Below are 57,671 nucleotides of genomic sequence, written 5' to 3'. Positions count from 1 at the left end.
GCGTTAATTCAGCATAACGATGTCTATGTTCAATTTTGTAAACAATGCCACCAGTATCATTAGTGCCATGGCCTATAAGATCCCAACGACCATAAAGTCTGGCAATACCACTTGCAGTATGGTTGTTGTTGCCCAAACTTTCCGTAGCTCCCATATAAAGCGAGTTATAATCGAATCCAATTTTAAAACCTGTTTTTTTATAAAAGGCTTCTTTAGCTTCAACCGCTTTATCAATAAAATCCTTTTTAATGGTAGGATTCTTATCTTCAGCATCTGCTTTAAGCTGATTGTTAGCATCCGAAGGGCTCAACAATGATGGTCTTTGGGTTTTCGTGGTATCTTGCTGCGTTTCATTTTCTTGTTGTGCATGCAATGTAACAGTGCTCAGAGATAATAAGGTGAGCATTGAAAACGCTAGAAGTGAAAACGCATACGATTTAGGCTTTAATGTGTTCAAAATATTAGAAAAAAGTTGAAACTTTAGCATAACATTTTAGGTTTAAAAAACAATAAAAACAGATTACATGTGTAGTGTCACTGTAACCTGTTTTATTGTTTAAAATTAGATTAATTCAAAGTGTTTTTATACACTTTTCCATCTTTCATAATAAGTTTGATGTTCTTGTCAGGCTCTACCAATAGTGTAAGATCTTTTAATGGGTTTCCATCAACAACCACGATATCCGCATAAGCACCTTCTTTAACCACACCTAAAGATCCTTCTTGGTATGGGTGACGCTTGCCACTGCGCTCTAAAAGTTCAGCATTTAAGGAGGTGGCTTGTACTAAAATTTCGTAAGGTGTGTAGTATTTTAAACGTGCTACAAATTCCTGTGGTTGATAGGTATTCATATCTAACCCTCCAACTAAATCGGTACCAAATGCCATTTTTACACCCACTTTTTTAGATAATCTATAGCCATTATCAGCACCTTCTTTAGCTAATAAATATTTTGGTGCCGCGACTTCGTTCATACCTGCTTCTTCTGGTGTTGAGCTAAATGCCATAAACTGCGTAGAAAAGAATACATCTTTTTCTTTCATTAATTTGAATGCTTCTTCTGAAGCAAACAACCCATGCTCAATACTTTGAACGCCAGCATTGATAGCATTCATAACAGACTCTGATGTATAAGCGTGAATACCACAATATGTTCCCCATTTATCAGCTTCCTTAACGATGGCTTTTAACTCTTCAATAGTGTATTCTGTAACGTCTAAAGGATCATGTGCTCCTAAAATACTGCCACTTCCCATAATTTTAATTTGTGATGCACCAGAGCGAAGGGTTTCTCTTGTGGCTTTTTGTACTTCAGCAATACCATCGGCAATGGTGGTCCAGCCTCTAATATATGCAGGATCGATTTGACCAGCAAAATACTGCGACCAGTTAATTTGACGTGCATTAAAATCACCATGACCAGCAGATTGAGAAATCATTTTACCAGCAGGAAGAATACGAGGACCAATAACAGCGCCTTCATCAATGGCCATTTTTAAACCAATGGTTGGACCACCAATATCACGAACCGTTGTAAATCCACGCATTAACATTTGCGTGGCGTTGGTTGCTGCTTTTGCGCCCATATAACCTTCTGGTGCACTGTAAATAAGGTAATCTACCTCACTGTGTAGTGCTAAGTGTGTATGCGCATCTATAAAGCCTGGAAGTAATGTTTTTCCGGTGACATCAATAACTTCTGCACCTTTTGGTGCTTTAAGATTTTTACCGATGTCTTTAATCAAATTGTTTTCAATTAAAATGTCGGTATCTTCCATTAATTTCTCGTTAACACCATCAAAAACTGTGGCATTAGTGATGAGTACGTAGGACGTTTTTTCTTTGTCTTGCCCAAAACTATTGAAACTTACAGCTAAAAGAAGTAATCCTAAAATAGCATGCTTCATTGCGTTTTTCATAATAAAATTTTTAAGGTGAATTAATTATTGATTTAAAGTGTTTTTATAAATTTTACCATCTTTCATGATGATTTTGAGGTTTTCAACAGGATTGCTTAACAGCTTAATATCCTCTAAAGGGTTACCATCTACCACAACGATATCTGCATAAGCACCTTCTTTTATAACACCTAATGCACCTTGTTGATAAGGATGACGTTTGCCGCTACGTTCAAAAAGTTCGGCATTGTTTGAAGTGGCTTGCTTTAATATTTCATAGCCTGTAAAGTATTCTGCACGTGCCAAAAACTCTAAATTTTGTGCTTTAGCAATTTCCAATCCACCTAAAAGATCGGTACCGAACGACATTTTAACGCCTACTTTCTTAGCATTTTTATAACCGTTAGTTGCACCAGCCTTTGCCTCATTGTACTTAGCGATAGATTCACCTGTCATGCCAGCTTCCTCTGGTGTTGCGCTATACGATAAAAACTGGGTTGAAAAGAAAATATCTTTCTCTTTCATTAATCGCATGGCTTCCTCTGAGGCGAATAATCCGTGTTCAATAGCTTTTACGCCAGCTTCAATAGCATTCATAACAGATTCTGAACTGTAAGCGTGAATGGTTGCGTAGGTGCCCCATTTTTCGGCTTCCTTTACAATGGCTTTTAACTCTTCTAAAGTATATTCAGTAACGTCTAGCGGATCGTGTGCGCCTGTGATACTACCGCTTCCCATAATCTTTAATTGGGTGGCACCAGCTCTTAGAATTTCGCGCGAAGCTTTGATAACTTCAGATTTACCATCTGCAACAATGGTCCAACCACGTGTGTAGGCCAAATCAGTCTGACCTGTAAAGTGATTAGATTGGTATTTCATACGTGTATCAAAATCGCCATGGCCAGCCGTTTGTGAGATAAAAGAACCACTTGGAAGAATACGCGGTCCTGGGATGGCACCATCATCAATCGCCTTTTTTAACCCAAATGCTGGTCCGCCAAGATCTCTAACCGTTGTAAAACCACGCATTAGCATGTTTTCGGCATTTTTTGCAGCCATAGCGCCCAGGTAACCGTCTTGAGAGCTGTAAATGAGGTATTCAATATTGTCATTCCACATAATATGTACATGGCAATCCGTTAAGCCAGGAATTAAGGTTTTTCCTGCAATATCAATAACTTCTGCGTTTTTAGGTGCTTTGATGTTTTTACCGATTTGTTTGATAAGATTATCTTCGACTAAAACATCGGTGTCGGTCATTAGTTTTTCGTTTACACCATCAAAAACTGTAGCATTGGTAAACAATACAAGTGTTTTTTCTTTGTCTTGCGCATAGCTGTTTAGGCTACAAAATATTATCAAGATAGTACAGCAAGCGAGTTTAAATAATTTGTTCATTTTTTTAGTTTTACTTAATTGAATATTAATTTTCTTATTATTTCTTTAAGGATCTGTCAAAAACAACATTTCCTTCTTTTATTGTTTTTAATACTTCAATGTCTTTTATAGCTTCTGTTTCAACTTTTAGCGGATTATTGGAAAGTATCACTAAATCTGCTAGTTTGCCTTCTGTTAAAGTTCCTTTTTTGTCATCTTCAAAATGCTGATATGCAGACCATTCGGTTAAACATTTCATAGCTTCGTAAGCGGTTAGTCTTTCATTTTGGCCTATAATTTTGCCACTTCGAGAGGTACGGCTAACAGCGGTCCAAACCATACGCATTAAGTTAGGTAAGGCAACAGGAGCATCGGTATGTATGGTGAGTTTTACGCCTTTATTAAGGGCAGTTCGCGTTGGACTAATTTTTTGTCCCAATTCTTCACCAATAAGTTGTTCGTGCCAATCGCCCCAATAAAAGGTGTGTAGCGGGAACAAAGAGGCAATTACGTTAAGTTGTTTTAAACTATCTAACTGATCTTCGCGAACATATTGACCATGAATCATAACATTGCGGCGGTCCTTGATTCCATATTCATTTGAAGCGATACGCATTGCCTCAATCATTTGGTCAACTGCGGCATCACCATTGGCATGACTTAATATTTGCCAGTTATTTTTAAACGCCATACGGTACACATTGGCAACATCTTCAATATTCGGTATTGCAGGATAGCCTTTGTAGTCTTTAGGGGCGCCATCTGGCGGAATAAGATAGGGCTGTGTGCGCCATGCTGTTCTACCTTGTGGTGAACCATCCAGAGTGATTTTTAAACCTCCTATTCTATAATTATTGGTATATGTTTTTGAATACCATTTTGTTTTTAAATAATCGGATTTTGTATGGTCAACATAAGAAACGATGTCAATGTCAAACAGCCCTTTTTCGGCAAAAGCAGCTAAAAGTTCATGTTGTTCCATCGCTTTACCTTCTTGGGCTGTGGTGTATCCGTAACTTTTGGCCATTTCTAGTCCTGCTATGGCTTGTTTAGCCAGATTTTCAGGTGTTTTTGGTGTAATTGCTTTTGCGATGTACGGTATTGCAGCCATTTCTTCTAATACCCCATTGGGTTCTTTACCATTCGGCATTCTTCTAATGATACCACCTTCAGGATTAGGTGTGTCTTTTGTAATACCAACTAACTCTAAAGCTTTACTGTTCATGACACAGAAATGTGCTGAAATGTGTAAAATTAAAATAGGATGTTCAGCTGAAACCTTATCTAAATCCGCCTTTGTAGGAAATCGTTTTTCGGCTAATTGAGAATCATCAAAGCCCAAACCGTAAATCCATCCGGTTAGTTGAATGTTTTCAGGAGTAGCCCAAGAGCTTAATTCGCTTATGAGATCATCAATACTTTGAATGCCACCATCTGGCGGAGGTAGTAAATTTGCCCCTGAAGCTTGTGGACCAAACCCAAAGAAATGTGCATGAGCGTCAATAAATCCAGGAAACATGGTTTTGCCTTCAAGGTCTATTAATGTGGTAGCATCGCCTTTAAATGTCATGACCTCATTTTCTGTGCCCACTTTTGATATTACACCATCTTTAATAGCTATGGCCTCAACATAGTTGGCAGTATCACCTTCCATAGTAACAATATCACCATTGTAGAATATGGTAGTGGCCACATTTTTTGAGTCTGTTTTTTTAGCTTCATGTTTACAGTTTACAACAAGCGTAAATGCAAATACAAGCGGTAGATATTTCAATAATTTTACGGTCATGATTGTTTTCTTTTGAGAACAGTTCATACGTTTAATTTTTATTAAAAATGGCTAACATAGCTGTAATGGCTACTTTAGATCCGTATGGTATAGCACTTAGGTCTATTTCAAAATTCCCGTTATGGTTTGCAAATGGGAGCTGGCCTTTCTTCATGGCCTCTGCAAATCGTTGAGGTTCTGCAACACCAACGTTTATAAAAACACAGTCTTTTTTATCGTTCTCAATGACCAAATGATGAAGGTCTTCTGAACCCATTACCGAGGGCAAGACGCTTTCGTCTAAAACCATTTTTTTATTTTCTACCAAGGGATACAAAGCTTCCCGCACTACTGCTGTAATTTCAGGTTCGTTCTCAAGCGGGTAGGACCAGCCCTTAAACGTCATCGTTGGCATTTTATCTTCGGGTAAGCCATAGGCATTGGCAATACTTTCATTAATCCTTTTAATGCCTTCTATCATTAGGTTTCTATCTTTTTCGTTAAACCATCTTAAATTTATTTTTAATAATGCTTTTTCCGGAATAACGTTATTGTCTTTTCCAGCTTCAATGGCGCCAACCGTTAATACGGCAGAGTTTTTGGGGTCTATTGCTCTACTCACGATGGCTTGGTATTGCATAATGGCAGAAGCCGCCATGAGAATCGGGTCTTTTGTTAACTGAGGATTAGATCCGTGTCCTCCGACGCCATAAAAAGTAACATCTAACTGGTCTGTGCCAGCCATACGTACGCCAGAAGCTGCTGCAAGCACACCCACAGGAAACGGTAATGCATGAATGCCAAATAAATAATCTGGTTTAGGAATGCCGTATTTGGTATAGAGTCCATCTTTTACCATGGCTTGTGCACCAAGAATAAGTTCTTCCGCAGGTTGGGCGATAAAAACGACCGTGCCTTTCCAGGAGTCTTTATGCTCTGCTAAGAACTTAGCGGTTGATAATAACCATGTAGTGTGAGAATCATGACCACAAGCGTGCGCCACTGGTGTTTCGCTACCGTCATCTAGTTTTGCTATTGTGGTGCTCTTGTATGGTAAATCTGTGAGTTCCTCAACCGCATTGGCGTCCATATCTGCCCTATACATTACTATGGGGCCTTTTCCGTTTTCTAAAATGCCTGCAACGCCCGTTTTAGCAATTCCTTCAGTTACTTTATAGCCATAAGATTTGAGTTCTTTTGCTACAATGCCAGCTGTTCTAGTTTCATTAAAACCTAATTCGGGATTTTGATGTAAGTCTTTAAATATTGCAACAAATTTGTCTTTGTCTTTTTCTACTGCACTGTTAATTATACTACTGCTATTTTGTGCATATATTGAAGCTACTGAAAGAAAGAAAATAAAAAATTTCATGTGTTAAAATTTACAAGTGAATGTCATTTATTTTATGTTTTACTATAGAAAGAAGGTAACACCCATTCTCACCGTGTGTATTTCGGTTGTAAGGTTTGGATAGTAACCAATATTTGCTTTTAGTTTGTTTGGAATAATCATGTGGTTAAGGTTGAATTCTCCTGTCCATTGCTCGTTCCAATCGCCATCAGTATTCAACATAGTTAGTATTGGGTTTACAAAAAGAAACCATCGGTCATTAAAACGAATACTCATATTGGCTTGCGCACCAAAACCTGTACTTGAAGCTTTAAGCTCGTCTGGAATAAGGTCTGTACCTGGTTTTGTAACATGTACTGCGCTTAAACCCGGAAACATTAATACTTTTTTTGAAATAGCAAAACCATAAATAGCACCAACGGAAGCTACAAGACTACTTGTGCCTAAGCCATTTTCAAAGGAACCTGTTGGCAGCGTTACATCTACAAAAGGGGCAATAACTGAAAATTTTTCTTTAGTCATTACACGCTTCACCACTGTAAAATAGCGTAAACGAATATCACTAAGTCCAAATTTATTAGTAGCATCGTTGTATAAAATTGGAACTTCTGCCAATACTAAATTATCTGGATTAAAGGTATAGATTACATTACCTCTAAATCCGTAGAGATTGGTACCATCTGCTCTTGTTGTATATTCAAACAGCGTATTAACCTGTGTGTAAAAATTTGTTGGGTTAGATGCATCTACTTGTTGTTTTGACTCATTGTTTTGAGCTTTTACTGTTACTATACTTAGTAAAATAAATAGTATGCTTAATTTATATAGCTTCATGGTTAATGTTTATAATTCTTTTTCAATTAGGTGAACAATATCTTTTGGTGTGTGTACAGATGCGTTAATTTTTTCCATGATGGAAACTTTGGTCTTAAATTTAGAATTTATGAGCTGTTCCAAATACACCAAAAAGCTTAAGGTTTTAAAATCAGCATCAAGTTGATCTAAGGGTAAATGCCAATTAAACTGTGATTCTTTAATGCTGAAATGATTTATAAATATTTGTTTTACTGGCACATGTATACCCATTCGTGACGACAACTTTACAGACTACATAATTGTTTATACAAAGTTGTGGCTACATGCTAGAAAGCAGTTGCACGCATGTTACAATTATATGACGTGGTGTTACATTTGGGAAGGTGATTTTCCGTACTTTTCCTTAAAGGAACGCGAAAAGTGGCTAGGAGAAGTAAAACCAATCTCGTAAGCTATTTCAGAAATATTTAGTTGTTTTTTGGACAATAACATAAGTCCTTTTTCTAATCTAATGTCTTTTACAAATTCTGAAATAGAGACGTTGGTTAAAGCTTTTAGTTTTCGGTATAAGTGAATACGACTTAAGCCAAAATGCTTACCAATAACATCTCCGTTTAAATCGGTTTCATTTATATGATTTAGAATAAACGCTTTAAGTTGAGATATAAAAATATCTTCTTTTTCAAATTTACTATCTTCAGTCTGTATTCCATTTTTGGTATATCGTTTTTGAAGATTTTGTCTTATTTGAATTAAGTTTTTAACACGTATGTTTAATTCTCTTGGGTTGAAAGGCTTAGTTAAGTAATCATCTGCACCACGATTTAAACCTTTAAGTTTACTGTCTATTTCAGATTTAGCCGTTAGGAGAATTATAGGAATATGAGAAGTGCTTGTATGTTTTCTAACATCTTCAACCAAATCAAAGCCATTTTTTTTTGGCATCATAACATCAGAAATAATAATATCTGGAATGAGCGACATGGCTTTCTCTAAGCCTTCTTCTCCATTTTTTGCTACAGTGATATTATAATGTTGCTGCCCCAAGCATTGCAAAATGTAGTCTCGAATATCTTCGTTATCTTCAACAACTAAAACATCTAGTTTTTCAACTTGTTCTATTTGAGTAGTAGCGGTGTCTTCATTGTTTTTTTCAGGGGGAATTAAGAATGTGTTTTGATGATTTGGCACGTAAGGCTTAATTAGTGTATCAGGAAGAACAGGTAAAACGATTTTAAAGGTAGATCCCTTACCTATTGCGCTAGTTATGGAAATATTTCCATTTTGTAAATCTACAAGTTCTTTTACCAAAGCCAGACCTACTCCAGTGCCATCGTTAGCTCGTGTTGATGATAGATCTACTTGGTAAAACCTATCAAAAACAGTAGCCAGATTTTTTTCTTCTATGCCAATTCCAGAGTCTGTTACCAATAATTCTATGGCGTCCTCTTTATTAACAACACATTGGTTTAATACTACATGTATATTTCCGTTTTTTGGCGTAAATTTTAGTGCGTTTGAAATTAAATTATACACAATTTTATCCCATTTGTCTCTATCAAAATTCGTAGGCCATTTTATGTGGTTACTTTCAAAAGATAACACTTTATGTTGTTGGGTTGCTAAAGCTTGAAACCTATCAACTAGTTCTTTGGTGTAAGCTACAATATCGGCATTTACAAGTTCAATGGGCATTTGTTTATTTTCTAATTTAGAGAGGTCTAATAATTGATTTATAAGTCCTAAAATATGCTTGGTGTTGTTTAAAATGCCATTAGCACGACGCTTTAATATAGCAGCAGGTGGTGGGTTGTCTATAATTTGTTCTAAAGGTCCAATAATTAAGGTTAAAGGTGTACGCAGCTCATGGGTAAGGTTTGCGAAAAAACGGCCTTTAGCTTTATCTAAGGTTTTAAGCTCTTCGGCTTGTAGCTCTATAATGCGTTTATCGTTCTCAATTTGTTTTGTTCTGCTTTTAACTTGTGCCTCTAGTTTTAATTTCGCCTTATTAAGCTTTCTTAAACGCCATTTAAAATAATAGTAGAAAAGCATTATTGCCATTATAAATGACAATAAAATAAACTCCCATTTTAAGTAAAAGGGTTTGTTTATAAACAAAGGAATAGCTAGTTCATTAGAAGACCACATGTCTGAGTCTGCTTTTGCTTTTATGCGAATGGTTTGTTTACCATAAGGAAAATTAAAAATAGAAATGGTGTTATCTCTAGTATAAATCCATTGGTTATGGTAACCTTCTATTTTATAAGCGTATTGGTGTTTGTTAACAGATTCAAAATCTAGCAGACTAAATTTTAATTGAAGAATCTGATCGTTATAGTTTACGGCAATTGGTTTATTGGCGGTAGAATTAATGGGGAGATCCTCAAATTCATCTGTATTTTTTTTTAGTAGTTTTAAACCTGTTAGATAGATAGGATGCTCTGTATTGGTATTGAAAATAAAATCCTTTGGATTAAAAAATGTTATACCATTAATTCCGCCAAAATATAAAGTGCCGTCTTTAGCTTTAAAGTGTGCAAATGTATTAAACTCATTATCGGCGATACCATCATTTTTAGTAAATGTTTGAATATCATAAGTGCTTTTATTAAAACGCATTAGGCCATAGTTGCTTGGGAGCCATAAATAGTTGTAATCATCTTCATAAACTGCATAAATTGTATTGTTGGATAAACCATCTTGAGTAGAAAATGTTTTGACTGTGTTATCTTTAATACTCCATTTTATGAGTCCTTTAGCTTTTGTTGCTAACCAAAAAACGCCATCGGAATCTTTATATATATGATTTATGTTATTAGTTGGTAAACCAGTGGCTTTAGAATAGTGTTTGGTAATAATTTCAGATTTGGCATCCATTAAAAAAAGGCCTTTGTGGGTTACAATCCATAGCCCTTCTGAAGTGTTTAAAAACTGTCTAATGTGCGCATCTTCTATGTCTGTATATTTGTTATATGTCTTAACGGTGTTAGATTTATCCAAATAGAGTAGTCCGCTATCAGTACCAATCCAAAATGTATTTGTTATTGGGTTTATATGTGGTACTTGTAATTCTTTAAACGGATTTACCTTATATACACTTAAAACACTGTCTTTGTTTTTTAATCTGTAAAGAATATTATCTGTGGAACCAACCCACAGGTTGCTATTCTTGTCCTCAATAAAGCGGGTAGCAGTAACAATAGGTAGTTTAGAATAATGATTGTTTTCTGTATTTAAATCTTTTACAACAGATGCTTTATAGCCGCCAACCCATAGTTTGTTGTCTTTTATAAAGATACCGCGTATACTATTGTTAGCCTGTAAAACAGTAAAAGGATTTGTTTTGGCATTTATTTTATAAAGTCCATTAGTAGATGTTATCCAAATAATACCTTGTTTGTCCTTGTAATAAGCATTGTGTTTCAAATTTGGAATGTACGCAATTGGAGTTTTATGTTTTAATTGAATAAGCGGCTTGGTTGTGCTTTTATAAATAGTATCGTTCTCATAAAAAAGTATTTCAGAATCACTTAAGTGCAGTAGTTGAAAATTATTACCTTGATTAAGCACTAAAGGTTTTATATTGTTATTTTTAATTAGCCAGTAGTTCCGTATTAATTCAGAGTTGTAGCTTTCAAAAACAAAGTAAGGGGTTGTAGCTAAAATTGCATTAACATAAAAATTATTTCTATTGACATTGAAGGTTAGTAAAACATTACCAAAACTATCAACATTAGTAATTTTGTTATTCTCGTAAGTAATCCAATATGTGTTGTTCTCACCAATTTCACATCTTACGCGACGATACCTAAAATCGGGAATCCTAAATATTTCTTTAAACTGTCCGTCATATTTATAAACAATACCTGTATTAGTGGTAACAAAAATTGTAGTGTTTGTTTTTTTTGATGGATTTAAGCAATATACTTCGTTAGACTTAAAAAGTCCGTTTGTTAGGGTTTCAAAATCATAAATAGAATCTGTACGCGTATCTAAAACTCCGCTTTTTAATTGGGTAGCATAAGACTTGTCTTCGCAAAACCAAATGCGGTTTTGTTTATCTAAAGCTAATAATAGTGTGGAATTTTCATTAATATTAAAAAATGAGGCGTCATAGTTTTTAAAATCATAACCATCGTAGCGAAGTAAGTTTCCAATTGTGCTAATCCACATAAAATTATCATTACCCTGAAGTATGTCGTATGTGTTACTGTTTACAAGACCATCTTTTACACCAATAAGTTGGGTTTCATAGATATTTTTTTGTGCAAAAACCGCAATAACGCTAAAAAAAACAATGCTCTTAATTATTATTTTAAAGTACTTAATCATGTAAACACTGCTGTTTTAACTTGCTAATTTGGTAGCACAAATTATATTGTTGCTAAATTACTACAATATTCTTTTAACAAAAATAGAATACATGTTTTTAATAACAGTGATAATTATTCCACATAATTACTTTTTTTTGTGTGAGTTCATATTAATAACAAAGCAAAAATTAATTCTTCTGATTTAGCTCCTTACCCTATAAATTATCAATTGCAATTATCAAAAAAATTATTTTGAATTAGTTGCGTTATGAACGTATGTTCATTACTTTTGTTCGGGTTTTTAGAGCTATAAAAGTTTACAGCTTTAAAAGTTTATTCTAATTTGTTGTTTTGGCAATTAGAAAAAAGTAAATCGATATTTTTTTACATGCTTTAGAATCTCAAAACAACCTAAAATTTAATCTATGCCTCGTCCTAAAAAGAAGCGAAAAGTTAACAATCCTCCTAAAATGCATGGTTTTAAACCATTTGGAATAGCGTTTTGTGATGCAGAGCATATTCTTATGCAATATGAAGAGTATGAAGCTGTAAAATTGGTGGTATACGATAATCTCCCTCAAGATGAAGCCGCAAACAACATGGCGGTTTCTAGGCCTACACTTACAAGAATTTACAATAGTGCTCTTCAAAAAATTGCGCAGGCCTTTGTAGAAGGAAGGCCAATACTAATTAAGGGTGGGCATTTTGAGTTTGATAACGATTGGTATAAATGTAAAAGGTGTTTTAAGCTGATTTCTGGAGCTAAAAATCACTTAAAATGTGACGGTTGTCCTGCGTATGAAATGGACGAGTTAATGAATTTAAATGAATGATATATGCCAAATTTAAATCATAAGGGGCCTGAGAATTTAGGCCCAAAAACGGGGAATAAGCTTGGGAAATGCAGAAAAACAAAATTAGACGATATTAATTCGCTAAAAACTTGGCCTCTTTGCAAAAGGAGACTAAAAAATGCTACAATAAATAAAATAGGAAGTAGTGATGGACCAAAAGACCACAACCAGTAATTTCATAACCTATGATAACCGATGTGTTTAAATTAAGGCCTCGTTATGGAGAGGTAGACCAAATGGGCTATGTGTATCATGCCAATTATGTATCGTATTGCCACCAAGCTCGTAACGAACTGCTGCGTAAACTAGGGTTAGATGAGATAACGCTAGATGATAACAACGTAATATTACCCGTTATTTCTTTCGATATTATTTATAAAAAGCCAGCACATTACGATGAGCTAATCACCATAAAAACAACAATTAAAGAATTGCCAAAAGTGCGTTTTAATTTTGAATTTGAGATAAAAAATGAACAAAACACGCTTTTAAGTAAGGCTAAATCTACTGTTGTTTTTGCAAATAGTAAGTCGCGTTTGCCAGTGAGTACGCCTAGTTTTGTTGCGCATATACTTATACGGGAGTTCGAAAATATAACCGCATAAATCATTGTTCTTTTAGTCACTATATGCCCTATCTAAGTAAAAAAAAGAAATAAATAGAATGTACGCTCTCTAGACTATAATAAATAAAAATTAACCAACGCTTTTATAATTAGAAAAGTAAAATACCTGTTAAAAATTTTGTTCTTTTGAACATTGAAAACCAAATACCCATGACAAACAATATAATTATTGAAGATCAATATAATAGAACAAGTTTATTCGAAAAGGAAAATGTAAACTATCTGGTTAGGGTTTTAAAGCGATTTAATACCGTTCCTAAAATAAACAACATTAATATTATAGCATCTAATAATGAGCCAAACTTATTTAAAATTATACCTAACAAATCCATTAAAATTGGGTCGTCTTTTCTAGACAAACCTGTACTAGCTTTAATTTATTTAAGGTATGGCATAGAATGGCAACTTTGGTATAAGGCTTTAGGTAGAGAAAAGCAAGATGCTGCTTTGTGCGATTTGGCTGCATTAAAAGTAACTCAGGTATTTTATAAATTACTACCAAAAGAAGATAAGGAAAAATTAAACAACCTTAATTTTTCTTTGCTAGACATTATAAAAAAGGGCGAAGATTTACCAACAGAATATGCTGCTGAATATGCTATGTTGCAGAATTTTCATGGTTTGCGTAATCTAGACCAAATAATTAAGCCTCAGTGGAAACCAATTTTGGAAAATCTTGCTAAACCAACGGAGTATTTATTAATGTCTGGAGGCGATTTAAGATTAAATATAGACGAATTTCAGTTATTGAATAAATATGGTTGTCGCCCGTTTCCAAGGCCAGAAGCCTTTACATTTGCATCATCTACAGCAACAAGTGTCTCTAATTTTGCTTTTGATAAAACTGATAAGGCAAGAACCATATTAATTCAAAATAGCTTAAAAAAAGGCTTAAAAGATGCCACAATAGAATTTTCAGAATCCCTAAAAAATAGTCTTAGAAAAGCACTTAAGATTAATGATGAGTGCCAAATAATTTTCTCCCCTTCAGGTACGGATTCTGCGCTTCAAATTGCAGCTATTACCCAAATTGTTTCCAATAAGGAAATTACCCATGTTTTGGTGGCATCAGATGAAACAGGAAGTGGTGTGCCCGCAGCTTTAATGGGCTGCCATTTCGAGAATACTAGCGCTTTAAATTACCCTGTAAAAAAAGGAGATAAAATTAAAGGGTTTAGAGATGTTGATTTAATAAAAATTCCATTAAGAGACGAAAAAGGAGAGCTAAAATCATCAAAGCAATTAGATGAAGAGGTGTTTAACGCCGTTTCACAAACTAACGCATTAGGCAGGCATGTTGTATTACACGCTATGGATCAGTCTAAACTAGGATATCAATCACCTAGTGCGAGCACATTGCAAAATTTAAAAACACTCAACAATTTGTCTATGCAAATTATTGTAGATGGTTCACAACTTAGGTTAGACCCTAAAGACATTCAAAACTACTTAAATAAAGGATACATTATTACCATAACCGGAAGTAAATATTTTACAGGACCTCCATATTCTGGTGCGTTAATTGTTCCAAAAAATGTTAGTAAATCTATTAACGCTGTAAAAAACACATTGCCAGAAGGTTTAACTAATTATTACAACCATTCCGATTGGCCAAAGGCTTGGTACTGTTCAAAAAAATTATCTGAAGGATTTAATTACGGGTCTTATATGCGCTGGAACGCAGCTATTGTTGAAATGGATAGGTACTATAAAACCCCTATTCTTTACAGAAATCTTGGAATAGAGATGTTCTGTAATTTTGTAGAAGACTCTATTAAGGATGCCACTTTTTTAAAGCCGCTTTTTGAAGATGAAACAAAAATTAACACTTACAATAGTGAGGCTTTTGGGTTGAGAAATATCCGCACAATTTTTCCTTTCTTCATTCTAAAAAATGGTACCGTTTTAAATGTAGATGAAGTGAAAAAACTATACACCTTATTGAATTCTGATATATCCCATCATTTTGATGGTTCAGCCTTGGAAATAGTTCGTCTTGCTGCTCAAAAATGTCATATTGGTCAGGCGGTTAACGTAAAATACGGAACCGATTTTCAAAGTGCTGTATTGCGTATAAGTCTAGGGGCTAGGGTTATTTCAGAAAGCTGGGTGAATAGGGATATAAGTTTATATTTTAGGAATATAGAGTCTCAAATGAACGAGATTACCGTTATTATAAAAAAGATAGAATTAATACTTAGCAAGCCAGAAATGTTAAAGTAAACGCACATGTAGAACGTATTAAGCCCTTCAAAACAAAACCACTTGGGTGTATGGTTTTATAAAAACTACAACTTCCTTTTAAATAGCTTTTGTGTTTGTTATCGATAGTTTTTGTTTTCAGGATAATCTAAAACGGGTTTTATGGAATTTGACCTGTAGCCACAAAAAGCAACTATCAATTATAATACTTAAATTTGGTAATCACTCATCGGTCTTTAAACTGCATTAGCCATGTCAATAAATTTTAAAAACATACTCTTTGTTGTTTGTTTCTGTATTTATAGTGCTATTGTAAATGCGCAGTACACCCCTTTTTTTGAAAATTTTGCGTTAACAGAATTTGGTGCGGGCAATACAAATTGGGGCATTTCTCTAGCCGAGAACGGTAAGCTTTACGTAGCAAACGATAAAGGGTTAGTAGAATACGATGGCCTAAAGTGGGATTTCTACCAGTTGCCTAATAAAACTATTATACGTTCAGTTTTGGCGTATAACGGTGTGATTTACACAGGTTCCTACGAAGAATTTGGGTATTGGAAAAAAAATTCAAAAGGAAAATTAGTCTATACAACTTTAAGCGGTTTTGAAGAGCGTCAGGAGTCTTTAGCAGAAGAATTTTGGCAGATTTTTCACTATAATGGCGCTATTTTTTTTAGATCCTTCTCCAGTATATACAGTTATAGGGATGGTGTTGTTAAAAGAATAGAGCCTCAGTCTACTATTTTATCCTGTAGCATTGTTGATGATATAGTTTACGTTGCCACGGTAAGACATGGTGTTTTTGTTTTGAACAATGAAAACTTAGAGCCTGTTATTTATCATCCATTATTATACAACGCTAAAGTTGTTTCTATTGATAAATATGAAGATAAATTAATTATTGCTACTGCTTTAAGGGGCTGTTTTCTGTACAATAATGTCACTAAACAGTTAATGCCTTGGGGGTCTGAAATTAACCCCATAATTAAAGAGCAACAGCTTAATAGTTTCAAGATATTTGATGATACCGATATGTTTTTTGGCACCATTAAAAATGGAGTTTATATTACAAGTAAAGAGGGTAAATTAAAATATCATATTAACAAGGAAAACGGATTATTAAACAATACAGTATTAAGCCACGAATTAGGAAAACATAATGAGTTATGGATAGGTTTAGATAACGGTATAGCAAAGTTGGATTTAGATTATAATCGTGTATTATATAACGATAATACAGGAAGGCTTGGAGCCGTTTACGATGTTATAAATTACAAAAACAGACTATATCTGGGTAGTAATACAGGTTTGTTTTATTTGAATAAAAACGAAGCTGCTTTAACGTTTGTAGAAGGCTCTCAAGGACAAGTGTGGGATTTAAAAATAGTTAATAAACAATTAATATGTGGGCATAATAACGGCACGTTTCTGGTAGATGACAATCAATTTATAAAAATCTCAGATTTTACAGGCGGATGGGTGCTTCAAAAGATTCCTGAACAACAAAATGCTTTTATCCAAGGAACTTATGGTGGTTTGGTAAAATTCAATTTAAGTAATAATAGCTGGGATGCACAACATCTTGGTGTAAAAACAATCCCTACAAGATACGTAGTATTCGAAAATCCTACTGTAGCCTGGGTAGCCCATGCGTACAAAGGTCTTTTTAGAGTTGCATTTAATGAGGCTTGTGATAGTATAAAAAGTTTTAAAAATTACAAAGACAAGGGGTTGTGGTCCGATTTTAATGTTAAAGTTCATAAAATTAAAAATGATATTTGTTTTAAAACAAACGAAGGTTGGCAAAAATACGAGGCAATTATTGATAGTATAGTGCCACACGATATATTAAATACTACTTTTGGAGTAGATACCGATATTATATCTGAACCTGATACAGATATATTGGTAACCAAAGACGAGAAAGATAAAATAAGCTTCTTGTCTTTGGCGCAGGAAAACATATATCTTAATATACCTAAAGGATTACTTCAAAAAAGATTGGTGGTAGATGCCGAAAGTGTTTCAAAATTAAACGACTCTATTTATACTTTTAATTTATATGATGGGTTTATGTTAATTAACAAAACCATTGAGAGCGCCAAAGATACGCTTCATAAGCCTGTTATTGAGCAAATGGAGATAGATAAGGAATTGGTTAATATAAATGAAGACAACACGTACGAGTTTCCCTTTAACAAAAATATAAGCATTTCTGTATCATCTCCATTATCTAAAGATCATTATTTTGAATATGCCATAGCTACTTCTAATGCGTTAAATTGGTATAGAATGGAAAGAGAAAAACTAGAACTTTCTGGACTTAGCAATGGCGATTATAATGTGTATTTTAGAACAGCAAATTTTTCAGGAGATGTGTCGGAACCAAGTATATTTAGAATAAAAATATTGCCGCCTTGGTATAAAAATATTTTCTTCTATTTGTTAATTCTATTATTGTTATCTGGTTTGTTTTATGGGTTGCACAAAAGAAAAATTAATAAAGAACAAAAATTACTACACGATAAACTTGTAAAGGAGCAAGAGGTTTTACTTAAAGAAAAAGCCATTGAAAACGATAAAAAAATAGTGCAATTAAGAAATCAATCGTTAAAAAGTGAAGTGAAACTTAAGAGTAAACAACTGGCTAATACTGCAATGGCATTAGTTAAGAAAAACGAATCTATGCTCGAAATTAAAAACGAATTAGAGAAAAATAAATCGGGCTTTACAAATGCGTTGGCTTATAAACGACTTTTAAGAAAAATTGATAATTCTATTGGGCATGAGGACGAATGGGAGTTATTCGAATATAATTTTAATCAAGTACATGAGGAATTTTTCAACCAATTAAAGTCTAAACACCCTAAGCTTACCCATAAAGATTTAAAAGTTTGTGCATACATCAAAATGAATTTATTAACAAAAGAGATTGCGCCATTAATGAATGTGTCAATAAGAGGGCTTGAAACACATAGATATCGACTAAAACGCAAGCTAAATTTAGAAAATGATAAATCTTTGACCGATTATTTGCAAGATTTTAAATAATAAGCCTATAAAATGCACTTTTAGAAACACATTATATACGTCATTAGTACGTCATTTCCCTTTTTAAATGTTTATTTTACTAAGTCATACCATAAAACATGGTACGTCAACTAGTTGTTTTCAGGCTTTTTGGGTAATGACGTAATTTATGTGTATTCAATTTTTTGACATGCACTTATATAGTCTTTAATTTAGTAGAAACTAACATTCTAAAATAAGACTATATGAAAACAAGATTTACTTTTTTGTTAATTCTGCTGTTAACAATGCATGTTTTCGCTCAGGAAAAATCCGTAAGCGGTACAGTAACGAGTGCCGAGGATAATATGCCCATTCCTGGGGTTAACGTTATTGTACAGGGAACAACTAGAGGAGTGAGTACAGATTTTGATGGTAACTACACCATCAACGTAAGTTCTGGGGAAACCTTAGAATTTAGCTCCCTTGGCTTTAAAACCACAACAGTACTCATTCAAAATCAAACACAAATTAATGTAACATTAGAATCTGATATTGCAGCGCTAGATGAGGTGGTGGTAGTAGGCTATGGTACGCAAAGAAGGGTAGATTTAACTTCTGCCATAACTACAATTAAATCTGAAGAAATTGCAGCTGTACCAACGGGCTCTGTAATGCAGTCGCTTCAAGGTAAGGTTGCTGGTATGCAAGTAGTGAGTAATGGTTCTCCAGGGCAAGGACCAACTATTAGGGTACGTGGCATTGGTTCCTATGATACGGGAGCTTCAGGTCCGCTTTATGTGGTAGATGGCATGTTCTTCGATAACATAGATTTTTTAAATACAGCCGATGTAGTTTCAATTTCGGTATTAAAAGATGCTTCTGCAGCTGCTATTTATGGTGTTCGTGCTGCTAATGGTGTAGTGTTAATAGAAACCAAATCTGGTGCTTACAACAAAAAAACCGAGATTACTTATGATGGGTTTTCTGGATTTCAAGTGGCGCAAAATGTGTTGAAACTTGCTAATGCTGAACAGTTTTCAACCTTAGCTCGAGAATCTGGTTCTGCACCAGATGCTCAATTTATACTAAATGCTATGCAGCGTTATGGTCGTAGCCGTGTAAACCCTAACATACCAGATGTTAACACAGATTGGTACGATGAGATTTTAAGACCGGGCTTAATGCAAAATCACAGTTTAGGTGTTACAGGTGGTGCAGAAAATGTAAGTTACTCTGTAGGGGCTAACTACTTTTCGCAAGAGGGTATTATGGACATGAAAAACGAATACGAACGTTTTAACTTAAGATCTAAAATAGAATTTAAAGCAAATAATTGGCTAAAAGTTGGTGCCAATACAGTAATAAGTAACGCTACCAGATTCGATCCTGAAAATTCAGCTTGGAGATTAGCCTATTATGCAGTACCAATTATGCCTGTTCTGGATCCTAATTTGGCAGACGACCCCAATGTGTTTCCTACTAACTATGCCAATGCACAAGATTTAGGGTATAGAGGCGGTCAAAACCCTTTTCCTACAATGGATTTAGCAGAAAACAGATTAAAAATAAGAAATGTTTTAGCAAATTTTTTCGCTGAACTTACTTTAATCCCAGAAAAATTAAAGTTTAAAACAGCTTATAATCATAATTTTCAAACTATTGAGGAGAGAAATATAAGATTACCCTACTTTATAGGGAATCAATTTCAAAGAGAAGATGCGTCGTTAACCAAAAGAAGCGCTACAATTTCAAATCAAATTTGGGATAATACCCTAACCTATACAAATAGCATAGATAAGCATAACTTTACTGTATTGTTGGGTACATCTTTTAGAGACGAATCGTTTCAGGAATTAGAAGCTAGAGGGTTAAATTTTCCACTTTCTGGTGAAGAGGCATATTATCTAGACCAAGCCCAAACTATTGTACAAGATGATGTAGGAGATGGAGGGGCAAGAGAATATGGTTTATCATATTTTACTAGAATTACATATAATTACGATGATCGTTATTTATTATATGGAACATTTAGAGCAGATGGTACCAATAAGTATCAAGAAAAATGGGGGTATTTTCCCGTTATAGGTGCTGGCTGGGTAGTTTCTGAGGAAGCTTTCATGAAAGATAATGGTATCTTCGATTTCTTGAAGTTACGTGGTAGCTGGGGGTTGTTAGGAAACGATAAAGTGCCAGCAAGTAATGGCTCAATTACTTCAACAGTTGTAGAGACAGCCCTAGGAGATACAAGATTTAGTGGTTTAAATACAGGAAGCGATTTTACCGCTTTAAAATGGGAAGTTACAGAAGAGACTAACATTGGCTTTACTGCTCGTTTATTAAACAACGACTTAAGTATAGAAGCAGACTATTATGTGAGAGATACCGAAGACGCTGTTATTCCTGTAGAAAGACCTTTGATACCTGGAGCAACAAGGGATAATGTTGGGGAAATAAGAAACTCTGGTTTTGAGGTTGCTGTGGGGTATTCTAAACAGCTAAATGAAAACTTTAGTTTTAACGTAGGTGCAAACTTTGCCACATTAAATAATGAGGTTTTGAATTTAAGTGGACAACCATTTTTAGATGCAGGTAGTGCGGAATTTAGACAACGCTCTATTGTTGGGGAATCTTTATTCGCATTTTACGGCAGAGAAGTAGAAGGGATATACCAAAACCAAGCTGAAATTGATGCAGATCCTGTTGCTGTAGCAAATGGTTTGGTTCCAGGAGATTTTAAATACAAAGAAAATGGAGGAGATCCTAACACAATTGACGACGACGACAGAGTAGTTTTAGGATCGTTTTTACCAAGCTATACTTTTGGTTTTAACCTAGGGTTCAACTATAAAAATTGGGATTTTAACCTCGTAGGAACAGGCCAAGGCGGAAATAAAATACTTAACCGCAAGCGTATGGAGGTTATCTTTACAAGTGATACCAACTGGGATAGAGATTTTGCCGTAAATAGATGGCATGGAGAAGGAACAACTAATTCGTATCCATCGTCGGCAGCAGTTAGAAAGGGGTGGAACCAACGTCTTAACGATTATTATGTAGAAGATGGCGATTACTTTAGAATTCAAAACATAACATTGGGTTATACCATCAACAGAGACGGTAGTAATACATCTATTCCAAAAGTTAGAATTTACATGACTGCCGAAAGACCTATAACACTGTTTAACTATAACGGTTTTAACCCTGAAGTTCCAAATGGTGTAGATAATCAAACATATCCAATTCCTGCAGTATATACTGTTGGCGTTAACGTAAAACTTTAAAAGCTATGAAAAAATTATTTAAAAACATTTACGCGCCTTTAACTATAATAGCCTTTTTGGCATTTGCCTTAGTAGGTTGTGCAGACAAGTTAGATGAGCCACAAGAGAACAACAATTTTGCCGGAGGAACAGACTTTACCAAAACAGAAGACATGATTTTGTCTATTGTTGGTGTGTACGAGGCTTTCCAGTCCAGAGGTTGGGAACAACCACTTTTAATTTCGGTTAGAGGAGATGATGTAAATTCTGGTGGTTTGGGAGACCAGCAAGATTTTACAGAAACAGATCTGTTCAACTACAATAAAGATTACTGGATGTACAATTCCCTGTGGGAAAATGTGTATGTAGATGTTATTTCTGCACATACAGGTATGGAGCAGATTGCCAGATATCAAGAATTTGCAGATGCAGAAGGTGTAGCAGAAGGCGATCAGTATATTGCAGAAGCTAAAGTATTAAGAGCTATAATGCTTTTTGATATTTCTAGAGTTTGGGGAGATGTGTTTATTCCAACATCATCTAATACTTCTGAGTTGTTAGATGTTACCTCTGTACCAACCAAACAAGAAGTAATGCAGCATATAGTAGATCAAATGGACGAAGCAATGCCATTTCTTCCAGATATGCGACCTAACGAACGTACAGATTTACCTGGAGGCGTTACACGTTACACGGCGTTAGCAATAAAAGCATTGGCAAGTCAGGAATTAAAAGATTACCAGGCTGTTGCAGATGCAACGGGACAAATTATTAGTTCAGGTAAATTTAGTCTATTCCCAGATTTTTATGAGTTGTTCAAAACTCCTGGGAAGCTTAGTAACGAGAGTATATTAGATTTGCAATATTCTGATTTTGGGCAAGGCGAAGGCGATCGTGAAGGGCATTTATTCGCGCCTTACGGTCCTCAAGGATGGACGCCAGCTGTTCTAGGTGCTTCAGGAGGCTGGGGATTTTATGAGCCTAGTTTAAAGTTCATTAAATTTATGTTAGATAGAGGTGAAGAAGTACGTTTAGAAACTAGTGTGCTATTTACAGATAGAGGTATAGCAGAAATACAAACAGATCCTGCCTACGCCACACTTCCTAGCTGGATATCAAATACCACAAGAGATGGTGATAGAATTAACGATTATGCTAGGGCATTATTTGCTAGTGGTAAGCATTATTTACCATCTAACCAATTAATACCAGGAAGAACTGCTTACGGGAGTAATAAAAATTACATGGTTATTCGTTACGCCGAAATACTTTTAATGTATGCCGAAGCACTAACCCAAGGAGCATCAGGAGGTACTTTAACAGCTACTCAAGCAGTAAATTTAGTAAGAGAAAGATCTGGAATGGATCCCCTACAATCAGTTACATTAGACGATGTTATTGATGAGAAATTTGCAGAACTAGGAATGGAATGGGGTAAACGCTACTACGATTTAATACGATTAGAGCGCTACAGTGAATTAAACTACGATGGTAGAACATTCTCACCAGAAAAGGCATTTTTGCCTTATCCGCAACCTCAGGTAGACCAATTTCCAATTTTAGAAGGAGCAGTTAACTAATAAAAAAATTAAAGAAAATGAAAACATTAAAACATACATTTTTTGGATTTCTAGCATTATTACTTGTATTCGCATGTAACGATGGTATAGATCCTATTACAGAGGTAGATCCAGGACCAGATTCTGGTGCGCCTCAAGTAACCTTAAAGTACCCAACTGATGGTACAAAAATTAAGGTGAACGATCCTGTTGTAGCCATAAATATAGAATTTGAAGTTACTGATGATATTGAGGTTGAAACTATTTCAGTATTAATAAATAACAACGAAATCACGTCGATGAGTGGTAACTTTAAAGATTATAGACGTGTGTTGGCTGAAGTACCTTTTGATAATGTAACTACAGGTCAACATGAACTTAAGGTAGTAGCCACAGACATTAGTGGAAAATCAACCACAGTTACAGCAAATTTTGAAAAAGAACCACCATATATACCCATTTTTGCAAACGAAATCTTATACATGGATTTTGAAACCGATTACACAGAATTTATTACTGTTACCAGAGCTACTCAAGTAGGAACTCCAGGGTTCGCAGGCGAAGGTTTAGCTAGTAATAATGCCTATGCAGGTGCGGAAGATTCGTATTTAACATTACCAACTGCCCCAATGCAGCTAGGTAACGAACTTTCTGCAATATTTTGGTATAAAGTTAATGCTACACCAGACAGAGCAGGTATTTTGGTTGTAGGTCCAGAAGATGTTGATAATGCAAATTACCCAGACAGCCAAAATAAAAGAAGTAACGGTTTTAGGCTGTTTAGAGAAAATGCAGGAGGAAACCAACGTATTAAGCTAAATGTTGGAACTGGCAATGGAGATACTTGGGTAGATGGCGGTGCTGCTGCAGATATAGATCCAGATAAAAATGAATGGGTAAGTATTGCATTTACTATTTCTGCTACTGAAGCTCGAGTTTATTTAAATGGAGTTATGGTAAGAGAAAGTCCCTTGTCAAGCCCAATAGATTGGACAGGTACCGATATTTTATCAATTATGTCTGGTGCACCTCGTTTTACAGGATGGAATCACAGATCAGATCATAGTTATATGGATGAATTACGTTTCTTTAACGTAGCCTTATCTCAAGGAGAGATTCAAAATATACTTGGAGTTACAAACCCTTACACACCGGCAGATGGTGAAACTATGTATATGGCTTTTGATGGTACTTACAAAAACTGGGTAACTGGTGCATCAGCTACAACGGTTGGTTCTCCAAGTTTTGCAGGAGAAAGTAAACTAGGGGCCGATGCTTATGCAGGCGCTGCAGATTCTTATTTAACATTCCCAACTACAGATTTGTTAGGCGCTGAATTTAGTGCTACCATGTGGCATAAATTAAATGCAACCCCAGATAGGGCTGGTATTTTGGTTGTAGGGCCAGAGGACACTGAAAATGCTGGATATCCAGAGACGCAAAATAATAGAGCTTATGGGTTTAGGTTTTTTAGAGAAAATGCAGGTGGTAACCAACGTTTTAAATTAAATGTTGGAACTGGTGCTGGCGATAGTTGGTTTGATGGAGGAGCTGCAGCCGATGTTGATCCTGCAGTAAATGATTGGGTACATTTGGCTTTCACAATTTCTGGAACCGAATGTGTAGTTTACATTAATGGTCAAGTAGTTAGTCAAGGACCATTTACTGGTGTAGATTGGACAGGTTGTGACGTGTTATCAATTATGTCAGGAGCGCCACGGTTCACAGGATGGAACCATAGATCAGATTCTAGTTTCTTAGACGAATTACACCTTTTTGATAAAGCACTTACCCAATCAGAAATTCAAGAGATTATGGGTAACTAACAAAATTGTTTAGTTTAATTACAGAGTTTAGTTTATTTAGTTAAAATTTTAGCCACGCTTCCCAGAGATTTCAATTGAAATCACCATTCTCGCAGAGGTGGTAATCACAGCGTGGCTAAAATTAATTTAAGCATTTGCACCTATTTTCATGAAGATAAAACTACATTTCATAGCAATTCTATGCCTTATTTTTTTCAATTGTAAAAATAATAAGCAAAACGATAATTCACTTGAGGGTACAACGCAAGTAGCCCTAAGCGACGATACGTTATTGGATAAAATACAAAAACAAACCTTCAATTATTTTTGGGATGGCGCCGAACCTAATTCTGGTTTAGCACCAGAACGTATTCATTTAGATAATATCTACCCCACATCTCCTAAACATACTGTAACCACAGGTGGAACTGGTTTTGGAATGATGGCTATTTTAGTAGGTGTAAAACGAGGTTTTATAACCAGAGAGCAAGCGTTTAACCGATTTGTTAAAATGATAGACTTCCTTGAAAAAGCCGATAGATTTCATGGCGCATGGCCACATTGGTTAGATGGACAAACGGGTAAAGTAACACCATTTAGTAAAAAAGATAACGGCGGTGATCTAGTTGAAACAGCTTTTCTTGTTCAAGGAATGTTAACTGTAGCTGAATACTTTAAGAATGGTAACGAAGAGGAACAAAAATTAGTAGAAAAAATTGATAAGCTTTGGCGCGAAGTAGAGTGGAATTGGTACACCAAAGGTGAAGACGTGTTATATTGGCATTGGTCGCCCGAGTATAAATGGGAGATGAACTTTCCTGTTGGCGGCTACAACGAGTGCTTAATTATGTATATACTGGCAGCGGCATCACCAACACATCCTATACAAGCAGATGTATATCATAAAGGTTGGGCAAAAAACGGTAAAATTGTTTCAAACGAAACATATTACGGCGAAAATTTAGTTCTTAACTATTACGAACATAACAATTCTCCTGTAGGACCAATGTTTTGGGCGCATTACTCCTATACTGGTTTAAATCCTAAAGGCTTAACCGATACATATGCCAATTATTGGAAACTGGTTAAAAATCAAGCTAAAATTCACCATAAACATGCTGTAGCAAATCCTCATAATTATAAAGGGTATGGCGATAGTATTTGGGGTTTAACGTCTAGTTATTCTGTTAAAGGGTATAAAGGCCATAGGCCAGATAACGATTTAGGCGTTATTGCACCAACAGCTGCATTATCTTCTTTTCCTTACACACCTAAAGCGAGCATGAAAATGCTTAGAAAATTATATAAAGACCATGATACTCTTATTGGTAAATATGGGCCATATGATGCATTTAGCTTTGAGCATAACTGGTATACGCCTAGGTATCTAGCGATAGATCAAGGGCCTATTCCTGTAATGATTGAAAATTACCGTTCTGGTATGCTGTGGGATTTGTTTATGGCAAATAAAGATGTACAAAACGGATTAGATAAATTAGGATTCACCTACACAAAAAGCGAATATTAAGATGAAAAAATTTATAATAATAATTTTATGTGGATTGATGTTTTCTTGCGGAGACGATAATGGTCCAGGGTATCAAGAGCCATACGATCCAAACCAAAATGATCCAGTTATTGATCCTTTATCCGATGAGGAAATTATGGATTTAACCCAAAGAGAAACTTTTAAATATTTTTGGGATTTTGCAAATTCAGATTCAGGAGCAGCAAAAGAAAGATACCACCCAAGTGACCCAAGTCTTGGCCAAAATGTGGTAACTTCTGGTGGTACGGGGTTTGGCTTGATGGCCATATTGGTTGGTATAGAAAGAGGTTATGTTACAAAAGCTGAAGGTATAGCTAGATTGAATAAAATTTTAGATTTTTTAGGAAGAGCCAATCGTTTTCATGGTGCGTGGTCACATTGGATAGATGGAAGTTCTGCAAATGTGATTCCATTTAGTCCCACAGATAATGGTGGTGATTTGGTAGAAACTGCTTTTTTAGTTCAAGGTTTAATTTGTGTTAAAGAGTATTTCAAAAATGGATCAGCTGAAGAAAAAACATTATCGAATTTAGCGGATACTCTTTGGAAAGGAGTAGAATGGGATTGGTATACGCAAGGGCAAGATGCATTATATTGGCATTGGAGCCCAAATTTCGGTTTTGAGATTAACCTAATGTTAAGGGGCTATAATGAGGCCATGATAGCTTACATTTTAGCAGCAGCCTCACCAAATCACTCAATTTCAAAAGCGGTATATGATAAAGGTTGGGCAAATGATGGAGCAATTAAATCTGCCAGTACGCAATACGGATTTCCTTTAATTTTAAAGCATTCTGGAGCCTCAAATCTTGGGGGACCATTATTTTTTAGTCATTACTCTTTTTTAGGTTTGAACCCAAAGAATTTGACCGATCAATATGGTAATTATTGGGATTTAGCTGTAAATCACACCAAAATAAATAGACAGTATTGTATTGACAATCCAAAAAATTTTATTGATTATGGAGAAGATTTATGGGGTTTAACAGCAAGTTACTCAAGAAACGCCGATGGAACTATCGGATATTCAGCTCATAGTCCTTCAAATGATCTAGGTGTTATATCTCCAACGGCAGCCATAAGCTCAATTCCTTATACCCCTGCGGAATCTTTAAAAGTGATGCATTATCTTTATCAGAAGAAAGATGATGTACTGGGGGTTGCTGGTTTTTATGATGCGTTAAGTCCACATAACAATTTTTGGGTTGCAGATGCTTATTTAGCGATAGACCAAGGCCCACAAATCATTATGATAGAAAACCACAGAACAGGCTTGCTATGGAATTTGTTTATGCAAAATGAAGATGTTAAAAAAGGGTTAGATAAATTAGGATTCAATTATTAAAATTCAAAAAATGATTCAACACTCAATAAAAATTTTATTAATCTTTTTTTGTGTTGGGATACATCAACTTATGGGTGCACAACATCAGGAGTTATATTCAAAAGAATATTTTGTACATCAATCAGATACTTTAAAATATAGAATGTTGCTACCTGAAGCATTTAATGAGTCTAAGCAATATCCCATAGTATTATTTCTTCATGGCGCAGGAGAACGTGGCAATAACAATAAATCGCAATTGGTTCATGGTAGTAAAATATTTACTGAAACGGTAAATAGGGGCGCGTTTCCTGCTATTGTTATATTTCCACAGTGCCCTAAAAATTCGTATTGGGCGAATGCTATAGTCGATAGAAGCTCAAGCCCCATAAAATTAGAGTTTCCTTTAAACATAGAGCCAACAAAACCGTTGGATTTAGTTGTAAAGCTAATGGAAGAAATGGTTGCAAAGCCTTATGTAGACCAGCAGCGTGTTTACGTTGGCGGTTTATCAATGGGCGGTATGGGTACTTTTGAAATTGTATACCGTAAACCAGATTTTTTTGCTGCTGCATTCTCAATTTGTGGTGCTGGCAACCCAGATGCAACAACGAAATACGCTAAAACAACACCTTTTTGGGTGTTTCATGGAGCTAAAGACGATGTGGTTAACCCACAATCTTCTGTTGAGATGGTAGAGGGAATTTTAAAAAATGGCGGCACACCTAGCTTTTCACTATATGCAAACGATAATCACAATAGTTGGGATTCAGCATTTGCAGAGCCTCAATTATTACCATGGCTTTTTTCTAATAAAAAAATTAAAAAATGAATAAAATGCTTAACAAAACTATTTTGTTTCTATTGGTTATAACTGTTTTTAGTTGTAAAACCGAATCTAATTCTAGCGCAAAAACTTCAAACGACACACCTTTTGATGCTAAAGTAGATTCTTTGATGAATTTAATGACGCTCCAAGAAAAAATCGGTCAAACCGTTATGTACAGTGGTAGCGGCACAATTACTGGGCCAACTGTAAATACAAATTTTAGAACGTACATTAAAGAAGCTAATGTTGGTGCAATGTTAAATGTATATTCAACAAAAGCTACTAGGGATTTACAAAAGTTGGCGGTTGAAGAAACGCGTTTAGGCATTCCGTTGTTGTTTGGTTATGATGTTATTCATGGTTTTAAAACCATTTTTCCTATAAATTTAGGGTTAGCGGCAAGTTGGGATTTAGAAGATATTGAAAAAGGCTCACGAATTGCTGCTGAAGAAGCCTCTGCAGTAGGTATTCATTGGACGTTTGCACCAATGGTAGATATTTCGCGCGACCCGCGTTGGGGTAGAATTTCAGAGGGCGCAGGAGAAGATGTGTACTTAGGTAGCGAAATAGCAAAAGCTTATGTAAAAGGTTTTCAAGGTGATGATTTATCTAAAACCAATACCATTTTAGCATGTGCAAAGCATTTTGTAGGCTACGGTGCTGCACAGGCTGGTCGCGATTACCATACGGTAAATATGGGTATGGATGAATTAAGAAATGTGTATTTACCTCCTTTTGAAGCTGCTGTTGATGCTGGTGTAGAAACATTTATGACAGCATTTAACGAACTAAATGGCGTGCCAGCTACAGCAAATAAGTTTCTTTATCGCGATATTCTACGTGATGAGTGGGGCTTTAACGGTTTTGTTGTAACCGATTATACAGCCATTAACGAACTTGTAGAACACGGTTTTGCAGAAAACGAAAAACATGCTACAGAATTAGCCATTAAAGCAGGTATCGATCAAGATATGATGAGTAGTGCTAATCGCCTATATTTAGAAGAACTGGTAAACGAAGGTAAAGTAGATGAGGCATTAATTAATGATGCTTGCCGACGCATCCTTCTAGCAAAATTTAAATTAGGATTGTTTGACGATCCTTATAGATATATAGATGAACAGCGCGAAAAAGACGTAATTTACAAGCCAGAGTTTTTAGAGGCTGCAAGAAAATCTGCGGCAATGTGTTCTGTATTATTAAAAAATAATGATAAAACATTGCCATTAGATAAAAACCAAACTATTGCTCTAATTGGCCCTTTGGTGAAGGATAAAGAAAATATTCTTGGAAATTGGGGAGCAGCGGGTGATAGAACAGGAAAGGCTATAAGTGTGTATGAAGGTGTTCAGGAATATTTAGCAGACTCTAAAGTAGCATTTGCAAAAGGTTGTGAAATTGAAGGTGATGACACTAGTGGTTTTACTAAAGCTATAAATGCTGCCAAAACTGCCGATAAAGTGGTTATGGTTATGGGGGAAGATTACGATATGAGTGGTGAAGCAGCCAGTAGAACCAATATAAAACTTCCTGGAAAACAAACCGATTTAATAAAAGCTATTAGAAAAGCAGTGCCTAAGAAACAAATTGTACTGGTTTTAATGAACGGACGCCCGTTAGATTTGTCTGAAGAGGATACACTCGCCGATGCTATTTTAGAAACATGGTTTCCTGGGACAAGTGGAGGTTATGGCGTTGCCGATGTATTGTTTGGTGCTTATAATCCTTCAGCTAAATTACCCGTAACCTTCCCACGAACATTAGGGCAGGTGCCAATTTATTACAACATGAAAAATACGGGGAGACCTATTCCAGACCACGACCCGCATGAAGATTATAAATCTCATTATTTAGATGCGCCAAATACTCCTCTGTATCCCTTTGGCCATGGATTGAGCTATACCACATTTGAATATTCAGATGTAGAATTATCAAGTGAAACCATTGGCTTTTCAGATACCTTAACCGCTACAGCCACCATTACAAATACTGGAGATTATGATGGTTACGAAATTGCACAATTGTATGTGCACGATAAGGTAGGAAGCATCACAAGACCTGTAAAGGAGCTAAAAGGCTTCCAAAAAATATTTCTAAAAAAAGGAGAGAGTAAAACGGTGAGTTTTAAATTAACTGCCAAAGATTTAGAGTTTTATAATCTAGAAGAATTTAGAGTTGAACCAGGTGAATTTGAAATAGCCATTAAAGGTACTTCAGATTTTGACTTTGAACATTCGTTCACATTAGAATAGATTTATGGCAGAAACCTATCGCGCTTTTTTAGTGTGATAGGTTTAAGTTGTATGATGGTAATATAAATAGACTTTAAGCGAAAGCCTTGTAGATATTCTGTTTTTTAGGAATCATAAAGGGTGTGACAAAAACTAGCAACTGTAGACTCTTGTTAACAGAAAAACCTAACTAATGAAATATAAAATTTTAGTAGTTATTTGTAGCCTCAGTTTTGTTGTGTTTTCACAAACAAAAGAGACCTACATTTATAATATTAAACATGTAGATACACTAAAACTAGATGTTTACAAACCAAAAAACATCAAGCAAGGTGATAGTTTACCAGCAGTTTTATGGATGCACGGAGGCGGTTTTGCAGGAGGTAGTAGAGCTAATATCGATGAGGTTAAATTTATGGAGTACCTCACCAAAAATGGATACATTGGTATTTCAATTTCGTATAGATTATTATTAAAAGGCTCAAAAACAGGTTTTGGTTGCGATTGCCCAAAAACATTCAAAATAGATGTTTTTAGGCAGGCTGTTATTGATTATCTGGATGCTGCAAAGTACATTGTTGAAAACAAAACCAAACTACAAATAGACCCAACAAAAATTATTGCAGGAGGAAGTAGTGCTGGCGCAGAAGGGGTTTTAAATGCAGTATATCTTAAACATTTTTTTGTAGATGATGTTTCAAAATACAAGAATGTAAATTTTGCTGGTGCAATATCTCTAGCAGGCGCTTTGGTAAATGCAAATTATATATCAGGAGAAAATGCAATACCAACAGTGTTATTTCATGGAACAGACGATAATTTAGTACCTATTGGAAAAGCACCACATCATTATTGTGATCCTGATAGATTAGGATACTTAATTTTAGAGGGGTCTGAAATTATTGCTGACAGACTTCATAATTTAAAGGCATCCTATTATTTTCAAAAAACGGTAGGTGGTAAACATGAATTATGCCAAATACCTTTCCCTGAATTAGATAATATTCTTGACTTTTTTGATAAAACTATCAATAAAAAACAAGTCATTCAAACCAAATACATTACCCAAAAGAACTGATGAAAAAAATAGTTTACATTTTATTTATTGCTTTATTTTTTCAATCCTGCAAAGAGAAAAAAACAGAGAATGAGACGGATACTTCAATACGTCCCAACATTATTTTTATAATGGCCGATGACCACGCCACACAAGCTATTAGTGCGTACGGGCATCCTATTAGTAAGTTGGCACCAACACCAAATATTGACAGATTAGCAAACGAAGGCGCAATTTTTAAGAATAATTTCTGTACCAATTCTATCTGTGGACCAAGTCGAGCCGTAATTCTAACAGGAAAACATAGCCATGTTAATGGCTTTAGAATGAATGGCGATCGTTTTAACGGCAACCAACAAACTTTTCCAAAACTATTGCAAAATGCAGGTTACAAAACCGCTATGTTTGGTAAATGGCATTTACATGGGCTACCTCAGGGTTTTGATTATTGGAATATTTTGCAGGATCAGGGCAACTATTACAACCCAAACTTTATTAAAGTTAATGAAACAACCAAAAAGGTTGATACAACTATGGTAATGGGGTATGCAACCGATATAGTTACCGAGGATGCTATTCGTTACATAGAAAAGGTTAAAGATGAAAACCAACCCTTTATGCTTATGGTACAACACAAAGCACCACATCGAAACTGGATGCCAGCACTTCGTCATACCAATAAATACGATGATGTGAAGTTTCCTGTGCCAGACACCTATTTTGCAGACCATAAGGGGTCTACAGCTTCAAAAGAACAATATCAAACCATTTACAGGGATATGTATGAAGGGCATGACTTAAAAATGACAAAAGAAAAAGGTAGCACAGAACTAGCCCACAACCCTTGGACAACAGATTTTGAAAGAATGACACCCGAGCAAAGAGCAGCTTGGGACAAAGCCTACCTCACCAAGAACGATGCCTTTCATAAAGCCAACTTATCTGGCAAGGATTTAGATTTGTGGAAGCTGCAACGTTACCTGCAGGATTATTTAGCCACCGTTGCTGCAGTTGATGAAGGTGTTGGACGCATTTTAGATTATTTAAAAGAAAACAATTTAGAAGAAAATACTATTGTAGTTTACACTACAGACCAAGGTTTTTATTTAGGAGAAAAAGGCTGGTTCGATAAACGTTTTATGTATGAAGAATCTCTATCTATGCCAATGTTGATGCGTTATCCTAAAGCTGTGAAAGCAGGTACTGAAGTTACAGCTCTTACACAAAATTTAGATTTTGCAGAAACATTTTTAGACTTTGCTGGCGTACAAATACCTGAAGACATGCAAGGTAAATCGTTAAAACCATTGGTTACAAATACTATTAAAGATGATGATTTTCGCGATGCTATTTATTACCATTATTACGATTTCCCCGCATTTCATATGGTTAAGAAAATGTACGGAGTGCGTACCAAACGCTTTAAGTTAATTCATGTTTATGATGATATTGATGAATGGGAGCTCTACGATTTAAGGGAAGATCCAGCCGAGGTTAACAATGTTATAAATGATGAGGCTTATGAAGAAATTGAACAGATTTTACGACAAAGTTTAAAAGAGCTGCAAGCACAATACAATGTAACCGAAAAGGAATTTGAACGTGCCAAAAAGCAGCAAATAAAAAACGCTTACAAAAGCTTTGAACGTTTACGAGGACAACCTATGAAGGCTTACGAACATTAATTATTTTAAATAATTTATACCTGATGTGTTTTAAAAATCTATCAGGTCTAGATAAATAAACATTCTTATGAAATTATTTAATAAAATAAATATAATTGTATGCTTAATAAGCTTGGTCTGTTTTCAATATTGCAAGGATACAAAGTTAGGTTCCGAAAAAAATCACAAAGACCAAACACAAATATCTGTAAAGCATAACCATGAAACGTATTGTAACCCTCTGGATATAGACTATACTTACATGGTTTATAATTCAAGTAGAAATTTATCTTACCGTTCTGGGGCAGACCCTGCTGTTATTGAGTTTCGTGGTGAATACTATATGTTTGTTACACGATCTTTTGGGTATTGGCATTCCACAGATTTGGTAAACTGGAATTTTATAAAACCGCAACAGTGGTTTTTTGAAGGAAGTAACGCCCCTACAGCTTTTAATTACAAAGATTCATTAGTATATTTTGCGGGTAATCCAGCAGGTTATGGAAGTATTCTTTATTCTGAAGATCCTAAAAGTGGAAAATGGACACCAACGGCTTCTATTTCTAAAAATATTCAGGATTCAGAGTTGTTTATAGATGACGATGGCAAAACATATTTGTACTGGGGCTCATCTAATGTGCATCCAATTCGCGTAAAAATGCTAAATAAAGACGACCGTTTTCTGGAAACAGGGGTTACTAAAGAATTGATTAATTTAAACGAAGAAATACACGGTTGGGAACGTTTTGGCGAGAATAATTTTCACCCCACTTTAAAAGAAGGGTATATGGAAGGCGCCTCTATGACAAAGCATAACGGAAAATACTATCTGCAATATGCTGCTCCGGGTACTCAATTTAATGTATATGCAGATGGTGCTTATGTTGGCGACTCTCCACTCGGGCCTTTTGCATATATGAAAAACAACCCTATGAGCTTTAAACCCGGCGGTTTTACCAACGGAGCCGGACATGGTATTACCGTAAAACAAACTAACGGGCAGTATTGGCATTTTGCAACAATGGCACTTGCCTCTAATGCACAGTGGGAACGCCGTTTATGTATGTTTCCTACTTTTTTTGATGATGAAGGTTTAATGTATACCAATACAGAGTATGGCGACTATCCGCGTTATGCACCAAGTCATCCTACAAAAGCAGGACAACATAATGGTTGGATGTTGCTATCCTATAAAGGTAATGTTACAGTATCGTCATCCTTAACTCAAATAGAGAAATTCACGTCTAATGATGATGATGTTAAAGTTACTAAACTACCTCTTGAAAAACATAAAAATGGCGATATTATTTCAAAAGTATTAACCGATGAAAACCCAAAAACGTTTTGGGTAGCAGAAGCTAATAATGATAAACAATGGCTAAAAATTGAAATGCAGAACCCCGGAAAAATTTATGCATTTCAGTTGAATTTTCACGACCACGAATCTGGAATTTATACCCGTGTTGAGGGTTTAAAACACCGTTTTAGTATTGATGTATCAGAAGATGGCAAAAATTGGAAAACCGTAGTTGATAGAAGTAAAAGCGATATTGATGCGCCTAACGCTTACATTGTATTAGAAAAACCAGTTAATGCAAAGTATGTGCGCTATAATAATGTAGAAGTACCTGGTGCAAATTTTGCCATGTCGGAGTTTAGGGTATTTGGTTTAGGCAACGGTAGTACCCCAGAACCCGTAAAAGGATTTACTGTAAAACGAGAAGCCGACAGAAGGGATGCGTCCTTTAGTTGGGATTCTGTTGCAGGTGCCCAAGGTTATAATATTCGTTGGGGAATTGCTCCAGATAAATTGTACCAATCATGGCTGGTTTATGATACTAACGCACATTTTATGCGATGTTTAGATCGTGATACATCATATTATTTTACCATAGAGGCATTCAATGAAAATGGTATTTCTGAAAAGAGTAACGTTTTATTTATAGAATAATAACCATATGAAATATTTAATTGGTTTAGTGTTAGTGTGTTTTTGTATTGGTCTAATACGTGGTCAAGAAACCACCAAAGTAATGACTTATAATATAAAATTAGATTATCCGAAAAAAGGTGAAAACAGTTGGAATAATAGAAAAGACTGGATGGTAAGACAGATTAAGTTTCACCAGCCAGATATTTTTGGTGTTCAAGAAGCATTGCCCAATCAAATGCAATATTTAGATAGTACTCTTGTAAATTTTCAATACACTGGTGTTGGGCGAGATGATGGAAATAACCAAGGTGAATATTCTGCTATTTTTTATAACGCTTCAACTTTTAAAGTTATAGAAAATGGTACATTTTGGTTGTCTGAAACACCAAATAAAGTTTCTATGGGTTGGGATGCAGTATGTAACCGTATTTGTACTTACGCTCGTTTTAAAAATATGAATACAAAACAGCAATTTTGGGTGTTTAACACGCATTTCGATCATGTTGGTAAAGTGGCAAGAACGGAGAGCCCTAAGCTTATCTTAAAAAAAATAGAGTCTCTAAACTCTAAAAATCTTCCTGTAATTTTAATGGGAGATTTTAATTTAGAGCCAGAAACAAAAAATATTCAGCTATTCTATTCCTATTTTAATGATTCAAAAAGTATCTCAGAAACTGCGCCTTTTGGACCACAAGGTACATTTAATGGTTTTAATTTTAATGAGCCCGTTACACGAAGAATTGATTATATTTTTGTGAGTAAAGATGATATCAAAGTAAAAAAATATGGCGTGTTAAGCGATTCTAAAGATTGTAAATATCCTTCCGATCATTTACCTGTAATGGTATTCTTAAGCTTTTAAATAATATATAAGGTGCTATCACCTTAATACAGGCTACGATTTTAAACGCTTACAAAATTGTTAATCTTTTAAAAAACAGTGTATTAATTGTGTAATTTATGTTAAGTTGCATTTAAGGTATTAGTTTTACTGTAAACTTTATTGCGCTACTTGTAACATTTTAAGCGTTAGTAAGTCTATAAAATAACGACTAACGTAATAATTTGTAATTTTGTTGTACAACAATTTTTTAAATATGGATATTAACGACAATATCGAATCGCCAATGATGCTTAAAGTTAGCTTTAACAAGCTGCTTGAACATTACGAGGATTTAGCTGATAGTGAAGATGAATTTCTATCGGCCAAGGCGAAGCGTGTTTTAAAAACATCTGAGTTATATCCAGAGTTACGCCAAGGTTTTAGCGATACAAAAGTGTTGAAAGACAGGGCGAAAGAAATTGGCATTATTCTCCAAGATACTTTTGCTGCAGTGTTGTCTAAAAACGAAATAAAAACAGCTTCAGTACCATTTCACGATATTATATTTAATGCCTCTGAACGATTTAAAGGTATTATTAGGGCAGCTGGTGAAAACTTTAAGCTGAATATAAAAAATATGGACGAAGACGATAGATATGTTATTGCATGTAGCATTATTTTACGTTTTTGTTATGGTCACGATTTAAACTTTAAGCGTCCCTTTTATTACGAAATCCCCGATGCTAACGGTATAATGCGTTACTATAAGATTTTGTATAACGCAGATTTTTGTGAGATAGTGCCTACTAAAAATGCTGTAGATATTACGCAAGAAGATTACGAAGAGTTATTAGATAATTTTGATAACATAGAACTGTGGAAAGAAAAATTCCCGCCAAATAGCTACATATTTAAGGGTTTTGTAATATCAAATATATTTGATGTAACAGACGACCAGTCTATATCTCATTTAAAATCAAATCTTATTGGGGAGAATAAACGGCAGAACGATAATTTCATGAAGGATTTTCAGGATGTATTTCGTTCTCTCTTTGGGTTTAAAGATTTAAAAATAGGGTTTTCAATATACCATAAAGCAAATAAAGTATTCGAAAGAGTAAGGGGTATTGGTATAAATAGCTATTTGTTAAATAATGAAGAACTGGTAGAATGTTGTAATGCGCTTTGTAGCTGGTCGTACAATAGGTTATTAAACGAGCAGAAGTTTTTCTCAATTTCAAATGTTGAAAAAGCTCACGCCAAAGCCAAAGGGAAAGCGCCACATATAAGCAACTTGTATAAGCAGGGAGTTAAAAGTGTAATTTTTGCACCAATAGCAAACGAAACAGGTGTGTTAGGTATATTAGAAATTGTATCAAAACAACCTAAAGCACTAAATAGTGTTAATGCTAATAAATTAGTTGATGTAATGCCTTTTATAGTTTCGGCAGTAGAGCAATCTAAAACAGTAGAAGAAAACTTAATAGAGGCCATTATACAGCAAGAGTGTACATCAATTCACTCTAGTGTGTACTGGAAATTTGTTGCTGCAGCTCGAAAATTTTTAAAAGATAAAGCTAAGTTAGGTAATGAAGCAACATTTGAGAGTATTGTATTCGACAATATATATCCGCTTTTTGGGCAAATAGATGTAAAAGGATCTTCAGAAGCTAGAAATATAGCCACTCAAAAAGATTTACAATTACAACTATCGCTCTTAGACAAAATAATGAATGAAATTGTTGCTCTAGAAAAACTACCTATTTATGAGCAATTTCAATTTCAAATACGCAACTACATAAAGGAGCTTAAAACCAATTTTAAGGTAGATAGTGAGCATAGTATTGTTGCATTTTTAAAGAAAGAGATTGAACCGGTCTTAAAATTTCAATTGAAGAGAAGCCCAAAACTAAAGGCCGATATAGATGACTATTTTAATAAAATAGATGACGATTTAAACCTTATTTACTATTACAGAAAAAATTACGATGAAACTATAATGCTTATTAATAAGAATATGGCATTTCTTCTTGATGAAAAACAAGAGGAAGCCCAAGCCATGTATCCACATTATTTTGAGCGTTATAAAACCGATGGTGTAGAACACAATATGTACATAGGCGAAGCTATAACTAAAGAAGATAGTTTTAACCCAGTATATCTTTATAATTTAAGGTTATGGCAGTTGCAAGTAATGTGCGAAATGGAGAACGAATATTACAGCAATCAACATTTGTATCCTATTTCATTAGATGTGGCTTCAATGATTTTAGTTTTCAATCAACCGTTGTCTATTCGATTCAGAATGGACGAAAAACAGTTTGATGTTGATGGTACTTACAACGCCAGATACGAGGTTGTTAAAAAACGTGTAGATAAGGCCTATATAAAAGGTACAGAAGAGCGCATTACCCAAAATGGTAAAATAACCATAGTATACTCTCAAAAGGAAGATGAAGAAGAGTATTTACAGTATATTAAGTTTTTACAGAATAAAAACGTATTAGGTACAGAAGTTGAAATTCTTGAATTAGAAAATCTACAAGGTGTTACAGGTTTAAAAGCGTTGCGTGTAGATATTTTGTATCATGGTAAAGACAACGATAAAACGTTTTTTACCTATGACGATTTAATGAAAGAAATTAAGGCCTGATCTTCAACATAAGCAGTACCGCTTTCATCTGCATCTTTTAAATTTAAATACGCCGAAGGTATAGCTTCCTCTGGAAGTACATCCTCAATTTCAGCACCATTCCTTTTTAAAGCTATGCCAAAAGCTAAAACCGAGATTATCATACCTATCATAAAAATAGTGTAAGTAACACGAAGTATCCTATATTTTCTTTCCAATACTTTTCCTAAAAAATAAAGGTCTTTAGTTAAGGATTTATATACATAGTTTTTGTCCTTTAGAAGTTCTTCAATAGCCCATTCAAATTCAGAGAGTTTCATTTTATGAAAATTACCAAAAAATGTTAAGTTCACTTCTTTATTGGCGACATCTTCTTTAGTAAATTCTCCACTTGTAATGTTTGGTCTTGTAGCAATAATAGACAGTATCATAGAAATTACACAAGACAATGTAAAGATGGCGGTTGGGTATACTAAATAAGGGTTTGTATCTAGTTTAGAGATTAAATTTGCCAAAACCAACGAGATAATTATAGCATTAACCGATAGCAAAATGTTGGCTTTCGTATCTGCAATATCACTTAGTTTAATATGGTTTCTAAGTGCAACACGATAAAACGTTTGAATACCCCTCTCAGGACTTTCATTTTTATATTGAGCCTTATATTTAGCTTTAAGTTGTTCGGTGTTTAGTTTTTTGTTGCGTTTCTTTTTTGCTTTAATAAGCTTAGAAAGGTTTTTTTCCTTTCTGGGTTGCCAATTTTTAAGGGCATAATCTGTGTAAAACTCATGCTTTTTCGTTAAAATTTTTATGTTTTCGTTAGTCCATTCACTAGGTGTGTAATTTGCAATACCTTGTACCTCTAGCTCTTTTCTTAAAAATTCACTAGCCTCGTTAAAGTATTTTTTTCCAAAATGCGATGCATCTGCATCTCTAATAATTTTTCCCAGTTCTGTTTTGGGCGTATCATTAAACGTGGTGGCCAAAATACATTCGTTAACGGCTTTAATTGTGGCATCCTTTGCACCTTGCGCTTTTAAGAATTTAGTTGCTATATTAACACTCTCCTTTTCATGTCCTTCACGTTTTTTAGTATAGCCAGTATCGTGCAGTAAAGCTGCTAATTCTAAAACCTCGGCATCTTCATCACTTATATCGGTGTTTTCTATAATTTCTCTAATACTGCGTAACACACGTTCGGTATGGGTGTAATTATGGTATATAAAAGTGGAATCTAGTTCGTTTTTAAACAAATCAAACACAAACTTTTCGGCGTTTTCAACTAATTTGGACATAAAAAATCGGGTTTTCTTTCATTTCACAAAATACTAAAATATAATAAACATATAACAATAGATACTATCTATTATCTGGTAAGGAAAATAATAAAATAACGACTATATTTATGTTTAAAACGCATAATATATTAACTCAAAAAAAGAAAGGCGATTTATGCTAACTTGGAAAGACATTATTAATTTTTCGGTAAACGGAAATCCAAAACCCGATAAGCGTGTTGAAAAAACAGAAGCCGAATGGCAAGAGCAGTTAACCCCAGAGCAGTTTAGGATTACAAGGTTAAAAGGAACAGAGCGCCCGCACAGTGGTGCACTTTGTAGTGTTCATGAGGCTGGTAAGTATAATTGCGTGTGCTGTAATACACCATTATTTGATTCTACAATTAAGTTTGAATCTGGTACTGGGTGGCCCAGTTTTACGCAACCCATTAGAGAAAATGCTATTAAATACGAGCGCGATACCGCATTTGGAATGGTACGTGTTGAGGTGATGTGTAATACGTGCGATGCGCACTTAGGGCATGTATTTCCTGATGGTCCAGAACCCAGTGGATTGCGTTATTGTATCAATTCAGAATCTATGCAATTAGAACAGGAGGTTAAAAATGAGTAATAAAAATATACAAATAGCCACTATTGGTGGTGGTTGCTTTTGGTGTACAGAAGCAGTATTTCAAGAAATAAAAGGTGTAGAAGGTGTGGTGTCTGGTTATTCTGGAGGTAATGTGCCAGGGCATCCAACTTATCGCGAAATTTGTTCTGGTTTAACAGGACATGCCGAAGTAGTGCAAATTACGTTTGATGCCAATGTAATTTCCTATAAAGACATCCTTATTGTTTTCATGACAACCCACGACCCTACAACTTTAAACAGGCAGGGTGCAGATAGAGGTACACAATACCGGTCTGTGATTTTTTATCATGATGAGACTCAAAAAGAAATTGCTGAAATTGTGGTGAAAGAAGTAGCGCCGTATTATGAAAATACCATAGTTACAGAAATAGCACCGTTGGATGTGTTTTATGAGGCCGAAAAAGAGCATCAAAATTATTACAGGAATAATAAAACACAGGGATATTGTAGTTTTGTAATTACACCAAAATTGGCGAAATTGAGAAAACTACATGCGGATAAATTAAAGTAGATGAAACCTAAAATCACGCTTTATGGTACCGAAACGTGTCATAAAACGCAGTATTATAAACAGTATTTAAAGGATTTACGTTTAGAATATAAATTTTTAGATGTTGTATTACATCAGCATTATGCCGAAGCGCTTCGCAGCCTTTACAAAAACAGAGCACTTAATTTCCCAACAGTAACTATTGGAAAAAAGAAGTTAAGAAACCCTTCTGATAAGGATTTGAAAAAATGGATTGAAAAATTACTATGAAACTAAACATAAAAGATAAATTTAATAGTAAGTTACCCGCAGACCCTATTTTAGAAAACACTAGAAGACAGGTAACTAATGCCTGTTTTTCTTATGTAGCACCAAAACAAACTTCAAAACCAGAATTAGTGCACGTATCTCCTGAAATGTTGCATAATTTAGGAATTCCTGAGAAAGACGCTAAAAGCGATATATTTTTAAATGTATTTACAGGAAACCAAGTATTGCCAAATACCAAACCTTATGCCATGTGTTACGGTGGGCACCAGTTTGGCAATTGGGCAGGACAATTGGGCGACGGGCGCGCTATAAATTTATGTGAAGTTGAGCACCAATCTAAACATTGGCAATTACAATTAAAAGGTGCTGGGGAAACCCCATATTCCAGAACTGCCGATGGTTTAGCAGTATTGCGTTCGTCTATTCGCGAGTATTTATGTAGCGAAGCTATGTTTCATTTAGGAGTCCCAACAACCAGAGCCTTGTCTTTGGCACTTACGGGCGATAAAGTTTTAAGAGATGTTATGTACGATGGTAATCCAGCTTACGAAAAAGGGGCTATTGTTTGCAGGGTAGCAGAGTCTTTTTTACGTTTTGGGAATTATCAAATTTTTGCCGCAAGACAAGATAAAGATACACTTAAAACTTTGGTAGATTATACCATAAATAATCATTTTTCGCATTTAGGAACACCTTCTAAAGCAACCTATATTCAGTTTTTTAAGGAGGTGTCAGAGCGAACTCTAGAAATGATCATACATTGGCAACGTGTTGGTTTTGTTCATGGTGTAATGAATACAGATAATATGTCTATTCTTGGTTTAACTATAGATTATGGGCCCTATGGTTGGCTAGAAGGGTATGAGTATGGTTGGACGCCAAATACTACCGACAGGCAGCATAAACGTTACCGTTATGGAAATCAGCCCAATATTGGCTTGTGGAATTTGCTGCAATTAGCAAATGCGTTGTATCCTTTAATTGAAGAAGCAGCACCTTTAGAAACTATTCTAAATAAGTATAAAACTGATTTTGAAAGCGGATCCCTTAATATGATGCGTTCTAAAATTGGCTTGTATCGTGAAGAGGAAACCGATGTAAAAATTATGCAAGCGCTTGAAGATGTTTTGCACCTTACAGAAACCGATATGACTATTTTCTTTAGAAATTTAAGCAGTTTTAAGCCAGAAAATCCAACAGAAGGGTTAAACCTAATTAATGAAGCCTTTTATAAGCCAAATGAAATTGTTGGAAATATAGAAAAACGCTGGAACGATTGGTTTAATAGTTATGCAAAAAGGTTACAAAGCGAAACGCTTTCCAACACCGAAAGACGCAAAAAAATGAACGCTATAAACCCAAAATATGTATTGCGAAATTATATGGCGCAATTGGCGATAGATGCAGCAGATAAAGGCGATTACAAGTTAATTAGCGAGTTGTTTAACATGCTAAAAAAACCCTATGATGCGCAACCAGAATATGATAAATGGTTTGCCAAAAGACCAGATTGGGCTCGCCATAAAGTAGGCTGCTCAATGCTATCTTGTAGTTCGTAAAATGGAAGCCTTACAAAAAATAGCATTTGGCGGCGGTTGCCATTGGTGTACAGAAGCCGTATTTCAATCGTTAATAGGCGTTTTTAAAGTAGAACAGGGTTTTGTGGGATCGATTAACGCCGATAGTAGTTTCTCAGAAGCAGTTATTGTACATTTCAACAGTGCTAAAATTGCATTAAGCACACTCATCGAAATTCATTTGCATACACACAAAAGTACGTCAAACCATTCCATGAGAACTAAGTATCGTTCTGCGATATATACGTTTTCAGAAGAACAAATGCATATAGTGACATCTCAATTGGAACTTTTACAGTTTCAATTTCAAAATAAAATTATTACAAAAGTGCTGCCGTTCAATCGGTTTAAAGCGTCGAGAGTTCAAATACAAAACTATTATTACAGCAACCCTAAAAAACCGTTTTGCGAAAGTTTTATTAATCCTAAATTAAAGCTATTATTACATACTTTTTCAAAATACACAGACCAAAGCAAATTAAAACATTTAAACAATGAATCGGGAAAAACTAAGTATTCAGAATAAAAAGGGACATAAATTACAGGCGTATTTAGAGCTACCGGCAGACCAAAAACCGCATTACTTTGCCATTTTTGCTCATTGTTTTACGTGTAATAGTAATTTATCGGCAGTTAAAAACATAAGCAGGTCGTTAACATCTCACGGTTTTGGTGTGTTGCGCTTCGACTTTACAGGTTTAGGTAGGAGTGAAGGTGAGTTTTCCGAAAGCTATTTCTCTGCTAATGTAGACGATTTAATAGCGGTAAACGATTATATTACAAAACATTACCAAGCCCCTGGTTTGTTGGTAGGGCATTCTCTTGGTGGAGCTGCGGTAATTGTAGCAGCTTCACGATTAAAAAACATAAAAGCTGTTGCAACTGTTGGAGCACCATCTACCGTAGGTCATGTAAAGCACCTATTTTCGCATGGTATTGAGGAGGTACAAAAAAAAGGTGAGGTTGAAGTAAATATTGGTGGGCGACCATTTAAAATCGATAAAGATTTTGTGGAAGATTTTAATACAACAGATTTGCCAGAAATTACAAAAAACTTACGAAAACCGTTATTGATAATGCATGCACCTTTTGATGGTGTAGTTGGTATAAATAATGCACAGGACTTATACCAAAATGCACATCATCCTAAAAGTTTTGTGAGTTTAGATGATGCAGACCATTTGTTGTCCAATTCAAAAGACAGTAAATACGTTGGTAATATTATTGGTGTTTGGGCAGACCGCTATTTTATGCCTAAAGACAATAGTATTCTAGATACCGAAGGCCAACAATTGGTAGCGCATTTAAACTTAAAAGACGATAATTTTACAACATCAATTCAAACTAAAAAACATCATTTTATAGCCGATGAACCCGAGAGCGTTGGTGGCGACGATTTTGGGCCATCACCTTACGATTTTTTAAGCGCTGGTTTAGCGGCCTGTACAGTAATGACGCTTAAAATGTATGCAGAACGTAAGCAGTGGGATTTACAGGAAGTATATGCCTACATTACCTATTCAAAAAAACATAGCGATGATTTAATGTTAGATGCAGATACTCCAAGACGAATAGATCATTTGCAGAAACAATTAAAGTTTATAGGTAATTTAGATGATGCGCAAAAGGAAAAATTAAAAGAAATTGCCTCTAAATGTCCTGTACATAGAACATTGTTGTCTGAAACATTAATAGAAACCGAAATTATAAATTAATGAATGATAATACCACAAAAATAGGCTTAGGGTTGGCAGCATTAGGAAGGCCAGAGTACATTAATATTAGAGAAGTGAAATCTATAGATAAATCTAAAGCCGCTTTTAAACAAAACACGCTAACTGTTTTAGATGAAGCGTATGCTTTAGGTGTGCGTTATTTCGATACGGCACCATCTTACGGAAAAGGAGAGGCGTTTTTACAAGAATGGAAAGATTTTAGAAACCATGAAGATGCAGTTTTAGGAACAAAATGGGGCTATACCTATGTAGCCAATTGGGAATTGGGATATAATGGCAAGCATGAAATTAAAGAACATTCGATAGCTAAATTGTTAGAACAGTGGGAGGTTTCAAAAAAACTATTGCCAAATTTAAAATACTACCAAGTACATTCTGCAACGTTTGAGAGTGGTATTATAGAAAATAACGCTGTTTTGCGTAAACTACACAGTATAAAAAAGGAAACAGGATTAAAAATTGGCATTACTACAAGTGGCACGCAACAAAAAGACACTATTGTAGCAGCTTCAAAAATTAAAATTGAAACCGAATTGTTATTTGATAGTTTTCAGGTAACCTACAATATTTTAGAACAAGATACTTTTGAGGTGTTACAATCGCTTTTAGCAACAGGAAAAACAGTTATTATAAAAGAAGCTTTAGCTAATGGTCGTGTTTTTCAAAATGAAAAATTTCAGCATTATTCTAGACTATACGATGTTTTAAACACATTGTCAAAAAAATACAATGTTGGTGTAGATGCTGTAGCATTACGTTATGTAATAGATAGTTTGCAACCAACTTATGTGCTTAGTGGCGCTTCAAACACCAAACAATTAAAAGAAAACCTTAAGGCAAACACTTTTACACTGTCTGGAAAAGAGTTAAGTGTTTTAAATGCTTTAAACGTATCGCCAGATTCATATTGGAGAGAACGCAGTGCGCTTTCGTGGAATTAATGTAAAATAGCGTTTGCACTAATTATTAAAGTAAATACAATATCTTTAAGGAAGAGAATCCTCTATTTTTACAATCTGAAACCGTTTCATATGAAGTTTTTAAAACATACATTAGTCATTCTTTTAATTTTGTTTTCAAGTGCATGTGCAACTTATGCACCACAATATGCAGACCAAAACCATGATAAGGTAGCGTTTCCAAATAAAGAAATAGACAAAACATTTTACTTGGTAGGTGATGCAGGTAAATCCCCTATGGGTGGCATGTCTAAAGCATTAACCGCGTTTAATAGTTATATAAAAGTTAAAAACACAACAAACGACTATGCTATTTTTTTAGGAGATAACATATATCCCGATGGTCTTCCAAAAGAAGGTGCCAAAGGAAGGGATGTAGCAGAAAACGCATTAAATGCACAAATTACATCCCTAAATAATTTTAAAGGAGAGGTGCTTTTTATTCCTGGAAATCACGATTGGTATGCTAATGGTGTAAAAGGACTAAAACGACAAGAAAAGTATATAGAAGATGCTCTAGGTAAAAACACCTTTCAACCAGAAAATGGATGCCCTTTAGAAAGTATCGATGTTAGTGAAACTATCCAACTTATTGTTATAGATACAGAGTGGTATTTAGAGAACTGGAATAGCCACCCAACCATAAATGATGAATGTGAAATAAAAACTCGAGATCGTTTTTTTATGGAGGTGGAAGGCGAATTAAAAAAAGCGCAAAATAAAACTATTGTTTTTGCAATGCATCACCCTATGTATACCAATGGTACACATGGTGGTAAGTATGCGGCAATAAAGCATTTGTTTCCGTTTCAGCAAAAAATTCCATTACCAATTTTAGGATCTTTTATTACACAATTAAGAACCCAAGGTGGTGTTTCTATTCAAGACAGGTACAACGAGCGGTATAATGAATTAATGAGACGTATTGAAACTATGGCCATAGATTCAGAAAATTTAGTATTTGTCTCTGGGCACGAACATACATTGCAGTACATAGAAAAAGAAACCATAAAACAAATTGTATCGGGTTCTGGTGCAAAAGAATCGTATGCTGAAATAAGTAAAAACGGATTGTTTTCTACAGGACAACAAGGTTTTGCAGAACTAACCGTGTTTAAGGATAAGAGTGCTTGGGTACGCTATTTTGGCGAAGAAAATGGGAAACCTAAATTATTATTTACTACTGAAGTATTCCCACCTAAAAAGCCATATGATACTTCCAAACTTCCTGATAATTTTCCGCAAGAGGTAGAAGTTTCTATTTATTCTAAAGAAGAAACCGATGTTACAGGGTTTTTTAAAACCATTTGGGGTAACCATTACCGCGATGTGTACAGCAAAAAAATAAAGGCTAAAGTAGCAACACTAGATACGCTTTATGGAGGACTGGAAGTCGTGCGAAAAGGAGGCGGTCACCAAACACGTTCGTTACGCTTAAAAACTAAAGACGGTAGGGAATTAAATATGAGGGCGCTACGTAAAAGCGCTACGCAATACTTACAAACTGTATTGTTTAAGGATACTTACATACAAGATGATTTTGAAAAAACCGAAGTAGAAGAGTTAATTTTAGATTTTTACACAGCGGCTCACCCGTACGCATTTGCAGTGGTTCCAGACTTATCAGATGCTGCCGACATTTATCATACAAACCCCAAGTTGTACTTTATTCCAAAACATAAACATTTGGGCGAGCATAATAGAGAATATGGTGGCGAATTATATATGATTGAAGAGCGACCCGAAGAAAACTACAGTAACGAAAAAAACTTTGGTTATGCCGATGATTTAGAAAGTACACACGATATTATTGAGAAAGTAAGAGAAGACGAAGAGCATAAAATAGATGAAAATGCTTTTGTAAGGGCGCGATTGTTCGATATGTTAATTGGCGATTGGGATAGGCACCAAGACCAATGGCGATGGGCACAGTTTGATAAAGAAAATGGCGACCATTACTACAAACCCATACCTCGAGATAGAGACCAAGTGTTTTCTAATTTTGATGGCGCTTTACTAGATGTTATGCGTTTTATCTCTGGCTCAACAAAACAACTCCAAGTTTACGACGAGGACTTAAATAATATAGAGTGGATGAACGCTGCAGGTATTAAGCTAGATCGAGTATTAATACAGCAAGCCGATAAGGAAACTTGGCTAAAACATGCCAAATTTCTTCAAGATAATATTACAGATGAAGTTATAGAAAAAGCATTTGCAAAAGTTCCTAAAGCAGTTCAGGACAAAACGCTAATGGAAATTAAAGAAAAATTAAAGGGTAGACGTTCAAACCTCACAGATATTGCAACACGGTATTATAATCATTTAAACGCGTTGGTAATTTTAACGGGTACGGATAAAGACGATTATATTGAAGTAACAAGATCTGGTGATAACAAAACACATGTTAAAATATCTAGGATTAAAGGAGGCGAAAAAGCCGATGTGCTTGTAGATAGAACTTTTAATAGAGATATTACCAAAGAAATGTGGATTTATGGTTTGGATGATAAAGATATTTTTGAAGTTACTGGAAAAGCTAACAACCCCATTTTTATTAGGCTTATTGGTGGACAAGAAAACGATACTTATAGTATTAAAAACGGTAGGCGTGTTAAAGTGTACGACCACGAAAGCAAAAAAAACACCATAAAAGAAAACAAAGGCGCCACCATTAGACTTACTGATGTTTATAAGTTAAACCTGTTCGATTTTAATAAAAACATAACCAAAACAAGTTTAACCACACCGGCCATTGGTTTTAATCCAGATGATGGGTTTTTAATTGGGATGCAATATGTAAGAACCACAAAAGGGTTTCAAAGAAATCCATTTTCACAGCAGCACAGGTTTAAAGGTGGTTATTATTTTGCTACAGAAGGCTTTTCCCTAAACTACGATGGCGAGTTTGCTAATATTATGAACGATTGGAATTTACATATTGGCGGGCAATTTACATCGGCAAATTTTACAAATAACTTTTTTGGTTATGGTAATGAAACAGTGAATAATGATGATGCGTTAACTTTAGATTATAACCGTGTAAAAACAAGTATTCAAGCCGTAAAAGTAGGAATTCTTAAAAAAGGTAATTTTGGTAGCGATTATGGGTTTAGGGCTATTTTAGAAGGGATTAAACTAGATGATACCGATAACCGATACATCACTAATGATTTTGTTCCAGCTAATAATACCGAATTTTACGAAAGACGCTATTTTGGAGGTTTGGAAGCCCAGTTTAATTATGCAAGTTTTGATGATAAAATAAATCCAAGAAAAGGGATGTCCTTCATGTTTCAAATTGGTGGAAAAACCGAATTTGAAGAAACTAAAAACACATACGGATATATTAATTCTAATCTTGGGTTTTACAATTCACTAACCGAAAACAAAAATTTGGTATTAAAAACCGATGTGCGCACACAATTTAGAATAGGAGACGATATACTGTTTTATCAAGCGGCAAATATTGGAGGTAGAAATGGTTTGCGAGGTTATAGAACAGAACGTTTTACAGGAAGAAATTCATTGGTTGGAAGTGCAGATTTACGCTACAGTTTTCCATCTTTTAAAACCAACGCCTTACCATTACAAATTGGTGTTTTTGGTGGTGCAGATGTAGGACGTGTTTGGGTTAAAAACGACACATCTAAACTTTGGCATAACGATTATGGTGGCGGATTTTGGATTACCGCTGCAGACAGCTTATCTGGAACTTTTAACCTGTTTAATAGCGAAGAAGGCCTAAGGTTTTCGTTTAGTTTTGGATTAAACTTTTAAACTAAAACCATAATGAAAGCTACTTACCATAACATTGTAAAGTACATTTACAGACTAGAGAACAAAATTGCTTTTTACCCCACAATCTTAAGTCTTTTAGGAATGTTTTTTGCCATGTTTATGTATTATTTAGAAGGGCTTAATATTTCAAAATACATCTTTGACCATTTACCTTGGCTTTTAATAAAAAATGTTGAAACTGCTAGAACCATTTTAGCAACATTTATTGGTGGTTTAATATCAATAATGGTGTTTAGTTTTTCTATGGTAATGATTTTGCTTAATCAGGCTAGTAGTAATTATTCGCCAAGGGTACTACCAGGTTTAATATCAAATAGGCGCCATCAGGTGGTATTGGGCATTTATAACTCCTGTTTGCTATATTGTATTTTCACATTAATAGCTATAAAGGGATCTACAGGAAACAAATACGAGCTTGCAGGTTTTTCTATACTATTGGCTATAGTTTTCATGATATTTTGTCTTGGGGCATTCATTTATTTTATTCACTCTATATCCCAAGAAATACAGATTAATAATATTATGAGTGCTATTCACAAAAAGGCAAAAAAAAGGCTTTGTAAATTAATCGATTCTGAAAAAGGTGAAATATCTAATTTTCCAGATAGTACAAATTGGCATGTTATTGTGTCTAAAACATCAGGCTATATAGAAGATATTAGCTTAGAAGCCATTTCAGAGAAATTAAAAATTAAAAACGCTAAGGCTGAAATTTTAGTTTATAAAGGCGAATATGTGTTTAAGAGCAAACCCATTATTAAGGTGAGTGAGGAGTTTGAAGAGGCTGCTCAGGAAGACATATGCTCTGGATTTCATTTTTCAAAAAGTGAGCTTATTGAAGATAATTACCTGTTGGCTTTTAAGCAATTAACCGAAATAATTGTAAAGGCAATGTCTCCTGGTATTAACGACCCCGGAACAGCTATTAATGCTATAGATTACCTTACGGAATTGTTAATGCTACGTATGCAGAAAAAAGATTTTAGCTACTATTACGACGCAACAGATGCACAGGTTATAAGCACAAATAGTATTAGCTTTAAAAGTTTGCTTTACAATGTTATGTGCGCTGTAAGAACGTATTGTAAGCACGATATAATTCTAGTGCAAAAGTTGCTTGGAATGTTTAACAACCTAATGGAAACCTCTAAAATTGCAAATATTAACTACCGGAGTGTTGTGTTACATGAGTTAGATAGTTTACACGAGGATATTTCCCATGTTATTAAAAATAAAAATGATTTGGAAGTCTTAGAGCTAGAAATTACAGCAATAAAAAATAAGTTTTAAATGTTAAAGGTATAAAGGTTGCCGCCTTCACTTTTATCTTTTTCATCTGTAATATAAACCATGTTGTTATTTTTAAAGCAAATACCTTCTTTTTGCGAATCGTGTTCAAATTCTAAAGCCTCAATGTTGCCTTTAAAAAAAGTATCACCCTTAAAATCTGTAATTTTCCAAAGCCTTTCATGATTTAGCAATACAACAGTTTTTCCATCATCGCTTACATCGGCAGATGTAATTTTAGTATGTTTTCCTTTCATTTTAAATTCAGAAACAAAAGCAGCTGTATGTTTTCCTATTTGGTTAGGTACCTTAAAAAGTTTTGTAGACTTATTTTCTTTACTAAAAATATAAAAGTGGTTGTTTAAAATGAAGAAGGCTTCAAAATCTTCAGATTTTACCTTTTTGGGCAGTGTAAAGTTAATACGTTCTGCAGTTACTTCATCATGCTCTAAATTAGAAACTTTGTAAATGGTAAAGTCGTCCCTGTTTTTACTATTATTCCCAAAATCACCAATGTATAGATTTCCTTTGGTATCAGAAGTTAAATCTTCCCAGTCTATATTGCTAGAATTGCTAATATCTATATTCTTTATCAAGTTCCCTTTTAAATCCATACCATAGATATTATTTTTGTTACCAGCATCCTCTATAGTCCATAGTAGCTCAGAATTTACTACGGTTTCAATAGCAGAGGCTTCTTTTAACCGCATTGGTAAATCTGCGATAACATTTAATTTTCCAGAATGGCATGAAGTTAATAAGAATGTAAGGAGCAGTAATTTTTGAAAATAATACATGTTGCTATTGGTTTTTAACCAAAATAACAACTTCGGTAGGCATTTAAAAATTAAAAATCTTAAACTATTTATAAAAGATGCGTAAAAGCCCTGTTTTATTTAATAGTTTTATGCTTAAATTTAAAAAGACTTATGACTACGGTTGATGATTTATTAAACCTTTTAGTTTTAGATAAAGTAAATGATAGTGCATTTAATGGCGTAAGTAAAACCGTTGGTAGCCCTATGGTATTTGGAGGGCAGGTTTTGGCGCAAGCTTTAAATGCAGCGAGCAGAACCATAAAGAATAACAGGGTTTTACACTCTATGCACGCTTATTTTTTAGAAGCAGGAGATTTAGAGTGCCCTATTACCTATAACGTAAGTAATGTGCGGGACGGTGGTAGTTTTTCTGTAAGGCGGGTAACAGCACACCAAAACGATACCAGAATTTTTATTTTATCGGCCTCGTTTCATAAACAAGAAGACGGTTACGAGCACCAAATACAAATGAAAAAAGGCATTAAGCAGCCCGAAGAATTGCTAAGTTGGACGGATATGCGAACAGAATTTAGTGATGCATTGCCTAAAACCTTAAAATCTTTTTTAGAAATTAAAAGGCCTGTTGAGTTTAAACCAACTGCATTCGCAAACCCTTTACAACCAAAAAATTTACCGCCAACCCATGAGGTTTGGTTTAAGTTAAAAGGTGATGTTAAAGGTTTAGATTTAGCTACAAAACAACAAATATTAACCTATATTTCAGATTATAATATTTTAACGGCCACTCTTAATCCCCATGCGAGTAAAGCACACTGGGGAAATACACAAACGGCAAGTTTAGATCATTCTATGTGGTATTTTAGAGATTTTGATTTTTCAGATTGGTTGTTATACGCTATGGAGTCTCCAAGTACTTCAGGTGCAAGAGGTTTTGCCAGAGGAAATATTTTTACAAGAGAAGGAGTACTAGTTGCTACTGTAGCACAAGAAGGTTTAATACGTCCCATAAAAAAATAAAAAAGTATGTTAAAAATTGGACATAGAGGCGCAAAAGGACACGTTGCAGAAAACACATTGGCATCTATTCAAAAGGCTTTAGATTTAGGTGTTGATGGCATAGAAATAGATGTGCACAGGTGCGCTTCAGGAGAGTTGGTTGTTTTTCATGATTTTACTTTAGACAGAATGACTAATGGTAGTGGTGAAATCTCAAAATTTACCTATAAAGAATTGCAAAAATTTAAAACAAGAGGCAGTTTTGAAATTCCCACATTATCACAAGTGCTAACCTTGGTAGATAATAAATGCCTTTTAAATATTGAATTAAAAGGACAAGACACTGCCAAGGAAGCCGCTAGAATTATAAAGTTTTATGTAGATAAAAAAGGTTGGGAATACCATAACTTTATTGTGTCGAGTTTCCAAGAGGAACTCCTAGAAACAGTATTTCAGATTAATAAAGATATTCCTTTGGGCGTTATAACAGAAAACAATTTAGATAAGGTTGTAGCATTTGCTAAAACCATAAAAGCAGTTTCAATATATGTAAACTACACCATGTTAACTGCCGAAATTGTTGAAGCCTTAAAGGAAAACTACAAAGTTTTTGCTTTTACTGTAAATAATTTAAAACCCTTAGCTAGAATTCAATCTTATGGGGTAGATGCTATTATATCAGATTATCCAGATAGGATATGATGCAAAAGGATGTCATAATTATTGGAGGTGGAGCTGCAGGTTTTTTTGCCGCCATAAATATTGCAGCACAAAATCCTAGCTTAAAAGTTGCCATTTTAGAACGCGGAAAGGAGGGCTTATCTAAAGTAAAAGTCTCCGGAGGTGGGCGTTGTAATGTAACCCATGCAGAATTTATTCCCCAAGAATTAGTGCAAAATTATCCGCGAGGTGAAAAAGAATTATTAGGGCCTTTTCATCAGTTTATGACTGGCGATACCATAGCATGGTTCGAAAAACGTGGTGTACCCTTAAAGATAGAAGAAGATGGCAGAATGTTTCCAGTTAGCAATTCATCTCAAACCATAATTGATTGTTTTTTAAATGAAGCCGAAAAACATCAGGTTGAGGTGTTTTATAGTCATTCGGTAAAGTCTATTTCAAACGAAAATGATAGGTTTCAAATTGAAACTTCACAAGGTAGGTTTTCATCTAAGAAAGTGTTGGTGGCCACGGGAAGCAATCCTAAAATTTGGAATTTACTTGAAAATTTAGGACATACCATATCACAACCTGTCCCATCGTTATTTACGTTTAATATCACAGACGAACGTATAAAAGACATCCCTGGAGTGGTAGCCAAAAATGTAGAAATAAAAGTATTAAATACAAACTTGTGGAGCGAAGGCCCATTGCTAATTACCCATTGGGGTTTGAGTGCGCCTTCAATTTTAAAACTTTCGGCTTATGGTGCTTTAGAACTGGCAAAACGAGAGTATAAATTTCAAATAGAGGTAAATTTTATCAAGCAATCTGTTGAAGATTGTTTGGAAGCATTAAAGGCATTAAAACAGGATCTCGCTAAAAAAGCGGTATTCAAATCTACACAATTTGATGTGCCAAAACGATTATGGCATAAATTAGTCTTGGCATCTTATATGGATGAACAAACACGATGGGCAGATGTAAATAAAATGCAACTAGAAGCTTTAGCAAGCCAATTGACCCAAGCTATTTTTTCGGTTAACGGCAAAAGTACGTTTAAAGAAGAGTTTGTAACCGCTGGTGGCGTAAACCTTAAAGAGGTTAATTTTAAAACCTTCGAGAGCAAGTATATAAAAAACCTGTATTTTGCTGGTGAAGTGTTAAATATTGATGCGGTTACGGGAGGTTTTAATTTTCAAAATGCGTGGACAGGCGCTTATATTGCTGCTAAAGCCATTGTAAATTCCCAATAAATATGAAATATTTAATATTAATTATTCTTTTTTCAAATGCTATGTGGTCCCAAGACTTAGAATCGCACCAGTGGAAAGATAGAATCTTGGTTGTAAATGCCGATGAAAAAAATCGTGAACGAGCTGAATCCCAGTATCTATTGTTAAACAAGGAACAACAAAAGCTAATAGATAGAAAAATTGTGCTTTACAAATGTATTGCAGACACCTGTATGTTTTATGATTGGAAAAACACACCAAAGATGTTTAAAACAGATACTACAAAACAAGGCTTTAGTATTGTATTAATAGGGCTAGATGGTGGCGAAAAGTATAAATCTAACACTGTAGAAAAACCCGATGTGTTTTTAAACCTGATAGATACCATGCCCATGAGACGACAGGAGCTTAGAAATCGAAAATAAAAAAACGACTAGTCATACATTGCTATGATTAATGAGTGCCCATAACAGAATTACCTAATTATCATCAAAGTTTAGTAAAAGAGATATAACTATTTTATATAGGTTTAATATATTTTTTATATATTTAATATATAAAACACACATGCAATGGGAAAAACAAAAAAATTAGTAGAGCTTGATGACAAAGCCATCGCGATTTTAGAAAAACAAGCAAAACTTCAAAAGCGTTCCTTAAAAAATTATATTGAATACACCTTGGAAGATATGGCGTTGCGCTATTCTGAACCTTCGGAGGAATATAAGAAAATGATGGATGATATGATAGATAGAATGGAAAACGGAACACTAAAAACGATACCGTTTTCGGATGTGTTAAAAAAGTACGGACGTGAATTATAAATTCTCCAACGAGGCAAATCTAGAACTACACCGAGCGGTTTGTTATTTTAAACTCCAACAAAATGAAGGCCTTTTTTTGGATGATTTAATTAAACAGTTAAAAAGGATTTTGTCTATGCCAGAATTATTTCAAGTACGGTACAAAAAAGTTAGAATTGTAAGTTTAGAGTACTTTAATTATTCTATTCATTACACTGTTTTTAGAAACGAAATCATTGTTTTAAGAATCCTAAACCAAAATCAAGATTTTTAACATACAAACCTACATCGCGCTTTTAAGGGGCGTAAAGGTTGGTGGGCAAAACAAAAATCCCATGGCAGCACTTAGGGATTTGCTTTACAATCATGACTTTAAAAAAGTACAAACCTACATTCAAAGTGACAATGTTGTTTTTCATTCTTCAGAAGAAAAAAAGAGCAGTATTAAAAACAAAATTCATAATGCCATTGCATCCCATTTTGGATTTGAGGTGCCAATTCTAGTAAAAACGCCTATGGGATTACAACAAATTTATAATGATTGTCCCAATTAAAGCCTACACTGCATCAAGAAATTACAAAAGTATAGTAAAGTTATTGAAACACATTTTTTAGAAGTCTGAGAAACTAATGCACATAAAATTGTTAGTTGAACCCACACTGCTTTATTAGCGGAATCTGTAAAAAATGGTTGTAAAGGTTTCTTTTCTGTAGTTAGATAAAGGCTCTAATAATTGATGTCTTTTACTATCTTTGTTAACTGAAATATAGCAAATGACAGAAGAAAATTTCATCCCAAAGCCTTACACAAATTTAATTGATAGTGGCAGTTTCACATGGGCATCACCAAGTAATATTGCGCTTGTAAAATATTGGGGAAAAAAAGAACATCAAATTCCTGAAAACCCATCAATTAGTTTCACATTAAACAATTGTAAAACCACAACTACGGTTAGTTTTTCTAAAAAAGAAATTAATACTGGTTTTTCTTTTGAAGTGTTTCTGGATGGGGAGCAAAAAGAAGATTTTAAACCAAAAATAGAAATATTTTTTAAGCGTGTTGAAGTGTATTTACCATTTTTAAATGCCTATCATTTTAAAATTGAAACGTCAAATACATTTCCGCACAGTTCTGGTATAGCTTCTTCTGCTTCGGGTATGAGTGCACTGGCTTTGTGTTTAATGAGTATTGAAAAGGAATTAAGTACAGATGTTTCAGAACAAGATTTTATTAAAAAAGCATCTTTCCTGTCAAGATTAGGTTCAGGCAGCGCATGTAGGAGTTTAGAAGGCGATTTAGTGGTTTGGGGAACACATGATGAAATTAAGGGCAGTTCAGACCTTTTCGGTGTAAAATATCCTTATGATGTTCATCAAAACTTCAAAAATTATCAAGATACTATCTTGCTTGTTGATAAAGGCGAGAAACAAGTAAGTAGCACTGTTGGGCATAATTTAATGCATGGGCATCCTTTTGCTCAAAAACGTTTTAAGCAAGCAAATAGTAACCTCTCCCAAATGGTTTCAATACTTAAAAATGGCGATTTAGACCAATTTATTGCTTTAGTGGAGAGTGAAGCTTTAACATTGCATGCGATGATGATGACCAGCATGCCTTATTTTATTCTTATGAAGCCAAACACGTTAGAGATTATTAATAAAATTTGGAATTACCGAAAACAAAAAGGTTCTAAAGTTTGTTTCACTTTAGATGCAGGAGCCAATGTGCATGTGTTGTATCCGCAAAATGAAAGAGCATCTGTTTTAGAATTCATTAAAAATGAATTAGTTGCATATTGCCAAAATGGACAGTATATTTGCGACGTTATTGGCTTGGGAGCTAATAAATTATGATGTTATAATAATTTTGTTTAAAAAATTATTATATTTGTTAAACACATTACCCCGTGCAAAACAACTATTATGAAGGGACCTCTTTTTTACTCTAAAATTTTGCTCTTTGGTGAATACGGCATCATCAAGGACTCTAAAGGTTTATCTATACCTTACAATTTTTATAATGGTGCTTTAAAGAAAGATGAAAATCCTTCTGAAGTTGCTATAAAATCCAATGAAAGTTTAAAAAGATTCGCTACACACATACAAAGTATTGACGACAGTATTGTGCGTTTTGATATAGACCGTTTATTAGAAGACGTAAATTCTGGAATGTATTTTGATTCCTCCATTCCACAAGGTTATGGTGTAGGCAGTAGTGGTGCTTTAGTAGCAGCTATTTACGATAAATATGCCTTTGACAAAA

General features: G+C 34.8%; 45 protein-coding genes (2 of these 45 only partly in view). 35 read left to right on the top strand and 10 right to left on the bottom strand.

Annotated features, from left to right (window positions below):
• The 8 genes from CLV33_RS01800 to CLV33_RS01765 form a co-directional block, all read right to left on the bottom strand.
• Positions 1–487 carry the beginning of a carbohydrate porin gene (locus tag CLV33_RS01800; RefSeq protein WP_105472453.1) on the bottom strand. The gene continues 839 nt to the left of window position 1, outside the view, so only the first 487 of its 1,326 coding nucleotides appear in the window; the start codon lies at positions 485–487; its stop codon lies off the left edge, out of view.
• Between the two features lie 80 nt (positions 488–567).
• Positions 568–1,920, bottom strand: a complete 1,353-nt coding sequence (locus tag CLV33_RS01795; RefSeq protein WP_105472452.1) for a metal-dependent hydrolase family protein — start codon at positions 1,918–1,920, stop codon at positions 568–570.
• Positions 1,921–1,944: 24 nt separating this feature from the next.
• On the bottom strand, positions 1,945–3,297 hold the full coding sequence (locus CLV33_RS01790) for a metal-dependent hydrolase family protein (RefSeq protein ID WP_105472451.1): 1,353 nt from the start codon (positions 3,295–3,297) through the stop codon (positions 1,945–1,947).
• Positions 3,298–3,334: 37 nt separating this feature from the next.
• Positions 3,335–5,092 carry an amidohydrolase gene (locus CLV33_RS01785; RefSeq protein ID WP_244906363.1) on the bottom strand — a complete coding sequence of 586 codons (1,758 nt, stop codon included), beginning with the start codon at positions 5,090–5,092 and terminating at the stop codon, positions 3,335–3,337.
• 4 nt (positions 5,093–5,096) lie between these two features.
• On the bottom strand, positions 5,097–6,416 hold the full coding sequence (locus tag CLV33_RS01780; protein WP_105472449.1) for an amidohydrolase: 1,320 nt from the start codon (positions 6,414–6,416) through the stop codon (positions 5,097–5,099).
• A 42-nt stretch (positions 6,417–6,458) separates the two neighbouring features.
• A complete protein-coding gene (locus CLV33_RS01775) occupies positions 6,459–7,229 on the bottom strand; it encodes a hypothetical protein (protein ID WP_105472448.1) in 771 nt (256 codons plus the stop codon).
• Positions 7,230–7,238: 9 nt separating this feature from the next.
• Positions 7,239–7,481: a hypothetical protein gene (locus CLV33_RS01770; protein WP_105472447.1), complete on the bottom strand. Its 243-nt coding sequence runs from the start codon at positions 7,479–7,481 to the stop codon at positions 7,239–7,241.
• A 99-nt stretch (positions 7,482–7,580) separates the two neighbouring features.
• Positions 7,581–11,543, bottom strand: coding sequence for a hybrid sensor histidine kinase/response regulator transcription factor (locus CLV33_RS01765; protein ID WP_105472446.1), 3,963 nt, complete (start codon positions 11,541–11,543; stop codon positions 7,581–7,583).
• A 406-nt stretch (positions 11,544–11,949) separates the two neighbouring features.
• Here CLV33_RS01765 and CLV33_RS01760 point away from each other — a divergent pair, with 406 nt between their 5' ends.
• The 17 genes from CLV33_RS01760 to CLV33_RS01680 all read left to right on the top strand — a co-directional run bounded on the left by CLV33_RS01760 (position 11,950) and on the right by CLV33_RS01680 (position 38,904).
• Entirely contained in the window at positions 11,950–12,357 is a 408-nt protein-coding gene (locus CLV33_RS01760) for a DUF134 domain-containing protein (RefSeq protein WP_042242920.1), read from the top strand.
• 3 nt (positions 12,358–12,360) lie between these two features.
• Positions 12,361–12,552: a DUF5320 domain-containing protein gene (locus CLV33_RS01755; RefSeq protein ID WP_105472445.1), complete on the top strand. Its 192-nt coding sequence runs from the start codon at positions 12,361–12,363 to the stop codon at positions 12,550–12,552.
• Between the two features lie 11 nt (positions 12,553–12,563).
• The gene (locus CLV33_RS01750) at positions 12,564–12,983 is read left to right on the top strand and encodes an acyl-CoA thioesterase (protein ID WP_105472444.1); all 420 of its coding nucleotides are present in this window, start codon (positions 12,564–12,566) and stop codon (positions 12,981–12,983) included.
• 170 nt (positions 12,984–13,153) lie between these two features.
• Positions 13,154–15,226 (top strand): hypothetical protein, encoded by a 2,073-nt coding sequence (locus CLV33_RS01745; protein WP_105472443.1) that lies wholly within the window; start codon positions 13,154–13,156, stop codon positions 15,224–15,226.
• Positions 15,227–15,457: 231 nt separating this feature from the next.
• Positions 15,458–18,256 carry a helix-turn-helix and ligand-binding sensor domain-containing protein gene (locus CLV33_RS01740; RefSeq protein ID WP_146109699.1) on the top strand — a complete coding sequence of 933 codons (2,799 nt, stop codon included), beginning with the start codon at positions 15,458–15,460 and terminating at the stop codon, positions 18,254–18,256.
• Between the two features lie 224 nt (positions 18,257–18,480).
• A complete protein-coding gene (locus CLV33_RS01735) occupies positions 18,481–21,498 on the top strand; it encodes a SusC/RagA family TonB-linked outer membrane protein (protein WP_105472442.1) in 3,018 nt (1,005 codons plus the stop codon).
• A gap of 5 nt (positions 21,499–21,503) precedes the next feature.
• A complete protein-coding gene (locus CLV33_RS01730; RefSeq protein WP_105472441.1) occupies positions 21,504–23,057 on the top strand; it encodes a RagB/SusD family nutrient uptake outer membrane protein in 1,554 nt (517 codons plus the stop codon).
• Between the two features lie 17 nt (positions 23,058–23,074).
• A complete protein-coding gene (locus CLV33_RS01725; RefSeq protein WP_105472440.1) occupies positions 23,075–24,862 on the top strand; it encodes a LamG-like jellyroll fold domain-containing protein in 1,788 nt (595 codons plus the stop codon).
• Positions 24,863–25,010: 148 nt separating this feature from the next.
• Positions 25,011–26,369: a glucoamylase family protein gene (locus CLV33_RS01720; protein ID WP_105472439.1), complete on the top strand. Its 1,359-nt coding sequence runs from the start codon at positions 25,011–25,013 to the stop codon at positions 26,367–26,369.
• A 1-nt stretch (position 26,370) separates the two neighbouring features.
• On the top strand, positions 26,371–27,735 hold the full coding sequence (locus CLV33_RS01715; RefSeq protein ID WP_105472438.1) for a glucoamylase family protein: 1,365 nt from the start codon (positions 26,371–26,373) through the stop codon (positions 27,733–27,735).
• 10 nt (positions 27,736–27,745) lie between these two features.
• Complete coding sequence (locus CLV33_RS01710; protein WP_105472437.1) at positions 27,746–28,546, top strand: carboxylesterase family protein; 801 nt, start codon at positions 27,746–27,748, stop codon at positions 28,544–28,546.
• The gene (locus tag CLV33_RS01705) at positions 28,543–30,795 is read left to right on the top strand and encodes a glycoside hydrolase family 3 N-terminal domain-containing protein (protein WP_105472436.1); all 2,253 of its coding nucleotides are present in this window, start codon (positions 28,543–28,545) and stop codon (positions 30,793–30,795) included. Before CLV33_RS01710 ends, CLV33_RS01705 begins: the two co-directional genes overlap by 4 nt.
• A 172-nt stretch (positions 30,796–30,967) precedes the next feature.
• Complete coding sequence (locus tag CLV33_RS01700; protein WP_105472435.1) at positions 30,968–31,852, top strand: alpha/beta hydrolase; 885 nt, start codon at positions 30,968–30,970, stop codon at positions 31,850–31,852.
• Positions 31,852–33,516 carry a sulfatase family protein gene (locus CLV33_RS01695; RefSeq protein WP_105472434.1) on the top strand — a complete coding sequence of 555 codons (1,665 nt, stop codon included), beginning with the start codon at positions 31,852–31,854 and terminating at the stop codon, positions 33,514–33,516. Before CLV33_RS01700 ends, CLV33_RS01695 begins: the two co-directional genes overlap by 1 nt.
• Before the next feature lie 67 nt (positions 33,517–33,583).
• Positions 33,584–35,446 carry a family 43 glycosylhydrolase gene (locus CLV33_RS01690; RefSeq protein WP_105472433.1) on the top strand — a complete coding sequence of 621 codons (1,863 nt, stop codon included), beginning with the start codon at positions 33,584–33,586 and terminating at the stop codon, positions 35,444–35,446.
• 7 nt (positions 35,447–35,453) lie between these two features.
• A complete protein-coding gene (locus CLV33_RS01685; RefSeq protein ID WP_105472432.1) occupies positions 35,454–36,290 on the top strand; it encodes an endonuclease/exonuclease/phosphatase family protein in 837 nt (278 codons plus the stop codon).
• 235 nt (positions 36,291–36,525) lie between these two features.
• On the top strand, positions 36,526–38,904 hold the full coding sequence (locus CLV33_RS01680) for a GAF domain-containing protein (RefSeq protein ID WP_105472431.1): 2,379 nt from the start codon (positions 36,526–36,528) through the stop codon (positions 38,902–38,904).
• Here CLV33_RS01680 and CLV33_RS01675 read toward each other — a convergent pair.
• Complete coding sequence (locus CLV33_RS01675) at positions 38,871–40,178, bottom strand: Pycsar system effector family protein (RefSeq protein ID WP_105472430.1); 1,308 nt, start codon at positions 40,176–40,178, stop codon at positions 38,871–38,873. The two genes, CLV33_RS01680 and CLV33_RS01675, sit on opposite strands and share 34 nt — an antisense overlap.
• A gap of 157 nt (positions 40,179–40,335) precedes the next feature.
• Here CLV33_RS01675 and msrB point away from each other — a divergent pair, with 157 nt between their 5' ends.
• The 9 genes from msrB (at position 40,336) to CLV33_RS01630 (ending at position 50,938) form a co-directional block, all read left to right on the top strand.
• The gene (gene msrB, locus CLV33_RS01670) at positions 40,336–40,794 is read left to right on the top strand and encodes a peptide-methionine (R)-S-oxide reductase MsrB (RefSeq protein WP_105472429.1); all 459 of its coding nucleotides are present in this window, start codon (positions 40,336–40,338) and stop codon (positions 40,792–40,794) included.
• Entirely contained in the window at positions 40,787–41,326 is a 540-nt protein-coding gene (gene msrA, locus CLV33_RS01665; RefSeq protein WP_042242937.1) for a peptide-methionine (S)-S-oxide reductase MsrA, read from the top strand. Before msrB ends, msrA begins: the two co-directional genes overlap by 8 nt.
• Positions 41,327–41,575, top strand: a complete 249-nt coding sequence (locus tag CLV33_RS01660) for a glutaredoxin family protein (RefSeq protein WP_105472428.1) — start codon at positions 41,327–41,329, stop codon at positions 41,573–41,575.
• Entirely contained in the window at positions 41,572–43,134 is a 1,563-nt protein-coding gene (locus CLV33_RS01655) for a protein adenylyltransferase SelO (protein ID WP_105472427.1), read from the top strand. Before CLV33_RS01660 ends, CLV33_RS01655 begins: the two co-directional genes overlap by 4 nt.
• 1 nt (position 43,135) lies before the next feature.
• Entirely contained in the window at positions 43,136–43,678 is a 543-nt protein-coding gene (locus CLV33_RS01650; protein WP_105472426.1) for a peptide-methionine (S)-S-oxide reductase, read from the top strand.
• The gene (locus tag CLV33_RS01645; protein ID WP_105472425.1) at positions 43,647–44,867 is read left to right on the top strand and encodes a bifunctional alpha/beta hydrolase/OsmC family protein; all 1,221 of its coding nucleotides are present in this window, start codon (positions 43,647–43,649) and stop codon (positions 44,865–44,867) included. The genes CLV33_RS01650 and CLV33_RS01645 overlap by 32 nt, the downstream gene beginning before the upstream one ends.
• Positions 44,867–45,829, top strand: coding sequence for an aldo/keto reductase (locus CLV33_RS01640; RefSeq protein WP_105472424.1), 963 nt, complete (start codon positions 44,867–44,869; stop codon positions 45,827–45,829). The genes CLV33_RS01645 and CLV33_RS01640 overlap by 1 nt, the downstream gene beginning before the upstream one ends.
• A gap of 90 nt (positions 45,830–45,919) precedes the next feature.
• Positions 45,920–49,627, top strand: a complete 3,708-nt coding sequence (locus CLV33_RS01635; RefSeq protein WP_105472423.1) for a metallophosphoesterase — start codon at positions 45,920–45,922, stop codon at positions 49,625–49,627.
• A gap of 12 nt (positions 49,628–49,639) precedes the next feature.
• Positions 49,640–50,938, top strand: coding sequence for a DUF2254 domain-containing protein (locus CLV33_RS01630; protein ID WP_105472422.1), 1,299 nt, complete (start codon positions 49,640–49,642; stop codon positions 50,936–50,938).
• Here the strand turns inward: CLV33_RS01630 and CLV33_RS01625 are convergent.
• Positions 50,935–51,732 carry an SdiA-regulated domain-containing protein gene (locus CLV33_RS01625; RefSeq protein ID WP_105472421.1) on the bottom strand — a complete coding sequence of 266 codons (798 nt, stop codon included), beginning with the start codon at positions 51,730–51,732 and terminating at the stop codon, positions 50,935–50,937. The two genes, CLV33_RS01630 and CLV33_RS01625, sit on opposite strands and share 4 nt — an antisense overlap.
• Before the next feature lie 132 nt (positions 51,733–51,864).
• On the opposite strand from CLV33_RS01625, the gene CLV33_RS01620 reads away from it, so the two are divergent.
• The 9 genes from CLV33_RS01620 to CLV33_RS01580 all read left to right on the top strand — a co-directional run.
• Complete coding sequence (locus CLV33_RS01620) at positions 51,865–52,731, top strand: acyl-CoA thioesterase (RefSeq protein WP_105472420.1); 867 nt, start codon at positions 51,865–51,867, stop codon at positions 52,729–52,731.
• Positions 52,732–52,737: 6 nt separating this feature from the next.
• Positions 52,738–53,412 (top strand): glycerophosphodiester phosphodiesterase, encoded by a 675-nt coding sequence (locus CLV33_RS01615; RefSeq protein WP_045372454.1) that lies wholly within the window; start codon positions 52,738–52,740, stop codon positions 53,410–53,412.
• Positions 53,409–54,626: a BaiN/RdsA family NAD(P)/FAD-dependent oxidoreductase gene (locus tag CLV33_RS01610; protein WP_105472419.1), complete on the top strand. Its 1,218-nt coding sequence runs from the start codon at positions 53,409–53,411 to the stop codon at positions 54,624–54,626. The genes CLV33_RS01615 and CLV33_RS01610 overlap by 4 nt, the downstream gene beginning before the upstream one ends.
• Positions 54,627–54,628: 2 nt before the next feature.
• On the top strand, positions 54,629–55,030 hold the full coding sequence (locus CLV33_RS01605) for a DUF4174 domain-containing protein (protein ID WP_105472418.1): 402 nt from the start codon (positions 54,629–54,631) through the stop codon (positions 55,028–55,030).
• Positions 55,031–55,177: 147 nt separating this feature from the next.
• Positions 55,178–55,429 (top strand): hypothetical protein, encoded by a 252-nt coding sequence (locus tag CLV33_RS01600; RefSeq protein ID WP_105472417.1) that lies wholly within the window; start codon positions 55,178–55,180, stop codon positions 55,427–55,429.
• A complete protein-coding gene (locus CLV33_RS01595) occupies positions 55,419–55,682 on the top strand; it encodes a type II toxin-antitoxin system RelE/ParE family toxin (protein ID WP_105472416.1) in 264 nt (87 codons plus the stop codon). The genes CLV33_RS01600 and CLV33_RS01595 overlap by 11 nt, the downstream gene beginning before the upstream one ends.
• Complete coding sequence (locus CLV33_RS01590) at positions 55,669–55,962, top strand: DUF1697 domain-containing protein (RefSeq protein WP_105472415.1); 294 nt, start codon at positions 55,669–55,671, stop codon at positions 55,960–55,962. The genes CLV33_RS01595 and CLV33_RS01590 overlap by 14 nt, the downstream gene beginning before the upstream one ends.
• A gap of 220 nt (positions 55,963–56,182) precedes the next feature.
• Positions 56,183–57,262 (top strand): diphosphomevalonate decarboxylase, encoded by a 1,080-nt coding sequence (gene mvaD, locus CLV33_RS01585; protein ID WP_105472414.1) that lies wholly within the window; start codon positions 56,183–56,185, stop codon positions 57,260–57,262.
• A 69-nt stretch (positions 57,263–57,331) separates the two neighbouring features.
• A protein-coding gene (locus CLV33_RS01580; protein ID WP_105472413.1) for a mevalonate kinase family protein crosses the window boundary here: on the top strand, positions 57,332–57,671 show its start. Its footprint extends 590 nt past the window's final position; 340 of the gene's 930 nt are visible here — the first part of the coding sequence; its start codon is at positions 57,332–57,334; its stop codon lies off the right edge, out of view.

The organism is Jejuia pallidilutea (assembly GCF_002973595.1).
Classification (GTDB): Bacteria; Bacteroidota; Bacteroidia; order Flavobacteriales; family Flavobacteriaceae; genus Jejuia; species Jejuia pallidilutea.
The sequence above is the reverse complement of the archived record's forward strand: the minus strand, read 5'-3'. Positions and strand labels throughout refer to the sequence as shown.

What these genes read in the sequence shown, in the direction of transcription:
- CLV33_RS01615 (WP_045372454.1), top strand. Translation starts at nt 52,738, where the DNA reads ATGTTAAAAATTGGACATAGAGGCGCAAAAGGACACGTTGCAGAAAAC.
- CLV33_RS01610 (WP_105472419.1), top strand. Translation starts at nt 53,409, where the DNA reads ATGATGCAAAAGGATGTCATAATTATTGGAGGTGGAGCTGCAGGTTTT.
- CLV33_RS01660 (WP_105472428.1), top strand. Translation starts at nt 41,327, where the DNA reads ATGAAACCTAAAATCACGCTTTATGGTACCGAAACGTGTCATAAAACG.
- CLV33_RS01630 (WP_105472422.1), top strand. Translation starts at nt 49,640, where the DNA reads ATGAAAGCTACTTACCATAACATTGTAAAGTACATTTACAGACTAGAG.
- msrA (WP_042242937.1), top strand. Translation starts at nt 40,787, where the DNA reads ATGAGTAATAAAAATATACAAATAGCCACTATTGGTGGTGGTTGCTTT.
- CLV33_RS01600 (WP_105472417.1), top strand. Translation starts at nt 55,178, where the DNA reads ATGGGAAAAACAAAAAAATTAGTAGAGCTTGATGACAAAGCCATCGCG.
- CLV33_RS01730 (WP_105472441.1), top strand. Translation starts at nt 21,504, where the DNA reads ATGAAAAAATTATTTAAAAACATTTACGCGCCTTTAACTATAATAGCC.
- CLV33_RS01655 (WP_105472427.1), top strand. Translation starts at nt 41,572, where the DNA reads ATGAAACTAAACATAAAAGATAAATTTAATAGTAAGTTACCCGCAGAC.
- CLV33_RS01685 (WP_105472432.1), top strand. Translation starts at nt 35,454, where the DNA reads ATGAAATATTTAATTGGTTTAGTGTTAGTGTGTTTTTGTATTGGTCTA.
- CLV33_RS01755 (WP_105472445.1), top strand. Translation starts at nt 12,361, where the DNA reads ATGCCAAATTTAAATCATAAGGGGCCTGAGAATTTAGGCCCAAAAACG.
- msrB (WP_105472429.1), top strand. Translation starts at nt 40,336, where the DNA reads ATGCTAACTTGGAAAGACATTATTAATTTTTCGGTAAACGGAAATCCA.
- CLV33_RS01690 (WP_105472433.1), top strand. Translation starts at nt 33,584, where the DNA reads ATGAAATTATTTAATAAAATAAATATAATTGTATGCTTAATAAGCTTG.
- CLV33_RS01605 (WP_105472418.1), top strand. Translation starts at nt 54,629, where the DNA reads ATGAAATATTTAATATTAATTATTCTTTTTTCAAATGCTATGTGGTCC.
- CLV33_RS01735 (WP_105472442.1), top strand. Translation starts at nt 18,481, where the DNA reads ATGAAAACAAGATTTACTTTTTTGTTAATTCTGCTGTTAACAATGCAT.
- CLV33_RS01725 (WP_105472440.1), top strand. Translation starts at nt 23,075, where the DNA reads ATGAAAACATTAAAACATACATTTTTTGGATTTCTAGCATTATTACTT.
- CLV33_RS01695 (WP_105472434.1), top strand. Translation starts at nt 31,852, where the DNA reads ATGAAAAAAATAGTTTACATTTTATTTATTGCTTTATTTTTTCAATCC.
- CLV33_RS01715 (WP_105472438.1), top strand. Translation starts at nt 26,371, where the DNA reads ATGAAAAAATTTATAATAATAATTTTATGTGGATTGATGTTTTCTTGC.
- CLV33_RS01710 (WP_105472437.1), top strand. Translation starts at nt 27,746, where the DNA reads ATGATTCAACACTCAATAAAAATTTTATTAATCTTTTTTTGTGTTGGG.
- CLV33_RS01765 (WP_105472446.1), bottom strand. Translation starts at nt 11,543, where the DNA reads ATGATTAAGTACTTTAAAATAATAATTAAGAGCATTGTTTTTTTTAGC.
- CLV33_RS01740 (WP_146109699.1), top strand. Translation starts at nt 15,458, where the DNA reads ATGTCAATAAATTTTAAAAACATACTCTTTGTTGTTTGTTTCTGTATT.
- CLV33_RS01705 (WP_105472436.1), top strand. Translation starts at nt 28,543, where the DNA reads ATGAATAAAATGCTTAACAAAACTATTTTGTTTCTATTGGTTATAACT.
- CLV33_RS01650 (WP_105472426.1), top strand. Translation starts at nt 43,136, where the DNA reads ATGGAAGCCTTACAAAAAATAGCATTTGGCGGCGGTTGCCATTGGTGT.
- mvaD (WP_105472414.1), top strand. Translation starts at nt 56,183, where the DNA reads ATGACAGAAGAAAATTTCATCCCAAAGCCTTACACAAATTTAATTGAT.
- CLV33_RS01675 (WP_105472430.1), bottom strand. Translation starts at nt 40,178, where the DNA reads ATGTCCAAATTAGTTGAAAACGCCGAAAAGTTTGTGTTTGATTTGTTT.
- CLV33_RS01700 (WP_105472435.1), top strand. Translation starts at nt 30,968, where the DNA reads ATGAAATATAAAATTTTAGTAGTTATTTGTAGCCTCAGTTTTGTTGTG.
- CLV33_RS01640 (WP_105472424.1), top strand. Translation starts at nt 44,867, where the DNA reads ATGAATGATAATACCACAAAAATAGGCTTAGGGTTGGCAGCATTAGGA.
- CLV33_RS01780 (WP_105472449.1), bottom strand. Translation starts at nt 6,416, where the DNA reads ATGAAATTTTTTATTTTCTTTCTTTCAGTAGCTTCAATATATGCACAA.
- CLV33_RS01775 (WP_105472448.1), bottom strand. Translation starts at nt 7,229, where the DNA reads ATGAAGCTATATAAATTAAGCATACTATTTATTTTACTAAGTATAGTA.
- CLV33_RS01790 (WP_105472451.1), bottom strand. Translation starts at nt 3,297, where the DNA reads ATGAACAAATTATTTAAACTCGCTTGCTGTACTATCTTGATAATATTT.
- CLV33_RS01720 (WP_105472439.1), top strand. Translation starts at nt 25,011, where the DNA reads ATGAAGATAAAACTACATTTCATAGCAATTCTATGCCTTATTTTTTTC.
- CLV33_RS01760 (WP_042242920.1), top strand. Translation starts at nt 11,950, where the DNA reads ATGCCTCGTCCTAAAAAGAAGCGAAAAGTTAACAATCCTCCTAAAATG.
- CLV33_RS01635 (WP_105472423.1), top strand. Translation starts at nt 45,920, where the DNA reads ATGAAGTTTTTAAAACATACATTAGTCATTCTTTTAATTTTGTTTTCA.
- CLV33_RS01680 (WP_105472431.1), top strand. Translation starts at nt 36,526, where the DNA reads ATGGATATTAACGACAATATCGAATCGCCAATGATGCTTAAAGTTAGC.
- CLV33_RS01620 (WP_105472420.1), top strand. Translation starts at nt 51,865, where the DNA reads ATGACTACGGTTGATGATTTATTAAACCTTTTAGTTTTAGATAAAGTA.
- CLV33_RS01645 (WP_105472425.1), top strand. Translation starts at nt 43,647, where the DNA reads ATGAATCGGGAAAAACTAAGTATTCAGAATAAAAAGGGACATAAATTA.
- CLV33_RS01745 (WP_105472443.1), top strand. Translation starts at nt 13,154, where the DNA reads ATGACAAACAATATAATTATTGAAGATCAATATAATAGAACAAGTTTA.
- CLV33_RS01625 (WP_105472421.1), bottom strand. Translation starts at nt 51,732, where the DNA reads ATGTATTATTTTCAAAAATTACTGCTCCTTACATTCTTATTAACTTCA.
- CLV33_RS01770 (WP_105472447.1), bottom strand. Translation starts at nt 7,481, where the DNA reads ATGGGTATACATGTGCCAGTAAAACAAATATTTATAAATCATTTCAGC.
- CLV33_RS01750 (WP_105472444.1), top strand. Translation starts at nt 12,564, where the DNA reads ATGATAACCGATGTGTTTAAATTAAGGCCTCGTTATGGAGAGGTAGAC.
- CLV33_RS01795 (WP_105472452.1), bottom strand. Translation starts at nt 1,920, where the DNA reads ATGAAAAACGCAATGAAGCATGCTATTTTAGGATTACTTCTTTTAGCT.
- CLV33_RS01785 (WP_244906363.1), bottom strand. Translation starts at nt 5,092, where the DNA reads ATGAACTGTTCTCAAAAGAAAACAATCATGACCGTAAAATTATTGAAA.